The sequence below is a fragment of the Enterovibrio paralichthyis genome (assembly GCF_019209835.1).
GTDB classification, from domain to species: Bacteria; Pseudomonadota; Gammaproteobacteria; order Enterobacterales; family Vibrionaceae; genus Enterovibrio; species Enterovibrio paralichthyis.
On the sequence record NZ_JAHUTS010000020.1, the window covers coordinates 1 to 57,671 of the forward strand.

45 protein-coding genes (1 of these 45 running past the window's edge) are annotated in these 57,671 nt (G+C 52.1%); 23 read left to right on the forward strand and 22 right to left on the reverse strand.

What is annotated here, in order from left to right:
• The first annotated feature begins 211 nt into the window (after window positions 1–211).
• From iolD to KU854_RS18700, 6 genes are all read left to right on the forward strand, one after another.
• Window positions 212–2,083 (forward strand): 3D-(3,5/4)-trihydroxycyclohexane-1,2-dione acylhydrolase (decyclizing), encoded by a 1,872-nt coding sequence (gene iolD / locus KU854_RS18675; protein WP_218359887.1) that lies wholly within the window; start codon window positions 212–214, stop codon window positions 2,081–2,083.
• A gap of 72 nt (window positions 2,084–2,155) precedes the next feature.
• On the forward strand, window positions 2,156–3,331 hold the full coding sequence (locus KU854_RS18680; RefSeq protein WP_218359888.1) for a Gfo/Idh/MocA family protein: 1,176 nt from the start codon (window positions 2,156–2,158) through the stop codon (window positions 3,329–3,331).
• Window positions 3,332–3,343: 12 nt separating this feature from the next.
• Window positions 3,344–4,330 (forward strand): 5-dehydro-2-deoxygluconokinase, encoded by a 987-nt coding sequence (gene iolC / locus KU854_RS18685; RefSeq protein WP_218359889.1) that lies wholly within the window; start codon window positions 3,344–3,346, stop codon window positions 4,328–4,330.
• A gap of 172 nt (window positions 4,331–4,502) precedes the next feature.
• Window positions 4,503–5,372: a 5-deoxy-glucuronate isomerase gene (locus KU854_RS18690; protein ID WP_218359890.1), complete on the forward strand. Its 870-nt coding sequence runs from the start codon at window positions 4,503–4,505 to the stop codon at window positions 5,370–5,372.
• 11 nt (window positions 5,373–5,383) lie between these two features.
• Window positions 5,384–6,211 (forward strand): class II fructose-bisphosphate aldolase, encoded by an 828-nt coding sequence (locus KU854_RS18695; RefSeq protein WP_218359891.1) that lies wholly within the window; start codon window positions 5,384–5,386, stop codon window positions 6,209–6,211.
• A gap of 118 nt (window positions 6,212–6,329) precedes the next feature.
• Window positions 6,330–7,163, forward strand: coding sequence for a MurR/RpiR family transcriptional regulator (locus tag KU854_RS18700; protein ID WP_218359892.1), 834 nt, complete (start codon window positions 6,330–6,332; stop codon window positions 7,161–7,163).
• 383 nt (window positions 7,164–7,546) lie between these two features.
• Here the strand turns inward: KU854_RS18700 and lpxL are convergent, their stop codons facing one another.
• The 3 genes from lpxL to ppsA form a co-directional block, all read right to left on the reverse strand.
• A complete protein-coding gene (gene lpxL, locus KU854_RS18705; RefSeq protein ID WP_218359893.1) occupies window positions 7,547–8,476 on the reverse strand; it encodes an LpxL/LpxP family Kdo(2)-lipid IV(A) lauroyl/palmitoleoyl acyltransferase in 930 nt (309 codons plus the stop codon).
• A gap of 262 nt (window positions 8,477–8,738) precedes the next feature.
• Window positions 8,739–12,182: a M66 family metalloprotease gene (locus KU854_RS18710; RefSeq protein WP_218359894.1), complete on the reverse strand. Its 3,444-nt coding sequence runs from the start codon at window positions 12,180–12,182 to the stop codon at window positions 8,739–8,741.
• A gap of 255 nt (window positions 12,183–12,437) precedes the next feature.
• A complete protein-coding gene (gene ppsA, locus KU854_RS18715; protein ID WP_218359895.1) occupies window positions 12,438–14,804 on the reverse strand; it encodes a phosphoenolpyruvate synthase in 2,367 nt (788 codons plus the stop codon).
• Between the two features lie 166 nt (window positions 14,805–14,970).
• Between ppsA and ppsR the strand changes: the two genes are divergently transcribed.
• Window positions 14,971–15,804: a posphoenolpyruvate synthetase regulatory kinase/phosphorylase PpsR gene (gene ppsR / locus KU854_RS18720; RefSeq protein WP_054778846.1), complete on the forward strand. Its 834-nt coding sequence runs from the start codon at window positions 14,971–14,973 to the stop codon at window positions 15,802–15,804.
• A 45-nt stretch (window positions 15,805–15,849) separates the two neighbouring features.
• On the opposite strand, the gene KU854_RS18725 is transcribed toward ppsR, so the two are convergent.
• Complete coding sequence (locus KU854_RS18725; protein WP_218359896.1) at window positions 15,850–17,547, reverse strand: L-lactate permease; 1,698 nt, start codon at window positions 17,545–17,547, stop codon at window positions 15,850–15,852.
• A gap of 186 nt (window positions 17,548–17,733) precedes the next feature.
• On the opposite strand from KU854_RS18725, the gene KU854_RS18730 reads away from it, so the two are divergent.
• The 3 genes from KU854_RS18730 (at window position 17,734) to KU854_RS18740 (ending at window position 19,392) form a co-directional block, all read left to right on the forward strand.
• Window positions 17,734–18,633, forward strand: a complete 900-nt coding sequence (locus tag KU854_RS18730) for a LysR family transcriptional regulator (RefSeq protein ID WP_218359897.1) — start codon at window positions 17,734–17,736, stop codon at window positions 18,631–18,633.
• A 165-nt stretch (window positions 18,634–18,798) separates the two neighbouring features.
• The gene (locus tag KU854_RS18735) at window positions 18,799–19,116 is read left to right on the forward strand and encodes a hypothetical protein (RefSeq protein WP_218359898.1); all 318 of its coding nucleotides are present in this window, start codon (window positions 18,799–18,801) and stop codon (window positions 19,114–19,116) included.
• Between the two features lie 69 nt (window positions 19,117–19,185).
• Complete coding sequence (locus tag KU854_RS18740; RefSeq protein WP_218359899.1) at window positions 19,186–19,392, forward strand: hypothetical protein; 207 nt, start codon at window positions 19,186–19,188, stop codon at window positions 19,390–19,392.
• Between the two features lie 123 nt (window positions 19,393–19,515).
• On the opposite strand, the gene KU854_RS18745 is transcribed toward KU854_RS18740, so the two are convergent.
• From KU854_RS18745 to KU854_RS18785, 9 genes are all read right to left on the reverse strand, one after another.
• Entirely contained in the window at window positions 19,516–21,735 is a 2,220-nt protein-coding gene (locus KU854_RS18745; protein WP_218359947.1) for a TonB-dependent receptor, read from the reverse strand.
• Window positions 21,736–21,867: 132 nt separating this feature from the next.
• On the reverse strand, window positions 21,868–22,638 hold the full coding sequence (locus KU854_RS25070) for a (2Fe-2S)-binding protein (protein WP_218359900.1): 771 nt from the start codon (window positions 22,636–22,638) through the stop codon (window positions 21,868–21,870).
• Entirely contained in the window at window positions 22,635–23,942 is a 1,308-nt protein-coding gene (locus KU854_RS18755; protein ID WP_218359901.1) for a lysine N(6)-hydroxylase/L-ornithine N(5)-oxygenase family protein, read from the reverse strand. Before KU854_RS18755 ends, KU854_RS25070 begins: the two co-directional genes overlap by 4 nt.
• Window positions 23,943–23,954: 12 nt before the next feature.
• The gene (locus tag KU854_RS18760) at window positions 23,955–25,715 is read right to left on the reverse strand and encodes an IucA/IucC family protein (RefSeq protein ID WP_218359902.1); all 1,761 of its coding nucleotides are present in this window, start codon (window positions 25,713–25,715) and stop codon (window positions 23,955–23,957) included.
• The gene (locus KU854_RS18765) at window positions 25,715–26,653 is read right to left on the reverse strand and encodes a GNAT family N-acetyltransferase (RefSeq protein WP_218359903.1); all 939 of its coding nucleotides are present in this window, start codon (window positions 26,651–26,653) and stop codon (window positions 25,715–25,717) included. The genes KU854_RS18760 and KU854_RS18765 overlap by 1 nt, the downstream gene beginning before the upstream one ends.
• Complete coding sequence (locus tag KU854_RS18770; RefSeq protein ID WP_218359904.1) at window positions 26,646–28,439, reverse strand: IucA/IucC family protein; 1,794 nt, start codon at window positions 28,437–28,439, stop codon at window positions 26,646–26,648. Before KU854_RS18770 ends, KU854_RS18765 begins: the two co-directional genes overlap by 8 nt.
• Before the next feature lie 248 nt (window positions 28,440–28,687).
• Window positions 28,688–30,679: a Fe(3+)-hydroxamate ABC transporter permease FhuB gene (fhuB, locus tag KU854_RS18775; protein WP_218359905.1), complete on the reverse strand. Its 1,992-nt coding sequence runs from the start codon at window positions 30,677–30,679 to the stop codon at window positions 28,688–28,690.
• Complete coding sequence (locus KU854_RS18780; protein WP_218359906.1) at window positions 30,676–31,575, reverse strand: ABC transporter substrate-binding protein; 900 nt, start codon at window positions 31,573–31,575, stop codon at window positions 30,676–30,678. Before KU854_RS18780 ends, fhuB begins: the two co-directional genes overlap by 4 nt.
• A gap of 23 nt (window positions 31,576–31,598) precedes the next feature.
• Window positions 31,599–32,366 carry an ABC transporter ATP-binding protein gene (locus KU854_RS18785; RefSeq protein WP_218359907.1) on the reverse strand — a complete coding sequence of 256 codons (768 nt, stop codon included), beginning with the start codon at window positions 32,364–32,366 and terminating at the stop codon, window positions 31,599–31,601.
• A gap of 119 nt (window positions 32,367–32,485) precedes the next feature.
• Here KU854_RS18785 and KU854_RS18790 point away from each other — a divergent pair, with 119 nt between their 5' ends.
• The gene (locus KU854_RS18790; RefSeq protein WP_218359908.1) at window positions 32,486–33,700 is read left to right on the forward strand and encodes an MFS transporter; all 1,215 of its coding nucleotides are present in this window, start codon (window positions 32,486–32,488) and stop codon (window positions 33,698–33,700) included.
• A gap of 2 nt (window positions 33,701–33,702) precedes the next feature.
• On the opposite strand, the gene KU854_RS18795 is transcribed toward KU854_RS18790, so the two are convergent.
• Together KU854_RS18795 and KU854_RS18800 are read right to left on the reverse strand one after the other, a co-directional pair.
• Window positions 33,703–34,308, reverse strand: coding sequence for a response regulator transcription factor (locus KU854_RS18795; RefSeq protein WP_218359909.1), 606 nt, complete (start codon window positions 34,306–34,308; stop codon window positions 33,703–33,705).
• Window positions 34,309–36,015 (reverse strand): sensor histidine kinase, encoded by a 1,707-nt coding sequence (locus KU854_RS18800; RefSeq protein ID WP_218359948.1) that lies wholly within the window; start codon window positions 36,013–36,015, stop codon window positions 34,309–34,311.
• A 563-nt stretch (window positions 36,016–36,578) separates the two neighbouring features.
• On the opposite strand from KU854_RS18800, the gene KU854_RS18805 reads away from it, so the two are divergent.
• The 9 genes from KU854_RS18805 to KU854_RS18845 all read left to right on the forward strand — a co-directional run bounded on the left by KU854_RS18805 (window position 36,579) and on the right by KU854_RS18845 (window position 47,671).
• Complete coding sequence (locus tag KU854_RS18805; RefSeq protein ID WP_054778907.1) at window positions 36,579–37,568, forward strand: sulfurtransferase; 990 nt, start codon at window positions 36,579–36,581, stop codon at window positions 37,566–37,568.
• Between the two features lie 79 nt (window positions 37,569–37,647).
• Window positions 37,648–39,441, forward strand: a complete 1,794-nt coding sequence (locus KU854_RS18810; protein WP_218359910.1) for an FAD-dependent oxidoreductase — start codon at window positions 37,648–37,650, stop codon at window positions 39,439–39,441.
• A complete protein-coding gene (locus KU854_RS18815; RefSeq protein WP_218359911.1) occupies window positions 39,441–40,211 on the forward strand; it encodes a heterodisulfide reductase-related iron-sulfur binding cluster in 771 nt (256 codons plus the stop codon). The genes KU854_RS18810 and KU854_RS18815 overlap by 1 nt, the downstream gene beginning before the upstream one ends.
• A gap of 152 nt (window positions 40,212–40,363) precedes the next feature.
• On the forward strand, window positions 40,364–41,041 hold the full coding sequence (locus tag KU854_RS18820) for a TVP38/TMEM64 family protein (RefSeq protein WP_218359912.1): 678 nt from the start codon (window positions 40,364–40,366) through the stop codon (window positions 41,039–41,041).
• 176 nt (window positions 41,042–41,217) lie between these two features.
• Entirely contained in the window at window positions 41,218–42,366 is a 1,149-nt protein-coding gene (locus tag KU854_RS18825) for an ABC transporter substrate-binding protein (RefSeq protein WP_218359913.1), read from the forward strand.
• Window positions 42,367–42,371: 5 nt separating this feature from the next.
• Window positions 42,372–44,075, forward strand: coding sequence for an ABC transporter permease (locus KU854_RS18830; RefSeq protein ID WP_218359914.1), 1,704 nt, complete (start codon window positions 42,372–42,374; stop codon window positions 44,073–44,075).
• Window positions 44,041–44,703 (forward strand): ATP-binding cassette domain-containing protein, encoded by a 663-nt coding sequence (locus KU854_RS18835; protein WP_054778852.1) that lies wholly within the window; start codon window positions 44,041–44,043, stop codon window positions 44,701–44,703. Before KU854_RS18830 ends, KU854_RS18835 begins: the two co-directional genes overlap by 35 nt.
• Window positions 44,696–45,313 carry a CDP-alcohol phosphatidyltransferase family protein gene (locus KU854_RS18840; RefSeq protein ID WP_218359915.1) on the forward strand — a complete coding sequence of 206 codons (618 nt, stop codon included), beginning with the start codon at window positions 44,696–44,698 and terminating at the stop codon, window positions 45,311–45,313. The genes KU854_RS18835 and KU854_RS18840 overlap by 8 nt, the downstream gene beginning before the upstream one ends.
• A gap of 249 nt (window positions 45,314–45,562) precedes the next feature.
• Window positions 45,563–47,671, forward strand: a complete 2,109-nt coding sequence (locus tag KU854_RS18845) for a HAMP domain-containing methyl-accepting chemotaxis protein (protein ID WP_218359916.1) — start codon at window positions 45,563–45,565, stop codon at window positions 47,669–47,671.
• A 70-nt stretch (window positions 47,672–47,741) separates the two neighbouring features.
• On the opposite strand, the gene KU854_RS18850 is transcribed toward KU854_RS18845, so the two are convergent.
• Window positions 47,742–48,407, reverse strand: a complete 666-nt coding sequence (locus KU854_RS18850) for a peptidoglycan recognition protein family protein (protein WP_218359917.1) — start codon at window positions 48,405–48,407, stop codon at window positions 47,742–47,744.
• Between the two features lie 359 nt (window positions 48,408–48,766).
• On the opposite strand from KU854_RS18850, the gene KU854_RS18855 reads away from it, so the two are divergent.
• Complete coding sequence (locus tag KU854_RS18855) at window positions 48,767–49,063, forward strand: PTS fructose transporter subunit IIB (protein WP_054778855.1); 297 nt, start codon at window positions 48,767–48,769, stop codon at window positions 49,061–49,063.
• Between the two features lie 5 nt (window positions 49,064–49,068).
• A complete protein-coding gene (gene ptsP / locus KU854_RS18860) occupies window positions 49,069–51,549 on the forward strand; it encodes a phosphoenolpyruvate--protein phosphotransferase (protein ID WP_218359918.1) in 2,481 nt (826 codons plus the stop codon).
• A gap of 108 nt (window positions 51,550–51,657) precedes the next feature.
• Here ptsP and KU854_RS18865 read toward each other — a convergent pair whose 3' ends face one another.
• From KU854_RS18865 to KU854_RS18880, 4 genes are all read right to left on the reverse strand, one after another.
• Window positions 51,658–51,927: a hypothetical protein gene (locus tag KU854_RS18865; protein WP_218359919.1), complete on the reverse strand. Its 270-nt coding sequence runs from the start codon at window positions 51,925–51,927 to the stop codon at window positions 51,658–51,660.
• A gap of 234 nt (window positions 51,928–52,161) precedes the next feature.
• Window positions 52,162–52,986: an AraC family transcriptional regulator gene (locus tag KU854_RS18870; protein ID WP_218359920.1), complete on the reverse strand. Its 825-nt coding sequence runs from the start codon at window positions 52,984–52,986 to the stop codon at window positions 52,162–52,164.
• 126 nt (window positions 52,987–53,112) lie between these two features.
• Window positions 53,113–53,427 carry a PTS fructose-like transporter subunit IIB gene (locus tag KU854_RS18875; protein WP_054778858.1) on the reverse strand — a complete coding sequence of 105 codons (315 nt, stop codon included), beginning with the start codon at window positions 53,425–53,427 and terminating at the stop codon, window positions 53,113–53,115.
• Window positions 53,428–53,462: 35 nt separating this feature from the next.
• Window positions 53,463–54,515, reverse strand: a complete 1,053-nt coding sequence (locus KU854_RS18880) for a PTS fructose transporter subunit EIIC (protein ID WP_054778859.1) — start codon at window positions 54,513–54,515, stop codon at window positions 53,463–53,465.
• 372 nt (window positions 54,516–54,887) lie between these two features.
• Between KU854_RS18880 and KU854_RS18885 the strand changes: the two genes are divergently transcribed.
• Window positions 54,888–55,751 (forward strand): chemotaxis protein CheW, encoded by an 864-nt coding sequence (locus tag KU854_RS18885; RefSeq protein WP_054778860.1) that lies wholly within the window; start codon window positions 54,888–54,890, stop codon window positions 55,749–55,751.
• A gap of 107 nt (window positions 55,752–55,858) precedes the next feature.
• On the opposite strand, the gene KU854_RS18890 is transcribed toward KU854_RS18885, so the two are convergent.
• Together KU854_RS18890 and KU854_RS18895 are read right to left on the reverse strand one after the other, a co-directional pair.
• Window positions 55,859–57,016: a MalY/PatB family protein gene (locus KU854_RS18890; protein WP_218359921.1), complete on the reverse strand. Its 1,158-nt coding sequence runs from the start codon at window positions 57,014–57,016 to the stop codon at window positions 55,859–55,861.
• 107 nt (window positions 57,017–57,123) lie between these two features.
• On the reverse strand, window positions 57,124–57,671 hold the 3' portion of the coding sequence (locus KU854_RS18895) for an alpha-L-glutamate ligase-like protein (protein ID WP_218359922.1). It continues 436 nt past the right edge of the window; 548 of the gene's 984 nt are visible here — the last part of the coding sequence; the start codon falls outside the window, past its right edge — the gene reads right to left on this strand; it ends in the stop codon at window positions 57,124–57,126.

Consider the following 57,671-nt stretch of genomic DNA (forward strand, 5'->3'; position numbering starts at 1 on the left):
CGCGAGGGTAAGGGCTGTGGTCAATTGCAAAATAAAAGGCTCTAAGTATGGGGACTTAGAGCCTTTATAAGCCATCTGTTGGATCGTTCAACCGATCATTTATCTCTTAACTGATCGGCATTAGGGCATGTCCCCCCTTGATAACCACCCAATCCCACTTAGTAGGCGTCGCTGACCTCACTATCCAGAGTCTGATATCACGGGGAATACCATGAAAACTGTTCGCTTAACCGTTGCAGAAGCACTGGCCAAATATCTGGCCGCTCAAATGATCGAAATAGAAGGAAAAAAAGAGCAATTATTTGGTGCGGCCTTTGCGATTTTTGGTCATGGCAACGTCACTTGCTTTGGGCAGCAACTGAAAAACATTGAAGACAAAATTCCAACCTGGCGTGGACAGAATGAGCAGTCCATGGCAACCGCTGCCATCGCATACGCAAAAGCGAACCAGCGCCGCCGCATTGCTATCGCCACGTCTTCCATCGGCCCTGGCGCAACCAACATGGTGACGGCAGCAGGTATTGCACACACCAACCGCCTGCCAGTACTGCTGATCTCCGGTGATGCTTATGTCAGCCGTCTGCCTGACCCAGTGCTGCAGCAGCCTGAGAACTTCTACGACCCATCGATTACCTGTAACGATGCGTTCAAACCGCTGACCCGTTACTGGGATCGCATCGTGTCACCGACGCAGCTTATGCACACCTTGCCACAAGCGATCGACACCATGCTGGATCCTGAAACCTGCGGCCCTGCGTTTATTGGCCTGCCACAGGATATCCAGGGTGTGGCTTATGATTTCCCTGAAATCTTCTTCGAAGAAAAAATTCACCGTGTACGCCGTCCAGAGCCTGAAATGGCCGATCTGGAAGATGCCAAAGCTGTACTGCTTGGCGCGAAGAAACCGCTGATCATTTCTGGTGGTGGTGTGCATTACTCGCTGGCGACCGACGAACTGGCTGCCTTTGCGAAAAAACACAATATCCCTGTGGTTGAAACCATCGCAGGCCGCGCCACCATGCTGCAGGACAACCCACTGAACGCGGGCCCAATCGGTGTGACCGGCTCGGATTCTGCCAACTACATGGCAGCCCATGCGGATGTGGTGCTGGCTATCGGTACCCGCTTGCAGGATTTCACCACTGGCTCTTGGTCTGTGTTCAAGAACACAGACATGAAACTGGTGACCATCAACACCGCCCGTTTTGATGCCATAAAACACCGCGCAGTGCCAGTGAAAGCCGATGCGCAGCGCGCGCTGCTGGGGCTGTCAGCGCTGCTGGGCGACTGGCGTGGCGACGATGAGTGGGCGCAAACAGCAAAAGTACAGGCCGACGAGTGGAAAGCGCTGGTTCACCGCCGCACCCATCCACAACCGGGCGACCTGCTGCCGGGCACCTCTTCCTACGCGGAAGTGATTGGCAAGCTGAACAAATCCATGGCACCGGGCGACACCGTTTTGACTGCCGCGGGTGGTCTGCCAGCTGAGCTCGCGATGAACTGGCAAAACTACCAGATCGGCAAGTTCGACATCGAATTCGGTTTCTCCTGCATGGGTTATGAAATCGCCGGTGGCTGGGGCGCGAAAATCGCCAACCCGGACAACGACGTGGTGGTGCTGGTGGGCGACGGTTCCTACCTGATCCAGAACTCTGACGTCTACTCATCCGTGCTGAGCGGCAACAAGATGATTGTGGTGGTGTGTGATAACGGCGGTTTCGCGGTCATCAACAAACTGCAAAACAACACAGGTAACGAGTCGTTCAACAACCTGCTCGAAGACTGCCGCCGCCCAGACGGTGAAGTCGCCCGCGTCGACTTCGCCAAACATGCCGAAGCGCAAGGCGCGATCAGCGAGAAGCTGAGCTCGATTGACGAATTTGACGCTGCATTCCAGCGCGCAAAAGAAGCCGACCGTACCTACGTCATCGTGGTGGACATTGACCCTGTCTCTCCGGCGGCCTGGTCGAAATGTGATTGCTGGTGGGAAGTGGGTCTGCCACAAGTCACCCGCAATGAGCACACTGCCCAGAAAGCGGCAGAGTGGGAAGAAGGCCGTGCGACCCAGCGTCGTGGCGTGTAACCAACAGCATTCAAATCCAATTTAAAACACTTTGTGATGGGTTTTCGCTGAAAGCCCTTTAAGGAGCCTTACATGTTTAATGAAGAACGTCGTTTTGAACAACCTCTGCGCTGGGCAATGGTCGGTGGCGGTCGTGGCAGCCAGATTGGTTACTCTCACCGCAATGCGGCACTGCGTGACGGCTTGTTCCAACTGGTCGCTGGCGCGTTTGACCTGAATGCAGACCGCTGTCGTGAGTTCGGCATCAACCTGGGTCTGGATGCAGACCGCTGCTACGCCAACTACAAAGAGATGTTCGAGAAAGAAGCGCAGCGTCCGGACGGCATCCAGGCTGTGTCTATCGCCACACCAAACTCCACCCACTACGAAATCTGTAAAGCGGCGCTGGAAGCCAACCTGCACGTGGTGTGTGAAAAGCCAATTACCTTCACCACCGAAGAAGCGGAAGAGCTGAAAAGATTGTCTGCGGAGCGTAACCGCGTGATCGGCGTGATGTACGGCTACTCCGGTTTCCCAATGGTGCAGCAGGCACGTGAGATGGTGAAACGTGGTGATTTGGGTGAAATCCGCGTGGTGAACATGCAGTTCGCACACGGCTTCCACAACGAAGAATACGAGAAAAACGACCCAGGTCTGAAATGGCGTGTGAGCCCTGAAGTCTCAGGTCCAACTTACGTGCTGGGCGATATCGGTACCCACGCTTTCTATCTGTGTGAAGTGATGACAGGTCTGGAAGTGTCCCGTCTGTCCTGCATGCGTCAAAGCTTTATCCCTTCACGCGCACCGCTGGAAGATAACGCCCACGTCATGATGCAGTTTGAAGGTGGCGCAGTCGGCACCCTGTGGGCATCGGCGGTGAACGCTGGCTCTATGCACCAGCAGAAAATCCGCATTGTGGGTTCTAAAGCCTCTATCGAATGGTGGGATGAGTTCCCGAACCAGCTTCGCTACGAAGTGCAGGGCGAGCCACCACGCATTCTGGATCGCGGCATGGGTTACCTGTACCAGGATGCACCGGGCGTGGCAGCAAACCGCGTCGGCGGCGGCCATGCAGAAGGTTACTTCGAGTCATGGGCAAACCTGTACCACCGTTTTGCACTGGCATTTGATGCGGCTAACCGCGATGACCAGCAGGCGCTGGCGGAAATCTGGTTCCCGGGTATCGATGCGGGTATCGAAGGCGTCCGTCTGTGTGAGAAGTGTGTAGAGTCCGCTGACCAAAACGCGGCTTGGGTTGAATACAAGTAAAAGGGCAAGACGATGACAAACATTGCGCTACAACAAAATAGACCATTGGATGCCATCGTTTTAGGACGCGCGGGCGTAGATCTCTACGCCCGTGAATCCCAAACCGACATGGCAGACATCACTGGCTTCAACAAATTTGTCGGTGGTTCGGCGGCGAACATTGCCGTGGCGATCAACAAGCTTGGCGGCAAAGTCGGCTTTATCGGCTGTGTGGCGGAAGATGCCTTCGGCGATTACGTCAAACGCTACATGTCAGGCTTGGGCATTAACCTGGATGGCATGAAAACCGATGCCTCCGGCTCCCGCACTTCCGTGGCTTTCACGGAAATGAAGCCGAAAGATTGCACCGTGCTGATTTACCGCAACAACGCTTCTGACCTGACGATCACGCCAGAATCGATCAGCCCGAAATACATTGCCAGCGCCAAAGTGCTGGTGGTGACAGGGACGGCGCTTTCCGCCAGTCCAAGCCGTGAAGCCACGCTTCTGGCTATGCAACATGCACGTCGCAGCAACACCCGCGTGGTGCTGGATGTGGATTACCGCCCTTATTCATGGCGCACCGATGTCGATGCGTCAATCTACTACGGCATCGCTGCCAGCCTGGCAGACATCGTGATCGGTAACCGCGAAGAGTTCGACATGATGGAAACCGTGATTGCCCCTGGCAATACCAACGATGATGAAACCGCAGCCCGTTTCCTTGGTGGAAACACTCAGGTGGTGGTTATCAAAGCCGGTGAGCTGGGTTCTAAAGTCTACTGCCAGGACGGCCACAAGTTCGAGCAAGGCATCTTCCGCGTAGAAGCCAACAAGCCATTCGGCTCGGGCGACTCGTTTGCGGGCGGCCTGATTTGGACGCTCACCCACGGTGGTTCACTGGAAGAAGGCGTGCGTAACGGCACAGCGGCAGCGGCGATTAACGTCAGTGGTCACAGCTGCACCGAGGCCATGCCAACTAAAGAACAATTGTTCGATTTTATAGAAGTTCGTAGCTAGCGCGCCCCCGTCGGAATACCGACAGCGGCGGACTTGGCTTCCCGGGCCAGTACGCACTTGAAAGGACATTCATTGCAACGCGTACACACCATCGTGGCCCGGTATTTTATTCAGCGTAAAGAAATGGAAAGCAATCTGCCCGGATGAGAGGCCGGGCATTGAGGAGTAAAACATGGGTAAACATATTCCCCCGTATGACAACAAGAACGAAGCGATTATTGGCGTAAACGATGAAGTGACCCCACTGTGTTACTTCAACCAGGTTCATCTCAAGCAAGGCGAAACGTTCGGGCACGAAGTGGAAGGCTACGAAACCGTGATCGTTCTTGCCGGGGGAACATGTGCCATCACAGTCACGAAGGACGGTGTGAGCGAGACGTTCGACAACATCGGCCAGCGTAAATCGGTGTGGGAAGGTAACCCAGAAGCGGTATATGTACCGGTCGGCCATGCGGCCACCATCACCTGCGTCAGCGACAATGCCGACATCATGATCGCCGGCGGCAAGTTCGACGTGTCGCTAACCCCATTCTGTGTGCGTCAAGATAACGTGGATATCGTCCAGTACGGCTCTGACGACACCAAAACCCACCGCAAGATCAAGCATGTTCTCGGCCAATCGAATGCTGACCAGCGCGGCCGCCTGCTGGTGAGTGAACTCTTTACTGTGGGCGCGGGCGGTTGGTCTGGTTTCCCGCCCCACAAGCACGATGAAGACAGGGTAAAAGAAGACGGCAGCAGAGAAACCCTTTACGAGGAAGTTTACCAGTTCCGCTTTAACCCAGATTTCGGCTTCGGTGCCCAGTTCCTGTATGAGCATGAAGATGACTTTGGCCCTGTGTACCACGTGCGTACGGGATCGGTTATCGCTATCGACAAAGGCTATCACCCCAGCGTGGCAGCGCCGGGATACGAGATGTACTACTTCACCATTATCGTGGGTAAAACATCCAAATCACTGGTTCAGCACTTTGACCCGCACCACGAGTATCAGGTCGAGACCATCCCCGGTATCAAAGACATGATTGCCAAGTTCAAATAGGAGAAGGGAAGATGCTAGTAAACCTCAATGCGTTATTGCCCGACGCGGCAGCGTCCAGCTACTCTGTGCCTTGCTTCAATGTCTTTGGTTATGAAGATGCGCTGGCGGTGGTGACCGCAGCGGAAGAAACCAACCGCCCGGTTATCCTGGCCTGCAATAAGGATGTGGTGGACTTCTACGGTGTGGAAACCGCGGCCGCCATGTTCCTGAACCTGGCGCAGAATGCGAGCGTGCCTGTGGTACTGCACCTTGACCACACCTACGAAGAAGAGATTGTCTTCCGTGCCTTGAAAGCCGGTTTCAGTTCAGTGATGTTCGACGGCTCCCAATTGCCGTTGGAAGACAATATTGCCCGCACGCGCGCCGTGGTGAAAGTGGCCCATGCGCTGGGCGCGTCAGTGGAAGGGGAAATTGGTTCTGTGCCTTATGAGGAAGGGCGAGATCACATCAAATCTATCTACACCGAACCGGAAGAAGCGGCGCGTTTTGCTGAAGAGAGTGGAGTGGATTGTGTGGCGGTTTCCGTCGGCAATGTGCATCGCCTGACCGCACCAACCAGCACCATTGACTTTGCGCGTCTGGATCGCATTGCCGGTCTGGTAGAGGTTCCTCTGGTGATCCACGGTACCAGCGGCATCCGCGATGAAGACATGATGGAATTGAAGCGCACCCGCGTCTCCAAGTTCAATATTGGTACCTGTCTGCGTCAGGCGCTGGGCAACTCCCTGCGCGAAAACATGCAGTCAGAGCCAAACAAGTTCGACCGCATCTATTTCATGCAAAAAGCCATCGAGGCCGTGAAGCAGGAAGCGATCCGCAACATCAAATTATTGTCGTAAACGCGCTGTAATACGCGAAAATGGCTGAATGGCGACTGTTTGCTTGCTTTACAATGTGATAGTGAAGTATATCAGCCAGTCGCCAGTGACTGAGCGCCCGTTGAAAGAGTGAATACCCATGGATATCAATACGTCCCCTCCTGCCGATTTAGATACCTTGCGCGAAACGATTGTGAAGCGCTATGACAGCCTGAGCAGCCGTCTGCAACAAGTCGCGGATTTTGTCGGTGACCAGCCGATGACGGTTGCGGTTGAGAACATGGCGAATATCGCCAAACAAGCCGGGGTGCCACTTTCCACACTCAGCCGCTTTTCCAATGCGTTCGGTTTCGATGGTTTTTCGTCCATGCAGTCACTGTTTAAAGAGCAGTACCTGACAAGGCCGCGGGACTACAAAGAGCGTATTCGTAAAGCCCGTGAAAACCACGATATCGCTCAGGATTCGCCGCAGGCGATTTTCCATGATTTCGGGATGGCCAATATCGAATCGATGGAGCGCATGCAGTGCTCGGTTTCGCCTTCCAAGCTCGAACGTGCCGTCGCCTTGATGAACGATGCCGATACCATTTATATCCAGGGCACCCGTCGCGCTTATCCGGTGGCGTTCTACCTTTGGTATGCGCTGATGAAGTCGGATAAAAACGTGGTCTTACTCGACGATCACGGTGGCATGCTGACGCCGCTGACAAAACGCATGAAGCCCAACGATCTGCTGTTTGCCATTACCTATGCACCATACGCGGCTGAAACCAGTGATATCGTTGAATATGCCTGTAAAAACAATATTCCCACCGTGTGCATTACCGACAACCAAATGGCACCGCACTGCGGATCAATGGAAGTGTGCTTTGAAGTACAGGAAGGTGAGCTGATGGGATTCCGTTCCCTGAGCAGCTCCATGTACCTCGCCCAATCCCTCGCAGTTGCGCTTATTTCCTATGAGATGAAATAGTTAAGCAGCCATTCACAAACAAACAGAATGCCAATAAAAAGCGCCTCAATCGAGGCGTTTTTGCTTATTTCGGGGGGAGTCATGCCCTCAGGAAGGGGTGTTGCGCTTAAGCGATAAGCTGACGCTAATCAGTAAAATCAAAGGGTCGCATCAGCGGCCCTTTTTGCTGTCTTTTGGAAGCACTTGGAATTTTGGTTCCTTCCCATTTCCAAGGGGAAGGTTAGGATGTGGCAAAACCCCCATCTAACTTCCCCCTTGAAAATGGGGAAGGACTTAGAGCCAAAGAGCCAAACCATCTAGAGACAAGAGACATCAGCGTTCTCTTGAAATAAAAAATCCACGGTTTTTGCCGTGGATTTTGGTCTTAGCCTTTCGGCTCAAATTTATGCTTTAGAATATAAGCAGGGCGCGCCTTCCGGGCGTGTTTTGAAGCGACGGTGCAGCCACATATATTGCTCCGGTGCCGCCATGATCAATTTTTCAATCAGCTTGTTGGTGTAAACCGCAGCTGAATGCTCACACTCTTTCGGGTAGCCCTCTTGAGGCGGCAAGATTGTCAGCGTGTAGTGGCCTTTCTTATCCCGAACCATGGTATACGGGACAATCGCACAATCAGAGGCATTTACCAGCAAACTGGTTCCTGTGGTTGTGCAGGCTTGCTCTACCGCAAACAAAGGGGCAAAGGTAGAACGACGCAGGCCATAGTCATGGTCAGGCGCATACAAAACCCGTGCGCCGGACTTCAACGCCTTAATCATGCCTTTCACGTCTTTCCTGTCGATTAACGTTCTGTTGGAACGCGAGCGCCCTTTGTACTGAAAGTAATCAAAACACGGGTTGTTGTTGGGTCTGTAGACGCCACTTCCTGATTTTTTAATGCCGAAAGCGCGCGCGCTAAGCTCAATATGCAGCGAGTGAATCGCCAGCATCAGCGCGCCTTGACCGGTTTTTTCCAGCGCATCCAAATGCTCCATACCAACGACGGTAACGTGTTTGCACACACGGGCATCAGACCAGAACCAGGCCATTGCAGTTTCAAATAATGCGATGCCTGAGTTGTCGATATTCTCTTTAACAAAGGCGTCTTTCTCTTCTTCGCTCATGTCAGGGAAGCAAAGAGTGAGGTTGCGACGGATGGTGTGGACTCGTTTTTCCATTCGTCCAAGCACCAAACGGCCAAAGACCTTGCCTAACGCCATTTGACATCTCAACGGCAGTAAGCTGAGCAAATACATGATGGCTATCAATAGCAATGTCATCCAGTATCTAGGAAGAAGGAAATGTAACCTGAAAGAAGGGGTATTGTTTGCCATGCAGTATGTAGTAAACCGAATAAAAAGGGTGCGGATTGTATTAGTAAAACATCGAGAGCAAAAGGATTAGTCGCACCTATGTTTGCAATGGGGGAAACAATGCGTGGCAGGCAGTATTTTCATGATGTTGTGCTGACATTTCTGACATAGGGTTAACGTGTTGAACTCAACGGAGTGTGATGCGGATTGATGAGCTTGAGTTCGCGCACTTTAAATAAAAAATCCACGGGTTTCCCCGTGGATTTTTCGTTATAGCGCGTTATTAACGATAACTGAACTGACCATGTCCGCTTGAGAATACCCAGCGGTTGCCGTTAGACCAGAACACCTCAGGCTGCTGAACACATTGTCCACCAGCGTTTACAAAACCTGCGCCATACCACTCGCCACCACGAGTTAATGCACACAAGTTAGCATCGCTATCCGGGAGCGCTTTTACGCGTTCGCCTACTTGCTCGCGGTTATTGAGTGACAGCCATTCAAACTGGTTTAGTGGTGAAAGCACTGGGCGTTCTCCTTCGCTGTCTCGAACTGTGATGTCATCACCGCCCGAACATTGGAAGTCACCGTTGCCTAAGTCTTCAACGAAACCGTGCAGTATTTTTTGAGTGCCGTTAACTGTCATTTGCAGACGACATAGGTACGGGTAGTCATTTCCCACGCGTAAGGTTGCCAGTGCTCTTTTATCTAACTTGCTAAGTTTTTCGGGTGAGAAGCTCTCGCTGTGCGCAAACCATCCGCTAGGTAATGCAGATTCAAAGTCGCTGTAACCATATTCTTGGCCGATGATAACAGGACCCACTAAATCCGCTACGGCTGGATTACGCGGTGTGACTAGCGTATCCAATGTGCTTTCTTCTCCTGAACTTGACGAACAGCTTATCGTCAGACGTTCAGGGTGGTGGTCGCCCGCAATATTAAGATGGAACTTGTTACTTTCATTGGCGTTATAGCGAGAGCTTGCCAGCGCGATGTGTTGTTCAGAACCATCTTCAAAGTCGATAGTGAGACGGCACTGCTTCTGAGACTCAAGCTGATATTGAATAACACCACCTTGATGGGATGCGTATGTCCAGTTCGCACCGTTAGTATGTTTCACACCATCGATTTGACGGCATTTACCACCATCAATAAAGCCCGCACCATCATGACTTGTGCCAGATTTATCCAGGCTACACAGAGCTTTCTCGCCGAGCGCTTCGGTCGGGCGATAGGTCACATTGCCTAACAGTTCGCCTTTGCTGGCAAGCAATTGATAATTCAAGACCTGAGAGATTGGCAGTTCGCGTTTTCCATTTACCGACCAGTACATTTCTGGAGTGGTGCGACAAACGTTATTTGCGCTGTCTTCAAAGCCGACAAAGTTAGCTTGTTCGCCATTGGCGTTGGTGTAGCTGAACTGACAAAGAGGAAGCGACTCACCATCCACTTTGAGTGTTTGCCAAACGCTGCTGAAACGATCAGCGCTACTCAGGTCATTGATGTGTTGCCATCCCTCGAGTTGTGTGTTGACTACCGTCGGCTCTGGCAAGGAGTGCAAATTACCGTAGTTAGAATAGATAAGTGGGTAAATCTGGCTCGCATGCTGCTCTGCTGGGTCATAGAAGCCCAGAACCGTAATTACCGGCACGCCTTTTTCCAGCGGTTTGGCAAAGTTGGTTTCAACTTCAACGTATTGCTGCGCTTGGTGGTCCCAGCGCGAGTAACCGGTACTGCTGTTCATATCCAGGTTGTTGGATTTGTTAAACCAGTCTTGAGTGATGCGTGCACCTTTAGGGTGCTCCAACGTGTAGTAGCTAATCAAGCCTGTACGCTGATTCTCTCCTCCCGCCATCGCATCCAACATGAACGGGTATTCGCCCGCAAATGGCTCAACCGCATCTTCCTGACCTTGTGGAACTGTGGTTACCGTAGGTGCTTTCTTCCAGCGCAGGCTGCCGATAAAGCGGTTGTAACGCGCATCCCAACCCCAACCGGATTCCATATCATGGATCGAAGACCAGCTTGGGTAGTGGCTACGGCCAAAGTTGTGTGCTAGCTCGTGTGACCACTCGTTACCTCGGGTGTTGTCCAGGGTCACAATACCTCCGCCGCCACTGCCGCCGTGCTGAACCATTTTGGTTGAAATGATGCCGGTTTCTTTGTCTTTCGCCAGATAAACACCACGGCTGTTGTGTGCCGTAATGTGGCTGAATGGTCGCGGCCAGCTGGTATTGCTCCCGGCGGTATCTGTCACACCGAAGTTGGCGTTGTTGATACCGACAGAAAAGAGGCGTTTACCGATAAACTCTCGCATGTCACCGCCAAGCCAGCCAGGGTTTTCATCTTCACTGGCTTTGGTGTAGATCTTACCGTTTGGCAGGGTGATTTTTTTCAGATGCACCGGCGTGTAGTCCGCCATGATCATCTTGGAGACCGGGATTTTCTGGAAGTAGTCCGTCGCCAGCTCAGCCATGTTATCAATCATGTAGTAGCGATCGCGCGGCTCAACCAACATGCCGATATCGATGTTCTGGATGATCATTTCCGGTGCACCACCAAATACCAGCATGTCGCTGGTCAGGTCACCTTCACGGCCTTGGTTATCGCTGAAACGCAGAGACAGGCCCGGTTTCATCCATTCCCAGCTCAGTGGGAAGCTCCAAGCATGGTGTGAGTAAACCACTTTCGGGCGGCCATTGTCAGGCTGGTCAGTGTCTGCCAAAGCACTTGGTGGTGTCATGGCAAAGCGACCCATGCTGACGCCGTCTACTTCAACATCAACCCACAGTTGGTTAACGTTGCGTTGTGACGGGGTCACCAGCAGTTGTGCTTCACGGGACACCACTAGGTTTGGATGGCTCAACTCGTCGTTGCCGTAGCCACTGACGCTGGTGTGGGTTTGCGCGAAGTTAACGTGCGCGCGCAGGTTGCCCGCCAGGTGGTTTTCTGCCTGACGGCTGTCGTTAAAGCCTAAACGCGACGGCAAAGTGGTGAAGGAGAATGTTTCTTTGTCGCAATCCAGCATATTGCAGGCGGTCAGCTCAACCTCATAGGTCGTCGCTGGTTCAAGATCACCAATATAGAAGCCTGAAGACATCGCTTTGTAGTTGAAGGTGATTGGTGATTCACCTTCAGGGCGCACAGTCAGCGCAATGTTGTACTCGGTTTCGCCGCTGTCGTCGTTCCATGCCAGTTGCACACCAACGTCAGACAGTGAAGCTGCCTGAAGCTCAGTGATGTTTGGCTGACTCAGCGAACCACAATCTGAGGTGACGGTTTGCAATACGCGCTCGCTTTCCCAGATAAAGCTGCCGTCTGGACGCTGTGAACCACGTGCTGCAGGGATGTATTGGAAGAAACAACCGGTTTCATCTGGGTTCAGCACGCCATTTTCGCGGTTGATCAGGAAGAAACCGCCGCGTTCAGACAAAAATTCCCAATCATTGCTGACAAATGGGAATGCAGTTGTGTATCTGCCATCTGCATTGTTGAGTGGAAAACGTGGGTAGTTTTCGTGGTTCAGTGAATAGGTTTTACCTTGATAGTTGAGGTAGCGGTCACCGTCTTTTTCAAAGGTGTTGTTTTCATCCATCGCCAGTTGCTGCATCACTTGCAGTTGGGCTTGGATTTGGCTGCTCATGTCTGACAATGTTGTGTTGTCAGCCAAAACTGACTGGCTAAACAGCGCGGAGCTGATCAGCACCGCCAAAGGCGATATTTTCATAGGTTACCCTTGTCTATATGGTTGAATTTTAGACGTTATTTCAGGGTTATTTTGATGTGTGTCGCAATAATAAGAACCTATGAAAATGCTATTTAGCGATCTTGATGCAGAAATATTTGTTCATTTGGTGATTTTGTTGCCAGTTTATTAGGCAATTGGTTATTAAAAAATCAGGATTACAAAGAGGTACAAGTAACCAAAAGAAAAAAGAGGCAACCCAAAGGCTGCCTCTATTGCTGATTTTAGGGTGAGGGGTTAGCGGGTTTTCCCCAGCTTCATCCAAGTGTCCACCACGGTGTCTGGATTGAGGGAAACAGAGCTGATGCCCTGATCCATCAGCCACTGCGCGAGGTCGTCATGGTCTGATGGTCCCTGACCACAGATACCGACGTATTTGCCTGCGCGCGTCGCTGCATCAATCGCCATCTTCAGCATGGCTTTGACCGCAGGGTTACGCTCATCAAACAGGTGCGCAACGTCACCCGAATCACGGTCAAGGCCGAGGGTTAGCTGGGTCATGTCGTTGGAGCCGATGGAGAATCCGTCGAAGTACTTGAGGAAATCATCCGCCAGTACGGCATTCGACGGCAGCTCGCACATCATGATGACTTTCAGTCCTTGCTCGCCGCGGCGTAAGTTGAACTTCGCCAGCAGGTCGCTCACTTCTGCCGCTTCACCCGTTGTGCGGACAAACGGGATCATCACTTCAACGTTTTTCAGCCCCATTTCGTTGCGCACACGCTTAATTGCCTGCGTTTCCAGTTCGAAGCAATCTTCAAACACCGGGGAGATGTAGCGGGAAGCACCACGGAAGCCCAGCATCGGGTTTTCTTCGTGTGGCTCAAACGCCTTACCGCCCAGCAGGTTGCTGTATTCGTTCGATTTAAAATCGGACATACGCACAATCACGCGCTTCGGCCAGAAAGCCGCTGCAATGGTGGCGATCCCTTCAGTCAGTTTGCTGACATAGAAATCGACCGGATCCTTGTAACCACGAATGCGCTCTTGGATAGCCGCCTGCAACAACTCGTCCTGCTGATCAAAATTCAGCAGCGCTTTCGGGTGGATGCCGATCATCTTGTTGATGATAAATTCCAGACGCGCCAGCCCGACACCTTCGTTCGGGATTTGGGCGAAGTCGAACGCGCGGTCAGGGTTACCGACGTTCATCATCACTTTGGTTGGCAGCATCGGAAGTTCATCGACGGCAGTCTGGCGCACTTCAAAGTCTAGCTTGCCTTCGTAGACATACCCGGTTTCGCCTTCTGCGCAGGAAACGGTGACTTCCGCGCCGTCGGTCAGGCTGCTGGTGGCATCACCACAACCGACAATGGCGGGAATACCCAGCTCACGGGCGATAATTGCTGCGTGACAGGTACGGCCGCCGCGGTTGGTGACAATCGCAGAGGCTTTTTTCATTACCGGTTCCCAGTCCGGGTCGGTCATGTCTGTGACCAGCACATCGCCTTCCTGCACCAGTGACATTTCATCCAGCGATGCCACCAAACGCACAGGGCCATTGCCGATACGCTGACCAATGGCACGGCCTTCGACCAGCACACCGGCTTTGCTGCTCAGCTCATAACGTTCAATGACATTGGATTGTTTTTGCGAACACACGGTTTCCGGACGCGCCTGCACGATGTAGAGCTTGCCGTCGATACCGTCTTTCGCCCACTCAATGTCCATCGGACGCTGGTAATGTTTCTCGATGATCATTGCCTGCTTAGCCAGTTCAGCAATTTCTTCATCATTAAGAGAGAACTGGTTGCGCTCTTCGTCTGAGGTATCGACGATTTCCACCTGCTTGCCGATCACCTGGCTGTCGGCGTAAATCATCTTGATCAGTTTGGATCCAAAGGTGCGCTTGACGATCGCAGGGTGACCGGCTTCCAGCAGGGGTTTGTGCACATAGAACTCGTCAGGGTTTACTGCGCCCTGAACCACCATTTCACCCAGACCCCAGGCAGAGGTAATAAACACCACCTGATCGAAACCGGATTCGGTATCCAGGGTGAACATTACGCCGGATGAGGCCTGATCCGAACGCACCATGCGCTGGATACCAGCAGAAAGGGAAATACCACGGTGGTCAAAACCCTGGTGAACGCGGTAGGAAATGGCGCGGTCATTAAACAGGGAGGCAAAAACATGCTTGGTGGCTTCCAGCACGGCATCAATGCCTTTTACATTGAGGAAGGTTTCTTGCTGACCGGCGAAAGAGGCGTCTGGCAAATCTTCCGCGGTGGCTGAGGAACGCACAGCCACAGACAACGCATCGTTGCCGTCGACCAGTTTTTCATAGTTTTCTCGGATATCCTGTTCCAAATCCGCCGGGAAGGGGGCATCAAGCACCCATTGGCGGATAGTGGAACCGGCTTTACGTAGGGCTTCAACATCTTCAATATCCAGTTCGTCGAGCACCGTATGAATGCGGTCATCCAGCCCTTCGTAGTCAAGGAACTGGTTAAACGCATAAGAGGTGGTCGCAAACCCGTTTGGCACCGAAACGCCCGCGTTAGCGAGGTTGGAAACCATTTCGCCAAGGGAGGCATTTTTCCCGCCTACCTTGTCGACATCTTCCATGGACAGGGTATCGAACCAGAGTGTGTTCTTTTGCATGTCTATCTCCAGAAACATTGCAGCTTTACATTTTTGATTTGGCAGCTAGAACGTCACACGCTTATCTCGAAAAGTGTCAAAGCTGTGGCAACGTTAATAGCTTGCTGGGTGTTGTTATTGTTATGTTGGTAATCGTAATCAAATTTGATGGAAACCTTAACTACTGATGCAAAGTGAACTTCAAAGTCGAGACGTCTTCTATGTTTCGGATGGGACAGCCATCACATGTGAAACATTGGGCCATGTTGTACTGGGGCAGTTTTCCTTTCTCCCGAACGAAAAAACCTTTCCGTTTGTGGAAACGGACGACAAGCTCGATGACCTGCTCAAACACATCCAGCACTCCTACGAAAAGCATGGGATTAAGCCACTGGTGTTTTTTTCGCTGGTGATCCCGCACATGCGTGAACGTATGCTGCAAGCGCCGGCACACTGTTACGACGTGCTGGAAAGCATTGTCCAGCGTGTTGCCGAAGACACCCAGATGGCGCCGACCCCCAAACTCCAGCGTTCACGCAGTGTGAGCAAAGACTCGGATACCTATTTCAACCGTATCTCCGCCATTGAATACACTTTGGCGCACGATGATGGCATTTCGCTGAAAGATCTCAACAGTGCCGATATCATCCTGCTCGGGGTTTCCCGCAGTGGAAAAACGCCGACCAGCCTGTATATGGCGATGCAGTTTGGCCTTCGCGTGGTCAATTACCCCTTTATCGCCGAAGACATGAAAATGCTTCGCCTGCTGCCGGAATTTGAGTTCCATCGCCATAAGCTGTTTGGCCTGACCATCGAACCGGAGCGGCTGACACAAATCCGTGAAAACCGCCTTTCTGGCAGTGAATACGCCAGCAGCGAACAGTGCGAGCAGGAGGTGGCGACGATTGAAGCTTTGTTCCGCCGCGAGGCGATCCCGTACATCAACACATCGTCACTGTCTGTCGAAGAAATCACAACCCGAATTTTTGAAAGAACTGGCCTGAAGCGGCGTCTCGTGTAGCGTTATCAAAGATAAAAAAGGAGCGGCACAAAGCCGCTCTTTTCTTCAAGGTTTCAACATCAGTGCGTCGGTCATTTTCAGCCCGTAAATCGCCAGCATGCCCAGCGCACCGGCAAACAGCAGGTAGTAGATTGTCGGCAACACGGTTTTACGCAGGGTTGCACCTTCACGCCCCAACAGGCCAACCGTTGCAGATGCGGCGACCACGTTATGGATAGCAATCATGTTACCTGCCGCAGCACCTACCGCCTGCAGCGCCACAATCACCACACTTGAGATGGTCAGGGTCTGTGCCACTTCAAACTGGAACTGGCTGAACATCATGTTCGATACCGTGTTGGAGCCAGCAATGAAGGCTCCCAGCGCTCCGATTGCTGCGCTCAGCATCGGGAAGGCATCACCTACCAGACCTGAGGCAAAATTGGCGGTGGTGACGGGCATACTCGCCAGATCGGCGCCATTCACACCAGAGTTAATGAAAATCCGCACCATTGGGATGGTAAACACCAGCACGAAGCCTGCGCCAATCAGGGTTTTGGTGGATTCCCCCAAAGCCTTCGCCATGGGTTTGATGCTCCGCGCTTGCGCAAATGTGGCGATAAGCGCAACAAAAACCAGAATACCGCCGGGCAGGTAAAGGGGTTGGATGGACGTGCTGACCCCTTCTTCACCCAGAATGTTGGCGAAAGAGAGATTGACGCCAAGGAGCATGGATTTGAAATCGGCACTCACACGGCTGGCAACCAGGATCACCGCGAGCAGAACATAAGGCGCCCATGCCAGAACCAGACTCAGCGGCTTGTCCTTGGCTTCGCTCAAATCCATTTTCAGTGAGCCCAGCCATTCAACCGGCCATTCATTTTCCGCCGGGAAATCCCACTTGGTTTTCGGCACCAGAAAGCCTTTCTTCGCCGCAGTCACGACCAGCGCCAGACCAATCAGGCCGCCAATCAATGAAGGGAATTCAGGGCCAAGGAATACGCCGGTGAGGGCGTAAGGCACGGTGAAGGCAATACCGGCAAAAAGCGCAAAGGGGAAGATGTCCAAGCCTTCGGTCCAGCTTTTGTTTTTGCCAAAGAAACGGGTCAGCATCATCGCCATCAGTACAGGCATAAGCACACCCACGGTGGCATGGATAATCGCCACGCTAGAGGTGATGTGCTGTAGGTAGGCATCCCAGTTTGAGCCATTGGCAATCAATGCTTCGCCGATGTTGTGGGTATCCAGTCCTTTGTTCACGCCAACGATAATCGGCGTACCGACCGCGCCAAAGGAAACAGGCGTGGATTGGATCATCATGCCCATCAACACCGCCGCCATTGCAGGGAAACCAATGGCGACCAGCAGTGGGGCGGCAATCGCGGCGGGGGTGCCAAACCCTGATGCACCTTCGATAAAGGAACCAAAACACCACGCGATGATAATGGCCTGAACCCGACGGTCTGGTGAGATATTGGTAAAGCCGTTACGGATAGTGGTGATAGCGCCGGTATGCTTTAGGGTGTTAAGCAGGAATATCGCACCAAACACAATCCAGAGCACAGCGACGGTAATGCCAAGCCCTTGAAGGATTGACGCAACAACGCGGTTGGTGGACATATCCCACAAACCAATGGCAATGGCGACGGTTAAACCAAAGGCGACAGGCATGGCTTTCTTGGCAGGCCAGTTAAGGCCGACGAGTAAAATAGCGGCCACCACGATAGGCGCGAAGGCGGCGAGTGCAAGTAGGGTGTCATTCATTCAGAACTTCCTTTTCCGTGAGCGGAACAGCATGTCAGTGACAGACTCTGCGAGGGCAGGTAGTCAGCGACTTGGCTAGCGCTATCCATGTAGCGATATTGTTATTTTGGCGTGAATGTACTGCTTTATTTTTTGTGGATATAGAGAAATAATGAAATACATTGTTTCTGTAATTGGTTAAATAAAATGCGCGCAGATGATCTGATCCTGTTCTCGCAGGTCGTTGAATTGGGAAGCTTCAGTAAGGCGGCGGAGCAAAATGACCTGACAAACTCTGTAGTTAGCAAGCGTGTCGCGCGATTGGAAGAGGAGCTTGGTGTTCAGCTTCTTTACCGCACAACCCGCAGACTGACGTTGACGGAGGCTGGTAAGGCGCTACTGCAAGGTGCGAAAAATGTGAAGCAAGCCACCCAGGAGGCGGTGGACTCTGTCGTTGGGTTTGGGGAGAACATCACAGGCCATATCAAGATGTCGGTGCCGACCATTTCCGGGGATTTGGTGCTGGCGGATGCGGTGGCAGAGTTTTGTTGTCAGCATCCCGGCCTTTCTGTCGACATGTCCATGGATAACCGTTTCGTCGATTTGGTGGAAGGGGGATACGATCTGGTTATCCGCACCGGTTACCTTGAAGATTCCAGCCTGATCGCGCGCCATATCCTCGACTCGCAATGGATAGTGTGTGCGTCTCCCTCTTACATCGCTAAATACGGCAGGCCCACATCACCGGAGTCGCTGGTGGAACACAACTGCCTGCGATATGCCTACCAATCTACCGGCGCATCCGAGTGGGAGTTTAAAGGCAAAAACGGCAACTATATCGTCAAAGTTGAGGGTAATTACTCTACCGATAACGCCGCCGGACTTCGCAAAGCCACGCTCGGCGGCCATGGGATTGCCTATGTGCCAACCTGCCTTGTATACCATGACCTTCGTAAAGGCGATCTTGTCGATCTACTGCCGGATCAGGTGGGTAAAAATCTTGGCATCTACGCTGTATACCCCTTCACCCGCCAGCCGCCGACCAAGGTAAAAATGCTGATTGAGCACATCAGAAATCGTTATTTGGAAATTGCGCATTATTTTTAATTTTTGATTTTTCAATGCTTCCCCTTTGCGTATATTTCACCTAACCAAATGAAATTCATGGATATGTTTTATTTCATGGTCGTTTTGTAATGGTCATTTAAATGTCCTTGCTGCTATGTGCTGGATTTTCACTTTTTAGTGGCGGGATTTGTTTTGGGGTTGTAAATGAATTCAAAGTCCATATCGGCATTTTTTGCGGAAAACCTGAATGCACCACTGGCGAATGTGCAGTGGTCTTGGGGTGCTGAAAACGAAAAGGGTGTTTATCTTCGTATCTGGGCGATTGAAGTCGATGGAAACGAAGGGTTGGTATGTAAGTATTCAGCGGGTGATAGCCGTCTTGGTCAGAAAGAAAGACTGCGACATATCAAAGAGATTGAACAGGGAAAGCTTGGCTATGTAGTAGTGCTTACTGAAGGTTCCCAGCCGGAAGGGGGCACTTGGCGCATTGAGAAGTACGAAGAGTGTATCTACCCGATCTAGGGCTTTTCCAAAAAAGAAAATGGCGATATTTACGCCATCATAGATTTTGAAACGCCTATCTATCCAGATTTGATTGGCAGCAACGTAGATTTTGAAGCCATAAAAGCGGCTGCTGGCCAGAACAAAAAGTCGTTGGACATCTACGTGAAAGCGGTTGAAGAGTACAGCTGGCAACCAACCAAACTGGATGAGGGAAATGGCATCATTTTCTTTGTCAGCAAGGATGGCACGAAAAAAGCTCAACTCAATATTGCTGCGGCAAAATGGGTTCGCTGACAAATGATGAATGCCTAAAAACATTACTTCTGAATGAACAAGTAAAAAGGGAAGCCTCAGTGCTTCCCTTGTTTTTGACTACATAACCAAAGCGTCAATTTGCCTTAGCTCTGAAACGGCGGATCAGTATTTCAGCTGGTAGTTGAGGGTGTAGGTGCGTCCGCGTCCTTTGTAATCAAACATTTCTGCCGGGCCATAATAGCTGTACCAGCCTTTGGCGCGTTGCCCCCACACCGTGGTGTAGTCTTCGTTCAGCAGGTTTTGAATACCAAAGCCGAGGCTTCCTTTCGGCAGGTTTACGCTGCCGATCAGGTCAAACACGCTGTACCCGTCAATGTTTCCATCGTTATCATCTTCCAAATCAAACAGGGTTTGGCTCTGGAGTTTGAGTGCGTAATCTTCTTCGTACCAGCCCACCCAGGCACCTGCTTTGGAAGCGCTGGCATAATTGACCGACATTTTCGACCAGTTGCCTTCGCTATCCTGCTCTTTCGAATCAACCCAATGTCCTGTGATACCTGTCTGCAGGTTATCGGTGAGCCAGTATGCGACCTCCGCCTCAATGCCGTAGATGCGCTTTTTGGCGTCATTGATATCGATATTCAGGGTTTTCTTGTTGTACTTCAGCGTTTTGTCAGACTCTGAAATATACGCGGCCGCTTGCCAGCTAAGCGCGTCCAGTTGTTGGCGTGCACCTATCTCGATGCTGTTGGTTTTAATGCCCTGCATCTTAGAATTTGCAACGTTAATGCTGTCTGTCAGGGTGTAATGGCCGTTGGCATCGGCAGCGCTGTAGCTGCCCTGTCCATAGTATTTTGCCGGATCGGCAAGATCGAAGCCCTGGGATAGGTTTGCCCAAACCTGAGCGTTTTTAGAAAGCTTGTATACCGTTCCCAGATTGAAAAGGCCAACGGTGTAATCGGTTGTCCCGCCGGGAACGGCATCAGCTGATGAGCCATTGCCCAGTGCAATTTTTTGCTGGATTGAAGCGGCAACAAAGTCGTCGATACTGTTTTGCATCCACTGATAGCGGTACCCGCCTGACAGTGACCAGTCATCCGTCAGCTGATAATCCGCCTGGATGAAGCCAGCGATTGAAGCGACTTCCGTGCCGGGGTAACGCCCGATCACTGCATCGGTTTTGTTTATCAGCCCGCCACTTTGGTAGCTCAGGCTGCGGTCAAACAGCGCCTGATTGGAACTGAGTTTATCCAGATAGCTGTCGATACCGTAGGTGACGGTGAGGTTTTCCGTTGATGTAACCATGGCGGCGCGAAGGCTGAGTACATCCGTATTCTGTTCGGATGCCGCAAGGTAAGAACCGTAAATAAATGGGATAAACGAGAATTCCTCTCGACGGAAAGACGCCTGCACGAACAGATCCTGCCCCAGTACATCGCTGTGGTGGTAGCTGGCATTCAGCATTAACCGCTCTGTACCGCCCTGTCTGTCGGAGCTGAAACCTTTTCGGGTTTCAATCAAACTCGTATCGGCGGGATTGCCGGTGATGTTGTTGGGGGCACCGGCAAGGTTTTCTCCAAAATAAATGCCGTATGGGCTGTCTTGCTTGCTGGAATAATACTGAGCCAGCAGTTGAATACTCTGGTTGTCATCCTGTGTGATAGTGAGGGTGCCGAGCAGATCCACCACTTCGTTGAATTGCAGCGAGCCTTGTGTGATATCAGGAACAATAATGTCTCCATCGGCATCAAATGCGCCTTTGTTTGCACCATAAACCACAGAGACGCGGCCATTTACGGTGTCATTACCGCCGCTGATTGACTGGGCGAGTTTGTAGTCAAAATCATCACTGCCATTGAAGCCGCTGGTGGTGCCAGCATAGCTTTCAAAGGCCAGCTCGCCACCGTCTGCACGTTTGGTGATAATGTTGATTATCCCGCCTGTAGCGCCCGCACCGTAGATGGACGATGCGCCGGACAGCACTTCAATCGACGCAATATTGAAAGGATCGATGGCATCCAGCTGTCGGCTAACGGAGCGGGAAGAGTTAAGTGAGACACCATCAATCATGACCAACATTGGACGACCGCGCATATTCTGGCCGTAGTTGGTTCGACCCTGGCTGCTGAAATCCAGCGCAGGCACAGAGCTTGCCAGGATCTCACTGAGGTTTTTACCCCCACGGTACTCCTGTTCAATCTGTTCATCATTCACGACCCAAACGGTGCCGGGAATATCTGAAATACTCTTTTCACTGCGCCCGGTCACCACCACTGTGTCATGCAGGGTGTAGCTTTCAGTATCCGTGGATGCCAGCACTGCTGGTGAGTAGGCAGCGGCAGCAGCAAGAATAGCGGTGGTGATGGGGTTGGTTATGAACATCCTTGATAGTTTCACTTCTAATTTCCCTGTTTTTCATCGTTTTATCAATGTGATACCAGCCCTTTAATTCAAAGGGGAAAGTATCGCTTTAGCACTAAACGCATAAATAAATGCGTTTAATAGAGATTCGTATTACGCTTTTTGTTTAAAAAAACGCTGGTTGATCAGCGCGACCTGCTCCGCCTCACTGCGTCGCTGACAGGTACCGCAAAGCGCTTTCCCTTTGCCGGGAAGAGCATATTTGAGGCAGCAGCTTAACCGTCGGGGCATACAAACTGTCTTATCTCCCTGCGTGATAGTGAGCCACTGAACGCTTTGCGCCAGCGAAGGTGGAAAGTGGCTGAAAAAAGCCACCAGTTGCCGGTTTATGACATTTCCATCCACCTCAAAGGGTTGCAGGCGGCTCCATGGTGACGCCATGGCCAGCGCTGTGTTACTCCAGAGGATCCTTGGGCTGACAGAAAAATTGCGCCTAAACAGTGCAAAGCAGGCGTTGGCAATCCCCGTCACGGTGTCAAAAAACAGTGCAGGGCTTTCATTCTCACCAAAGGGCTGCGTCGTCCACCCTAAGCGGCTTGCCTGTACGTCATAGCCAAGCTGTTGCCAGGGGCTAATGGGTCTGCCTGATAAAAGATGAACGGCTACCAATGGAGACAGCAGATGGGCAACCCATTGCTTGTGCACCAACGAGGCGGCCACTTTGGCTGTTGGCGCCTGATGTGCCTTTTGAAAAGTGAGCACAGCTTGCTGGGCGAACACATCATCTTTCAGCAACCTGCCAAGCGGCTGGGCATCCTCAGACGCGGGTTGCCAGCACCATGCCGGATTCAGCTTGGCTAGCCGGCTTTCCAGAGAGCCTTCCTGAAGCACAGGGTGCAGGGAGCAAAAGGTGAGCTCGTTCACGCCAGCGCCTCGACCTTAGAGGACGTATTGACCCAGTCCATGAGCGAAGGCCCGATGTCTGTGTCAAACACCGGCTTAGGGCATAAACGATTAACGATCTGGGCGGAACGCCAGGCCATCAGGCTCAGCTGCGGCTCGGCAATGCCGTGGCTGTGCATGCCTGCATTCACGGCAAATATCCGGTTTGAGTCGCGGTGCGCCCAGTCCACTTCGAAAGACGGGCTCAACCGGAACCTGCCTTCGCGGTCGATGTTAATCAGAGGCCTGAGTCCATCGAGGCAGCTTGGCGTGCGGCTTTCAAAGCCGGTGGCGAGGACGATGATGTCAGCGTCAATCCACTCGCTTTTCTCAGACAGCTTGTTTTGAACGGCGAATTCATACGCTCCCTTGCTGGGGTGGAGTTGTGTCATGGTGCGGTGGGGGAGCAGCCGAACCCACTTTTCTTCGTTGTTTACGTCAAACCGTTGATAAAGCTCGCGGTAGATGTCGAGCAGTGCTTTCTGGGTAATGCCATCAGATGTCAGTTTCTGGTTATTGATTTCCCGCGCTTTGACTTCTGGCGACAGGGCAAGGAAGGCTTCGACATAATCCGGGGTGAAATATTCATTGGTGAAGGCGGCTTCATCCAATGGCTGGTAATTAGGCCTGCGGGATACCCAATCCAGTTTTGCCGGTTTCCCCCAGGTGCCGCGCAGTGCATTCAGGAAAATATCGGCGCCGCTCTGTCCGCCGCCGACAATGGCAACACGTTTCCCTGCGAAGTCACGTTCGCGGAGGGCAATTTCTGCAGCATGAAACACACGCTCCCCAATATGGGATTTGGCACAATCCGGCACCAATGGCGATTTTCCGGTGCCAAGACACAGGTTTCTGGCAAGCGTTGTGCCTTTGTCTGTGTGGATGTGGAACAGTCCTGCCGCATATTCGATTTTGTCGACACGGGTCGAGAAAGCGATGTTCGGCAGTTTCTCAGATGCCCAACGGAGATAGTCGGAAAACTCCATCCGTGAAATACAGCTCAACTCGGCAGACAGGAAACGGTAAATGCGTTTCTTCTCCACCAGATAGGCCAGGAAAGAATAGGGGTTCTGGGGTGATACCGGGGTCACCAGATCTTTGAGAAACATGGTTTGCATGTGCGTATCGTCGAGCAGCATGCCTGGGTGCCAAGTCACGCTCTCCCTGCTTTCAAAAAAGCGGCTGCTTATCGCCGGTGCTTGCTGCAGGAGTGCTGCAACACTGAGGTTAAAGGGGCCTGCACCAATGCCAGCAAGATCCAGAATCTGAGAAGATGTCGTCGTCATTATTGTCTCCTTTCAATGGGTGACCAGGTACAGCGGGTTATCGATAAAATGATCCATCTGCGGCAGCATGCGGTTGGCACTGTTGTCGGTTGCATGGCGGAATTTGGCAAGGTTCAATCCAAGCCGGCGGATGGTGGGCGTGAATAGATCGAGCTGTTGGAAACGGGAGGCCAGTTCTGGGTTTGAACGCATATAGGCGTGGAGTTCATCTGCCAGCAGCCTGTAAAAACGGTGTTCAGTGACGCCGACTTTTTCCGTCAGCGGGGAGATAAACCGAAGCACAGTCACGAAATGACCGGTCTGTAAGTCGTGAACAATCAAGTCCGCAGGCAAGGTGACGGTGACATCTTTCACCGCTTGGGGAAGGCTGTCTTGTTCTGGAATATCACCTTGCATCAGGCGCATATCGCCCTGGAAATCTTTCAGCAGAATGCGTTTCGGTACGTTGTTTTCCAGCACCAAGGTGATGTTTTGTCCATGGGCGATAAGGGACACGCCGTACTTTGCCAACAGGTGGTAATAGGGAATAACCACGACGCGGAACAGTTGAGAAAGCCAGTTTTCGGCCGATAAACCAGATGCATGGATGTAAGCGCCAATCAACGGCTTTCCTGTGCTGTCTGTCTCCATCAGCGCTGCCATCAGTATGGCCTGCTCCCCGGACTTCATTTTTAACGCCGCAGATTCACGCCAAATGACCCCGCATAACTCGTGATAGCGGTAGGGCGCGTCGTTGAGCGAGTCATAAACAAGGTGTGAAACGGTCAGGCTCGCAGGCTCTTGCAGCACCCCTGTACCGGATAAGGCAAACAGCGGGTCGCTTTTAACCGTGTTTTCCAGCCACTCTGAGGCCAGCGGGCCAGCTTGAATGTAGCGTGATGGAATGCCCCGGTAACAAGACGTGTTCATGATGGTAAGCGGTAACTTGATGTCGTATTGCGCGGGGCGTGACACATTGGTCAGGGTGCGAAGGCTAAGCTGGGGCAAGAAGTGATCCCCGCAAACGCCCAGATACACCATCTCTTGTTTGGCGAGCTCTGCGACAAACAGTAAAGAGAGTTTGTGATCCCATTGCCAGGGGTGAACCGGCAACAAAAGGAAGTGGTCGGGATTGAGTCCAAGCGCGTTCAAATCGCAATGGAAAGATGCCAGATCACGGTCAGACAGTGCACTTTGGTAAAGCGTATCCCAATCCAGTTGACCTGAAATGGCTTCGCAAACCAGGGTGCGGCGCACAGCCAGCCAGCATAGCTGAAATGGCTCTTCGCCTTCCGGCGCAAACCGGCGTAAATCCTCACAGCCCCAGCCCCGTCTTCCTTTGTTGAAGGCAAATTTGGGGTGCCCATCGAACAAACACTGCTGTTTTTCGAGAGACAGGCGGGCAAATGCTTCCGCATCCAGATTTTCCCTTAGCTGCATCAACTTACAGTCACCCAACAAGGTGGCGTACAGGTCTTCAAGATGCTCAGCCAGGGTTTCATCATCCAGCCCCAAAGCGGTCTGGGCATCCAGCATAAAGCCACTGGCCTCGACAGGCTGCTCAGCTCCCTTGTTGTCCAGACGGCGCACAGAATCCGGCAGGATATTGAGCTGTCCCCAGATGTTGCGTTTCCCGTTTACCAGATAACGGTTGCCATTGGGTAAGGTGAGGCAATGGTTCCCAGAATCCGCTTCAAGCCGGAATGCCTGTTCGTATTCCAGTTCGCTGATGATCTTGGCAACCAGCGCGCGGTTGGCTTTTTCCCAGAATTGGTGAAGCGCGGATTGTTCCATTACCACTGCTCCCTGAAAAAGGCGTAACGATTGGTCATCATTAGCGCGGAACGTTTATGAGGAAAATCGAACAGGAACTCACGTTTGAAACCGACGCTTTCAATGCGGTTGAACAGCCGGGCATTGTCGTGACGGGGTTCGAGTACGATGCGCTGTGTCCGGCAGTCATCGAGGAACAGATAGTGGGTGATGGCGCGCATCCACAAGTTGAAATAGCGCTCGCCACGGAACGTCTCCTCACCAACAAGTAAGTGGATGCCGCGATCAAATGGCTGGCAGTCATAGTAAGGGGCAAGCCTGTCTTCGCTGACCCAGTACGCTTCGATGTAGCCAAAAGGTTGTCCGTCAAATTCACCTATCAGGGGGAGTGTGTGTGGGTCCGCCAAGCGCGCATTGGCATAGTCGAGCAGAGCCTCTTCCGACCACGCCTGCTCCCAGAAATCGGCAACACGCGGACAATGCATCCAACGGGTAAATCGCGGCAGATCCTGTTCGGGATCGAACAGACGGAAGCTGACGTTGATGCCGCTCACCGGATCGGTACGCTGGTAGACATAACCCTGTGGCGCAAGCGGGCGTTTGGGGTGGAATCCGGATTGCGTGGAGCTTTGGATCGGCAATGCCGGATAGCGATCTGACGGTGTATGGCAAAGGCCGGTCGTAGGCAGCTGATAAAATTGTGAGCGGGTAAGGACATCTCCGAGAAACATGTTCAGCCAGTCTGATGGGGCGATCAGTGACTGCCAGCGATCGCGGAGCAACAACACAGCACTCGATGCCCGGTGGGTACAAAAATAACGATCCAGCGCGTTGGCAATGTCTCTTCCCGTGGTTTGCTCAAGATCGGCAAACAGCATTTCAGGCACCAGTTCAGGGATTGCGTTGTCCCTTTGATGCTTGGATAAGTTGGCAGGCGGCGCTATCTGGCAATCAGACATAGTGTGCTTCCTTTTCATTTGATGGACGGTTGTCAGGCGTCTTTTGCGCCAGCGGATTGGGCAGGTCAAAATAAATCACTTTTGGATCCGGAATGGCGTTTTCATTCAGATCCTGCAAGTAGCAGTAAAAGTTGCCCTTGCAGCAAAGGGTTGGGCTTTCCAGAACATGGTTGAGGCAGTGAGGGTCCGCGAGCTTTCCTTTCAATGACGCCAATGAAGTGCGCAGCCTTTCCAGCAGCAGGTGCTCCGGCACACCGCAATGAAGGGAAAGGGATGCAATCACGCTGTAAGTGGAATTGATAATCAGGTAGTAGGGGAAATAGCGCTGCACCTTCTCCGGCTCCCAGAAGTTTTCCAAATCCTGGGTATCGTCAACCAGCACCTCCGGGAAGTGGGAATAGGCAAGGTCGGTATAGCCGGTGCCCTGGCAATCCCTGTAGTACATGCCCACTGGCATTCCCTGGTGCAGGCGCATCACGATGTTCTGTTGGTGCGCCAGAAACACAATGCCGTTGTTTCCCTGTAGCGAGAAAAGCGGTTCTACCACTTCCTGGCAATAGCGCTCAAACCAGGTGACCGCCGCGTTTTCGGGTGTTGTCGCTAATCGTGCAGCTGCCTGCTTCACCCTTGCTGCCAAAAGGCTATCCCCACCAAAAGGATGTTGTTGGCAGAGGGTTGCCAGCACCACAGCCTCTTCTTCCGGTCTGTTTGCCAGCGGGTTTTCCCTCAGTGCCACCAGGGATTCATCAATGACTTTCCCTTGAGCATCCAACAAGGCAATATAGCCGGGTTCCTGCATGATGTTAAAGCCATCAGGCAGCGTGGCAGACTCTCCGAGGTTATTGGATTGGAAAACCTGATTGAGACGGATGCCCCGCATGACTTCTTTTAACGAGAGCGTGCGCAGGGAGTTGGTCAGTCTTACGCTCAGTGAGAATTTCAGCTGGAAAGGCAGTTGCGGGCTATACAGGGATCGCGTGGAAGACGTGGGGTACCAGTGCTGACCAACTTCGCCCAAATCGAGCAACAGCCCGCGGGCGTGATAGTCCTGGATATCCGGATGTTCCAACAGCACCTTGGCCTGCCAGGGGTGGGCAGGAAAAGGCACAAACCCTTCGGGAACAGACAGCGCATTGCTGAGCAGGGGATCTGCGTCAATCAACGCACGGATCGGGTTGTGGGCTGTCTCTTGGGCGTCGTGATGGCTCAAGGTCAGCCATTCCGCGACAGCAAACCATCGCAGTGGAAACTGACCGCCAAACTCCGGCGAATAGCGCTTGGCATCATCCTGAGAAAACTGTTCACGGCTTTTCGGGGCAGGATGGACGGAGTGACCGGCCAGTAACCCTTGCTCAGCTTGCTCGAAGCGCAGTTTGGACGTAAACAGTGCTGCCAGATCTGGCTGGTGGGAAATGGCTTTGGCTGTATTCCCCTGGCTTTCCACGACCCGGGTGATGAAAGCTGTTTTCTGCTGTTCGGTTAGTTGGCCGACCAAGGTCGGCTCTGAAACCACTTCAGCCAGCATTTCTGAAAAAGTGAGCGGAACGGCACCGTTTTGCGTGACCAGATACGCGGGCATTTTGTATTCGTGGAGACCTAACGCTGAGTATTTGCTGATCTGATAGGAAATATGGCTGTTATCATTCAGAGGAATAGTAAGCACGTGCTGGTCAGGATTCAGTTCTTCAACGGTAACCAAAGGGCATTCACGTAAGAAGGCATTAAGAAAACAAGAAGTAGCGACATCTGAGCAATTAAATCCATAGCTATATTGTTGATTTTCCATTTCTTACATTCTCATTGAGCGACTTTATGCGAATGATAATGATTCTTATTTGATCATGCAATGACTTTGTCGCACATTATTTTTGCTAGTGGGTTTTTGCTTGGTAGATCTGAACGTAAGGAGGGGGACGCGGTGTTTCAGGCGAAAACGTGTCAGTGTTTGGATGATGGGTTTGTATCTATAGTTGGACAGTCTTGTGAGGCGGCAGGTTCTGGCTTTGTCGCCCAGTCGAAGCCGGGCGACATGGATTAGCGGCGGAGCAGATATAAAAAATATGCGCCACCAAGAATCGAGGCCAGCAACCCCGCCGGGAATTGCCACGGAAACCAGAAGTTTCTGCCCACCCAGTCAGCCACCACCAACAATGTCGCCCCCAAAACCGGGGCGATAATAAGTTGTCGTTTTGCAGAATGTTGTCCCAGTGATGTCGCCATGTGCGGCGCCAATAAGCCAACAAAACTGAGGGGGCCGATGGCAATGGTGGCGGCGGAGGTCATCACTGCAACGAGGGCAACCAGCACTTTTCGGGACACGCCGACGGACAATCCAAGGTTCTGCGCCACGGTATCTCCGAGTGAGAGCAAATCGAGCCAGCGAGAGCACAACAATGTGATGCTGCCAAACAGGAGCAGAGCAACAACCAGAACGCCCACCGACATATTGTCGGCCAAATACAATGACCCGGACAGCCAGCCAAGCAGTGATTTCACGCCTTCCTGGCCGGAAGACATGGTAAGGCGGATCACCGCGTCCGCCATCGCGCTCACAGCAATGCCTATCAGGATAAAGTGGCTCGGTGAGGCCATTTTTTTGCGGCTGAACCAGAAGATCAGCGCCATCACGGCACTTGCGCCCAATGCTCCAAACAACAATTGTTCAACGCGGGAAAGTGTCAGCCCAAATGCGGCAGCCAGAACAATGGCAAGTGCACACCCTGCGCTGATCCCCATCACTTCCGGGCTTGCCATAGGATTGCCTGTCAGACGCTGGATGACACTCCCGGCCAAAGCGAGACTGGCACCGGCAAGTGCGGCTACAGCAACCCGGAAAGCCCTAAGTGAAAGGAGTGCAGGGTCGAGACTCAATGCCCATCCGGCTTGCGATTTCCCCCATATCAGGCTGACCAAAACCGCCAAAATAAAGACCAGGGTCAGGAGCAACAGTAAGGGTTTGAACGCCCGACGCTTGCTGGGAGGGACGGCGGCAGCTGCGCGTGGGGCTGCGCTGCCCATCAACCGTTGCTGAAGAAGATAGAGCAGGAATGGTGCGCCCAGAAGCGCCGTGACCGCGCCGGTTGGGATCACGTCAGCGACATAGCGGGACAGGCTTTGTACCAGCAGATCCGCGCCCAGCAGGAGCGTAGCGCCAATGCCTGCTGACAGGAATATTTGCCCCCGCAAGTGCCGCGCCCCAAGCATCCGTGCCAGGGCAGGTGCTACCAGGCCAACAAAGCCGATAATGCCGACCTCGCTCACCACCGCTGCCGTCATCAGGACGCTGAGCGTTAACGTCACCATCCTTATCCGGACGACGTTGGAGCCGAGAGAGCTGGCGACAGTATCGCCCAACTGCATCAAAGAAAGGGTTCGGCTTAAGCCGACAAGCACAAGGGCGGGAATGGCCACCATCGGCAGCAGGCGCGTTACGCCCTGCCAGTCATTCTGTTCCAGAGCGCCAGCGCCCCACAGAAAAAGGTGGGTGAGTTTTTGCTCGTGAACCAGCACCAGCATCATGGTCACCGCGCCGAGAAACAGGGTGGTCACCATCCCGGAAAGAATGAGCGAAAGTGGTGAGTAGGCGCGTCGTGAGGTGATAACAAACACCAGCAATGTGGCGAGAAGACCGCCAACAAATGCGGAAAAATAGAGAGCTATCCCTGCAGTGACGGAAAAGAAAAGAGTTCCACTGACCAACCCAAGCTCTGCGCCTGCCGCCACACCGAGCGTGGTGGGCGACGCAAGAGGGTTATTGAGCACAAAACGCATCACACAGCCTGCCATTGCCAGCGCTGCACCACAGAGCACAGCCATTATCAGACGGGGTAGGTAGCTGTAGTGGATGATAATTTGTCGGTAGTCATCCTCGTTGGGCGAGAAGATGCCGCCAAGCCAAACCGTGGATGAAAAGGGAAACGGGGCACTGGCATAAACAAGGAAAATGAGCAGTGACAGGGTTGCCGCAAGCAAAACGGTCAAGCGGTATGCATGCGTGACGGCACTTTGTTGAATTATTGCCGTCATTTCGCTGCACGTCCTAGCACGTTGCCTGCTATTTCGTTACTCATCCGCTGGGCAGAAATCAGGCCACCAAATGTCCATATCGGAGACAGGCCAACCACTCTGTTCTCCCGGTTAAAACGCATGGCTTTCCAAAGTGGGGTGGAGAAGATGGCCGCTTTCTGCCCCTCTTCCATGGGCGCCAAGTACATCACAGTCGCCTGCTGGTGCTTTGCCAAAGCTTCAATCCCTGAAGAGGAAAACCCCCAGTTATTGGTGTTTTCCTGCCAGCTGTTCGATAGCCCCAGCGCTGTCAAAATGTCGTTGGCCAAAGAACCCTCGCCATGAACCCGGACATGGGTGTTGCCGATAAAGCGGACAATCACCAGAGGGGTATTGTTCAAACCTGCGTTGGTGATCAGGGTTCTGTTTTCCTGAAAAGTGCGCAGCGTAGTGGCGATAACGTCACGGGCAATGGCTTCCTTGCCGAAGATTTCCCCCAGCGTTTCTGTCATGGCTTTGAGTTTTACCAACGGCATTCTCTCCCCGTCAAAAACACTGAACGCCACTGTCGGCGCAATGTTTGTTAATGCCGGATACACCGCAGCATGCTCTTTGTTGATCACAATCAGGTCGGGTTTCAATGCAGTCAGTGACTCAAGGTTTGGCTCGCGGCGGGAGCCGACATCTTTTACCGAGCCAGGGAGTGTGGGGGTCGTTACCCACTGCCGGTAACCTGCCGTATCCGCAATGGCAAGCGGGGTGATGCCCAGTGACAGCAGGGTTTCAGCGCTGACCCAGTCCAGCGCGACAACCCGCTGAGGTGTGCGGGCGATTTCTGTCTCACCAAGTTCATGGTTAAGCACCAGCGCAAAGGTATGGGAACAAAAGAACAGGGATAGGCAAACTAGTAGTCTCACAACGTCGCTCCATTGACGGCTGATTAACGGACATAAGCAATGGGTTGGCCGTTTTCTGGATGGTGAAAAAAGCCGAGTGGAATGTCATAAATTGCTTCGAGAATAGGCTGGTTCATCAGTGACTGAGCATCGCCGTGGGCCATGACTTTGCCACTGTGCAAGGCGATGAGGTTGTCGCTGTAACGGGCGGCGAGGTTGATGTCATGCAAGACCATAATGACGGTAAGGCCGCGCTCTTGATTGAGCTTTCTGATCAGCGACAGCAACTCATACTGGTGGGCGATATCGAGCGCTGACGTTGGCTCGTCGAGCAAAATACAGTCGCTTTGCTGAGCAAGAAGCATGGCGACCCACACGCGCTGGCGTTCGCCACCGGATAAAGTGCTGACAAAGCGATCAGCCAGAGACGTGACGCCAACCGCCTCCATCGATTCGGCAATGATGTCCTGGTCTTTTTTGTCGTAGCGCCCCAACGCACCTTTCCAGGGATAGCGCCCAAGCCGCACCAATTCATACACAGTAATGCTGTCGGTGATGGGAGGATCTTGTGGCAGGTAAGCCACGTAGCGGGCGTAATCGCGGGAAGAAAAGGTGTTTAATGGCTTGTTACCCAACGCGATATGACCGTCAGAGGCGGAAGCATTGCGGCTCAGCAGTTTAATCAGTGTTGATTTGCCGCTGCCGTTGTGGCCAAGCAGCGTGGTAATGCGTCCTGCCGGAATGGTGAGTGATATTGGGTGGAGAATGGTCTTCCCCGGCACTGAAAAGCTGACAGCACTGAGCGTAAACATTGGGGGGATTTCATTGGGCATAATGTTATCTTTAATCTTAATGATAATGATTTGCATAAGCATTGTATTTATATTTAAATCATATGTCATTAAATGCAAAAGAATGTTTGGGTGATGTTATGCGCTTGTCGCCAGTGAAAAATGAAGCGGCAGAAAGAAAGCACGCTTCAACGACAGTGATCGCCTTTATTGCGGCTTTGATGGGCTTGGGGCAAGGAGGCTTGCTGGTGTCATTGCCGGTATTGGTATCGGAAACGCATTTGAGCCTGACAGTCTGGAGCATGGTCATTGCCACAGGTAGCGTACTTTTCCTACCCGCATCCCCTTACTGGGGAAGGCAAAGTGACCTGAGCGGGCCCAAGTCCATCGTGTTGCAGGCGCTTGTGGGCTTTGGCATCAGCTTTGGGCTGCTCTACATCTTTGTGAGCTTTGCCAACACATCCAATCTGGCAGACGGCTGGGTGATTACGGGCTTGGTAGTCGCGCGGGTGATTTATGGACTCACCGTGGCGGGGATGGTGCCCGCCGCGCAGCATTGGGCGGTGTTAATCAAGGGAGAAGAGAATCGGTTGGAAGCCATTACCACCATCAGCGCTGGCATGAGTGCGGGACGGTTGTTGGGGCCTCTGATTGCTATCGCATTGTTGAATGTCCACCCTTTGGCGCCGCTCATCACCTTGACCCTGTTGCCCTTGCTCGGCTTGTTGGTAGCGAAGAACTTGCCAGACCCCAGGGAACAACTGGCAATAAAGGTGGCGTCGCCAGCCCCTATTCTGCCACCACGTCGGATTGTTCCATTTTTACTGATTGCGATGCTCGGAAGTACCGCCCTGGCGCTCATGCAATATATGCTTACGCCAATGCTGCAGGCTGCAACGGAGTGGTCCGTTCCTGATATTTCCAATGCGGTTGGTGCATTGCTGACGATAAGTGCAGCCATCACCCTGGCGACCCAACTTCTGGTGATCAAGCGCAGGCGCATTTCGGTGCCGCACATGCTGGTGGGGGGCTCGGTATTGATGCTGACCGGCTACACGCTGTTTCTCAGCCTGTATTGGCCGGCATTTTTTCTGGCGGTGGCGTGTGTTGCAGCGGGAGGAGCCTTATTTGTTCCGGCTTATGTGGCTGAGGCAACATCCCGCATGGCCGCGCAGCAAGGCACCATGGCAGGCTATATTGCCATGTCCCATACCCTAGGTTACGGACTGAGCGCTGCGCTGGTGATGACCCTGGCTTTCGGTGTCTTTACTCCCATCTGGATCAATATTGCCCTTTCGGGGGCGATCTTCGCGGTCGTGGTTGCGTTGTCCCTCGCGGCTGATAAAAACGAATAACGTCAGAGCTTCCCTTGTTGTACCAGGTGACTTAACCGCAGTACCAAGTCCGCCACATTACTGGCTTCAAATTTTTTCATCATGTTGGCGCGGTGAACTTCAATGGTGCGCAGGGAGACGCAGAGTGTTTTCGCCATTTGCTGGTTGGTCTGGCCTTTCAGAACTTCTTTAAGCACTTCTTTTTCACGGTCGGTCAGGCTGTTATAGCGGCGCTCAATACTCACATCACCAACACGTTGATAGGAAAGAGTCAGCGCTTTTTCAATCGCTGCGACCAGCCTGTCACCGTCCACCGGTTTCTGGAAAAAGTCGATCGCACCGTCTTTGAGGGCATCCACCGCCATCGGGATATCGCCGTGGCCGGTGAGAAAAATAATAGAGAGTGGGCTTCGTGCTTCATTGAGCAGCGTCTGTAGTTCCTGTCCGCGCATTTCCGGCATACGGCTATCCAGCACAACGCAGCCGGGCTGGAGTATGTCTACGGCATCCAGAAAAGCGGGTGCAGAGGGGAAGTCCTCCAGTTGCAGGCCGTAACTTTCCAGCATAAATACCAGTGACTCACGCACTGCATCTTCATCATCAACTACAAATACCGGTCCGGTTGTCATTTACTTTTGCTCTTGCGTAATTGGCAATACCACCGTGACTTCACAGCCGACGGGGCGTGCGCCCTGAATAATAAAGTGCCCGCGGTGGGCTTCCACCACTTCGCGGCAAATTGGCAGGCCAAGGCCCAAACCGTCTGATTTGGTGGTATAGAACGGTCTTTTCACTTCGGTTTCGCTGGCTTCTAGGCCAATGCCGTTGTCCTGTACCCGGATAACGACTTCGCTTTCGCCGTAAAGCAGCTCAATGTTGACAGTAGGGCTCAGCTCCCAGTCAAGGCTCGCCATGCAGGCCTCTTTGGCATTTTTCAGCAGATTGAGCATCACCTGTTGCATGCCAATGACATCAAACTCGCCTTTAACAGGGTTGCCTTCAATGGTCAGGTTGAGGTCGATTTTCTGTGTCGCGAAGTCGTATTCCACCAGGGCGATAGATTCGCGGATAAAGAAAACCGGGTCACAGGTGACATAGTCCGTCGGCGTTTGTTTTATCAGGCCGCGCAAACGCTGGATGATGCCACTGGCAACCACGACCTGTTGCTGGATTTTACCCAGTACCGGTTTGAGTTCTTCTGCCGTCATCCCACGCTCAATGCGCCGCTCGAGCCCTTCGGAGTAATTTTTAATCGTCGACAGGGGCTGATTGATTTCATGGGCGATGCTGCTGCCGAGCTCACTGACAATCATGGTGCGCTGCGCGTGCTCAAGCAGGTTGCTCTTTTCTTTCAGCTCGTAGATGGTTTTCTCCAACGCCTTTTTACTGCGGTTGAAGCGGTATTCCAGCCAGAAGTGGTAGACGTTCATCAGGAAAAACACCACCAGGGTGGCGTAAGCAACGCCTTTGTTCCTGTCCAGCCATTTCCAAAAGCCTTCCTGCCACGTACGTTGCAGCGGGTGCAGTTCAAGGTGGTGCAATACCTTGTCGACTTTTACCGAACTGGCAGGCAGCGTCCAACCCACGTTGCCCGCCGCTTTGGCCGCTACCGTGTTGTCTGGCATTGAGAGCAGCGCCTGCGTGACCCGTTTGCCGATATCTTCTGATGCACGGTCAGTTTTGGCGAACGTCCAGTTCGGGTAGAGCGGGGTACTGACGGTACAGACAGAATCATGCGGACGCTTGCCTTCCAGCACACGCACGGTGTGACGTTCAATGCGTCCTTCTTTAATCAGGCTTTCCAGCGTACAGGCTGGAACGACGGCGACATCCAGAACGCCATCAAGCATGCTGAGGATAATGTTATCGGTCGGCGGGCCGAAGAAATGGACGCGGCTAAAGAAACTGCTGCCCACCAGATCGCGAGATTCCAACTCATAGCGCAAGGCGAGAAAGCCCCCGAACGCTTTTTTTGAGACTGCGCCGACGCGGGCGTATTCAATGTCGTTGAGCGACTTATACGGTGAGTCGCTGCGCACCACGGCGACGGACGCGATGGAATGGGTCTGGTTGTCACTGTATGGCGTCTTTTGTGTCGCCAGCCAGTTCAGCGGGTATTCGCGGGCGATTTTGGTTGCCTGTCCAGGGCTGGTCAGCAGAAAGTCGAGCTGGTTGTGTTGGAACGCATCCTCAAGCTCATCGAAATCATAGGTGTGCAGATCGAATGTCGTGTTCGGGATGTGTTCTTCCAGCCAATCGAGGGTTGGCTTCCAGGATTTGCTGGCATGCTCATCGCCACGAAGTGCCAGTACGCCCACGTCGTAGTGTTCCAACATGGCGGCTGTGGCCGGGCATGAGCAGAAACAGTAGCTACCAATGCCGACAATAGAAAGATAGATAATTTTAAGGCTCAGCAAAGGGGCGAAGCGCTGGAAAAATCTGGGCAAGGAAGTACTGCTGATAAAGAAAACAATTGGGGCGGCATTGTAGCGGATTCCCCCTATGCCCGCGACAGAAAGTACACACATTTAACAGGGATTTTTCGACGCACCCGACGGGTGGGTAGGGTTGTAAAAATGTTGTTGATTAAGAGTGGCTTTTCGGCTTCTGGCACGTTGGAAACGTTATGAAACAAATTCGCTAATATTGCCCTCGATCAAACTTGTCCTAGATCAATTTAGTGTCACTATTGTGGTAAACCACAATACCCCGACTTTCTCCCGTATCACACAATCCGAGCCACTGACCCAGCGCGGTCAACGTAAAGAATTTTAAGTGTGATGCAGTCTTAATTTGGCACTAAAAATCAACCAAAAAGCCTCCATAAGCGCCTCACCGAACGGATTTCATTTTGCTCAGCCATGAGCACAAATTTTTTACAATCTTGGAATTATCTTTTATGAAGAAATCGACAATCGCAGTCGGCATTCTTGCCGTTCTTGGTGCCGCGGGCTACGTTGGCTACACCTCTATGTTCGGTGCAAAAGCTGTTGTTGTTAGCGCAGATTCGCTAGAGCAAAAGTTTGCTACCTACGCTAATCCTGAAGCGTTCGTTTCGACTCAAGACGTAAAAGATATGATGGACAAGGGCGAAGACGTTGTCGTGATCGGCGCGCTGAACCCAATGAAACCAGACGCACCAATTTCAGGTTCATTCACCCTGTGGCGTCCAGATTACTCAGCGGCTGAAGGCGAATACGCTTTTGACGGCATGCGTAACTCTGTTGACGACATGGAAGCACTGCTGAGCAGCTATGGCGCGACCCCTGAGTCAACCATCGTTGTTTATGCAGCAAACTCTCACCACGATGCTGCACGCCTGTTCTGGCAAATCCGCAACCTTGGCCATGAAGACGTTCGCTACCTGGACGGTGGTCTGAACGCATGGATCGGTGCTGGCCTGCCAACCGGTGATGCAAACCCAACCGTTGCGAAAACTGACTACGTCGCACCAGCGCCACAAACTGAAGTGAATACGCTGGCAACGCTGGAAATGGTTCTGAACGCACAAAACGCGTCTGACTGGGTAATCCTGGACACCCGCGGCACTGCTGAATTTGATGGTAGCACCACGGTTTCTGGCGCATTTGGCCCAGGCACCATCCCTGGCAGTGTTCACATCAACTGGACCAAAGCCCTGAACGAAGACACCACACTGAAATCTGCTGAAGAGCTGCAAGCGCTTTACGGCGACGTGATTAAAGGCAAGAAAGTGATCACTTACTGCCAGTCAGGTGTTCGTTCTGCACACACCCAGATGGTTCTGGAAGAAGTGCTGGGTGCTGAAGGCGTTTACAACTACGACGGTTCTTGGATTGAGTACAGCCACGCACACTACGAACAAAAGCGTGCTGATATCCCAGTACAAAGCGGCGCGAAGCAAAGCTAATAAAACCGGATTATCAACAGGGGTGAGTTGAGCGGCACCCCTGTCAAAAAGAATTTCAAATACTGGAACAATACCAATAATGAACAATGTCATTTTTAGCCAAAAACTTTACGACGCAGCACAGCGCGTTGTAGACGGTTGTATGGGCGATGCAGATCCAGCATGTCAAACAGCATGTCCAATGCACACCGATGTAAAACAATACGTGCGTCTGGCTGGTGAAGGTAAGTATCAGGAAGCGCTGGACGTTATCCGTGGCAAACTGTTCCTGCCTCAAACACTGGGCCGCATCTGTGCGCACCCATGTGAAGCGGCATGTCGTCGTCAGACTGAATACGGTCAGGCTATCAGCGTTGCGGGCATCAAACGCTTCGTTGCAGAAAAAATGGATAACCAGGAAAACTGGGATCTGGCGGTTCTGAACCCAACCGGTAAGAAAATTGCGATTGTTGGTGCTGGCCCTGCGGGTGCACAAGCAGCAATCGAACTGCGTCGTAAAGGCCACGAAGTCACTATTTTCGAGAAACTGGACGTTTACGGCGGCATGATGCGTGTTGGTATCCCTGAGTACCGCCTGCCACGCAACGTTATCGATTTCGAATACAGCTACCTGAACCTGCTGGGCATTGAAACCAAGTTCGGCGTAGAAATCGGCAAAGACATCACTTTTGCACAGCTGCGTGAAACATACGATGCCGTTGTTCTGGCGCACGGTGCGCACGTAGGTTCAATCATCCCACTGCCAGGCCACAAGGCTGAAGGCGTGTTCTCTGCGGTTGAATACCTGAAAGAAATCTCTGAAACCCGCGCGTTCCCACGTGCTGGTAAGCGTGTCATGGTTATCGGCGGCGGCGACGTTGCGATGGACTGTGCACGTTCTTCATGGCGTATCGGTGCTGACGAAGTTCACCAGTGTTCACTGGAAGCGATGGACAAACTGCCAGCAAGCCACGTTGAAATCGAAGAATCTCTGGAAGAGGAAGTGTCTTTCAACGCAGGTTGGGGCCCAATCTCTATCGAAGAAAAAGACGGCAAAGTGGTGTCAATCACCCTGAAGCGCGTTCTGTCTATCTTCGACGAAAACGGCAATTTCGCACCAAGCTACGCGGATGAAACCCGCACGATCGAAGTGGATACCGTGGTATTCGCAACCGGTCAGATCGTAGCAGACATCACTGACGGCGCGCTGGAACAAACACGTGGTGGTCGTTACGTCGTGAACAAAGAAACCCTGGCGACTTCGCTGGAAGGCGTTTATGTCGCGGGTGACGCAGCGGGCGGTAACATCGTTATCGAAGCTATGGCGCTGGGCCGCAAAGCGGCAATGAGCATCGAGCGTCAATTCGCTGGCCGTCCTCTGGAAGAAGGTCGTGATTTCCAGGAAGAGTACAGCTACAAGTCTCGCTTGGACATCCCACTGCCAAAAGGTACTACTGACGTTCCTCGCCTGCACGGCGAACTGCGTGAAGCACAAGAACGTAAGCGTGATTTCGCTCAGGTTGACTTTGGTTTCACCCAAGAGCAAGTGAAGCAAGAAGCCTCTCGCTGTCTGCAGTGTACCTGCAAACTGTGTATGAAAGAGTGCGTGATGATGAACGACTTCGGCGACTGTCCGAAGACCCTGTTCTCTAACTTCGTTGACAACAAAGAGATGGATCCGCTGCTGGCGTACTCCTGTAACGCCTGTGACCAGTGCACCATCGTGTGTCCGAAGGAATACCCAATGAAGGAAATCTTCCTGGGTGCCCGTGTTGACTTCGTTAATGCGAACAACGGTGAGTCGCCAATGAAAGGTCACAAGGCGATCAACATGCACCAGAAACTGGGCTTCTCGAAATTCTTCACTATGGCTAAACGCGTGGTAACCAAATAATGAGCAATAAAGTATTTATGCCAGGATGCAGCCTGCCATCCTACTCGCCAGAAGGTGTAGCGGCGATTGCGCGTCACCTGAAAAACGTCTTCCCAGACATGGGCGCGGTTCAGAAATGTTGCGGTAAGCCTACCGCAGCTATCGGCCAGGCGGAAAAATTCAAAGAGCGTTACGGCCAACTGCAAGCAGACTTCGACAAGCTGGAAGCGGAAGAAGTGATCGTAGCGTGTCAAAGCTGCTACGGCATGATCAAAAAGTCTGGCGGTAAGCAAAAGCCAGTTTCTCTGTGGAAACTGCTGCCAACTATCGGTCTGCCGAAAGAGCTGGTGGGCAAAGCAAAAGACAGTGACGTGGTATTCACCATTCACGACTCTTGCTCAACCCGTTACGAGCAAGAACTGCAAGAAGGTATCCGCTGGATCCTGAACGAACTGGGCTACAAAACCGTTGAGCCTGAGTACACCCGTGAAAACACCCGTTGTTGTGGTTTCGGCGGCATGGTTGTTCCGGCAAACCCAGACGTAGCGAACCGTGTTGTTCAGCGCCGTGTTGACGAGTTCAAAACTGACCACGTGGTGGTTTACTGTGCAGCATGCCGCGCATCCATGATGGGTGTGGGCACGAAAGCATGGCACATCCTGGATCTGATTTTCGGCCCTGTGGTCATGCAAGATACGCCGCCACCAGTAAACGTTCTGGCAAGCCCGGCAAAAGCTTGGTTCAACCGCTACAAGTCGAAAGCGGGTCTGATCAAGTGCGTTTCTCTCTAATTTAAAGAAATCGCCGGGTGCACTGTAATCATACGCACACTGATTTGTAGCGCAGCGTCTCCTGCCTAGCGCGCCCGGCGAGTTTCTTTCTTGTCCCGATCCCCCTTCGGGACAAGAAAAAAGATTGTTAATTTTTTTCAGGTAACTACATCATGAAATTTCTGAAAATCGGTCTTATCGTAGCCGCTATCGCAGCCGTACTGTTCGGCGCAAAACAAACAGGCATTCTGGATATCATTACCGATATCGAAAGCCTGCAAAACTGGATCGCTAGCTTTGGCGCAATGGGTTACGTTGTGTTCCTGGTCGCTTACGTATTTGCGTGTATTTTCATGCTGCCAGGCAGTGCATTCACCATTGTTGCCGGCATCGTGTTTGGCCCTGTTCAAGGTGGTATCCTGGCGCTGGTAGCGGCGACTGTGGGTGCGTCGGCGGCGTTTATCGTTGCGCGCTTCCTGCTGCGTGGCACCATCATGAAAAAATTTGGCACCAACCCAATCTTCAAGAAAATTGATGATGGCGTAGCGCAAAACGGCACCAGCTTCCTGATCCTGACCCGTCTGGTTCCGGTTTTCCCATTCAGCCTGCAAAACTACGCGTACGGCCTGACCGGTCTGAGCCTGAGCACTTTCGCACTGGTTTCTATGATCACCATGGCACCGGGCGCATTCATCTTTGCTTACATGGCGGGTGACATTGCAACCAACGGTGTATCTGCAATGCTGCTGGTGAAATTCGCGGCTGCGGGTCTGGTTCTGTTTGGTATGTCTTTGATTCCGAAATATATCGCGAAGAAAAAAGGCATCGATATGGCTGAACTGTCTAAATAAGCTTGCGCACATCCATGAAGTAACTGTATCGTCCCCCGTCTTTTGGCTGGGGACGATTTTTGCGTTTATATCGCCAGCCAAAGCACATGCCAGATTTCTGCGTGTTCCTTGAACAAAATGTGCTTCGGAAAGCAAAGAAGTTCTTTGTTTCTTCCCAACTAGAAAAATAACGAACGATGAAAAAAATTCTTACTGCGATGGCGATGGCCGTCGCTTCATTCACGGCGTCAGCCGTGAATGTTGAAAACTGGCAGCAGATTGAAGCCGATGCAGCCGGTCAAGACGTGTATTTTCATGCCTGGGGTGGCAACCAGGAAATTAACCGTTATCTGGCGTGGGCCAAATCTGAGCTTAAACGCCGTTACGACGTAAACCTGAACCATGTGAAGGTGACCGACATTACGGAAACCACCGCCCGTCTGATCGCAGAAAAAGCGGCAGGGAAAGAGCAGGGTGGCAGTGTGGACATGGTTTGGATTAACGGTGAAAACTTCAAATCACTCAAAGACAACAAACTCCTGTTTGGCCCATTTGCAGGGGCACTGCCGAGCTGGCAGTACGTTGATACCTCATTGCCGGTCACCGTCGATTTTTCAGAGCCGACTGATGGCCTTGAAGCGCCATGGGGCATGGGACAACTGGTCTTTATCTATGACGAAGAAGAGCTGGCAAATCCGCCGCGTTCGTTTGCAGACATGCTGAACTACGCCAAGGCTAACCCCAACCGCCTGAGCTACCCGCGCCCACCTGAATTTCATGGCACCAGCTTCCTGAAAGCGTTGCTGATTGAGCTATCAGGCAATGATCCACGCCTGCAACATCCGGTTTCTGAAGCGGATTACGCGCAAATTACCGCGCCTTTGTGGGCGTATCTGGATGCGTTCCACAACGCAGCGTGGCGCGGCGGCAAGCAATTCCCGGCGGGCACAGCGGAAACCCTGCAACTGTTGGATGACGGCCAGATTGATCTGGCAGTAACGTTCAACCCGAATGCGGTATACGCGGCGCACGCAACCGGCAATCTGGCGGAATCGACCAAAGCCTATGCGATGGAAAGTGGCGCACTGTCGAACATTCACTACCTTGCTGTGCCTTGGAATGCCAACGCCAAAGCCGGTGCATTGGTGGCGATCAACTTCCTGCTGAGCCCGGAAGCGCAATCGCGCAAAGGCAATATCGATATCTGGGGCGATCCGTCTGTTTTGAAAGCGGAGTTTCTGTCCGGATCAGCCAAAGCGCATGAAGCATTTAAATCTGTACCGGAAACCCACCCAAGCTGGCAAAGCGCCATCGAGAAAGAGTGGCTGCAACGCTACGGAAGTTAAGTTAGATGTTACGCGCTGGCTATTTGCTCATTCTTCTTTGCTGCGTCCTGCCGACCCTGTTTGGGTTGGCAGGCGTTGCCGTATCTTCTGTTGGCTACATTCCACCGCTGGCAATGCACTCTCCGTCGCTTGACGGTTTCTCGATGGTCTTTGACTGGGAAGGTGTCTGGCAGTCAATTTGCCTGACCGTTTGTACAGCGCTGCTCAGTACTTATCTGGCCTGTCTGATCACCTTTGCGATTTTGCAATCGAGTTGGGGCACCGCATTCTGGCGTAAAGTGGAAGTTTCACTTTCTCCGCTGTTGGCTGTGCCGCATGTGGCGTTTGCCATCGGTTTTGCTTTCCTGTTCGCCCCCACAGGTATGGGGATGCGGGTGATGGAGCTGTTTGGCTTTGGCGGTGCAGAAAACGCCGCCGATTTGGCGCTGATGGTAAAAGACCCTTACGGCCTTGGCCTTATCGTCATGCTGGCGCTGAAAGAAGTGCCTTTCCTGCTGCTGATGAGTTTGTCTGTTTTGCAGCAGGTGAATGTGAAAAATGTCGAGAAAGCGGCGGCTTCCCTCGGTTATAGCCGTGCTCAAGCGTGGTGGAAATGCGTGTTCCCGCAATGGCTGGCAAAACTGCGTTTTCCCTTGCTGGCGGTGATGGCCTACGGGCTTTCAGTGGTGGACGTAGCCCTTATCATTGGCCCGACCAACCCGCCAACCTTTGCCGTACTGGTGTGGCAATGGTTTAACGATCCGGACTTAGCATTACTGCCACGCGCGTCTGCAGGGGCGGTGGTGCTGTTGATGATTTCCCTGATGCTGATTGGCGTTGCCCGCCTGATCGAATGGGGCGTGACCCAAGGCTTCAGACGCTGGCAATATTCCGGTCGGTGTGGTTTTGCATTGCCGGGCAAATCGGTGTTTGCGGTGCTGCTGACTCTTTCAGTTGCCATGGTGCCAATCACCTTGCTGTGGAGCTTTGCCCAACGCTGGCGCTTTCCGGATTTACTGCCAAGCCGATACAGCCTGCGTTTTTGGGAATACGAGTGGTCATCCATTGTCGGCACCATTGAGCAGAGCATTGTGATCGCACTGATTGCTGCGACACTGGCACTAGGACTGGCACTACTGGCGCACGAATACCGCCTGCGCCACCGCGTGCAAATTCCGGGGTATGTGATTGCGGTTCCTATGCTGGTACCACAACTTTCCATCCTGTTCGGCATGCAGGTTGCCACCCTTTATGTGGCTGGCGATGCACACTTTTTCTGGGTGTGTTGGGCGCATTTGTTCTTCGCCTTCCCGTATGTGTACCTCTCGTTGGATGGCCCTTGGCGCAGCTATGATGAACGCCTGACCCGCGCGGCGTTGAGTCTGGGTAAATCCCCGCTGAATGTCTGGCTTCGCATCAAGCTGCCTATTCTGCTGCCTGCGATTTTGTATGCCTGGGCGATCGGGATCAGCGTAAGTTTGGCGCAGTACCTGCCAACATTGGTGTTGGGGGCGGGGCGCATCACCACATTGACGACTGAGGCGGTTGCACTGTCAAGCGGCTTTGACCGCCGCGTGACGGCCATTTACGCCATTTGGCAGGCGCTATTGCCATTCCTGTTCTTCTCACTGGCGATCCTTATCAGTCACCTGCAGGTGAAATATCGCCGTGTTTCCTTCAAAGGTTTGTTCCGAAATGAGCTTATGTCTCGAAAACCTCGCCATTCGTAAATCCTCTGGCGAGGTGCTGTTTTCGTCGCTCAATATGCGCGTAGAAAAGGGCGAAGTGCTGTGTTTGATGGGGCCAAGTGGCTGCGGAAAATCCACCTTGCTGGATGTGATTGCCGGTCACCTGTCTGATGAATTCAGCTATTCCGGCCGTGTAAAACTCGATGGCATCACCCTTGATGCCATTGCCGCGCACAAGCGAAATGTCGGCATTCTGTTTCAGGATGATCTGTTATTTCCGCACCTTTGTGTGTGGGAAAACCTCGCGTTTGCGTTACCTGACCATATCAAAGGCAACGAGCGCAAAGAGCGGGCAATGCAGGCGTTGAAAAATATTGCCCTGACCCAGCTTGCAGACTCTTATCCGGATCAAATCTCCGGCGGTCAGCGTGCGCGGGTCAGCCTGACCCGCATGCTGCTGGCAAACCCTAAAGTGGCATTGCTGGATGAACCGTTCAGCAAACTGGATAAAGCGCTGCGCACCCAGTTCCGTGACTGGGTGGTAGAACAGCTGAAAGAAGCGAACATTCCCGCTTTGATGGTCACCCATGATTTAGAAGACATCCCGCCGGGCAGCCAGTTGCTGTCTTGGCCGTGGAACGCAAACGTAGAGGAGCACGTATATGCTTGACAGTTTTGGCATTAAAACCGTGCGCCGCCCGCTTTCGATTGTGGCGGAGTGGGTAGATGAACTGGGTATCAGCGCTAATCAGGTGACGGTTGCAGGCTTTGTGATTGGGGCGCTGGCACTGCCAGCATTGGCCTATGAACAATACACCCTGGCGCTGGTGTGCATCATGATAAACCGCGTGATGGATGGCCTGGATGGCGCACTGGCGCGTATTCAGGGTATTACCGATGCAGGTGGCTTCCTCGATATCAGCCTCGACTTTCTTTTCTATTCGATGGTGCCGTTTGGCTTTGTGCTGGCTAACCCAGAGATAAACGCTGTCGCGGGCGCGTTCCTGATTTTCTCGTTTGTCGGTACGGGGGCGAGCTTCCTCGCGTTTGCCATCATGGCGAGCAAGCAGGGTATTGATGATCCGGTTTACAGCAACAAGTCGCTCTACTACATGACGGGGCTGACCGAAGGTTCAGAAACTATTCTGTGCTTTATGATGATGTGTATTTTCCCGGCGACCTTTGTCACCATTGCCTTTGTATTTGGTGCTATGTGCTGGTTTACCACGGGCTCCCGTATTTATAACGGCTTCCAGACCCTGGAGCGCCGCATCCGATAAGCTGCTGGCCACCCGAAACTCGGGTGGCTTTCCTGCAATATTTCTCACCTCAACACCATCAATGACCCGCTGCTTTTCTCCTTCTCTTTTGCCAATACCATACGGCGTTCTAAATAAAATCAATATATTCAATTATTTAGTTTATGAATGGCTTATCTCTTATCTGTGTAGTGGTCTAAATTTAAATTGTTTCATTTTTAAAACATTCCCCTTTCGTCTAAAACAACCTTTCTCTCGATAGGAGCAACCATGTTGAGCACTATCAGAAGTAAATTGATATCAGGAATTGTTTTCCTGCTGGTCTTGCTGTCCCTGACAGCTGCTGCAGGCCTTTATTATGTGTTTCAGTTGGACAAGAACATTAAAGCCCTTAGCGAAGATATCGCGCCCACCATTGAAAATACCGATGACATGATTGCATCGCTGTGGGAACGGGGCAAAGTCGCCAACGAGATTATGGCGTCAGAAAGCAAAACAGAAATTGAAGCGCTGTACAAAGGTTTTACACCCTTAAACAAAGTGTTTGACGATTCCTACAACGCGTTGAAAGTGCTCATTTCAGGCAATGAAATCGCGATTGCTGACGAAGCTGTCCAAGCTAACAAAGCGCTGCTGGAACATGTTGATTTGATGTACAAAGCGCACTACGCCGAGCTGGACGAACTGGAAAAAGCCCGCCGCCTTTTGGTGGATTTCGACAACATTGGCGCACAGATCATCACCGCACTCGATGAGTTTGCGATAGAAAATGAAGCAGAGATGGCGAAAGCGGAAGACCTTGGCGACCTGTTGGAAAGTCAGCCGGGTTCGACAGCGAAAGACGTCAACGCTGTACTTGGCGAGTTGTTTGAACGAGATTATCCGGTGGTGGAAGCGGCGCTAAAACTGCAACGTTATGTCATTGAAATGCAGGATACGGCCGGGGAATATCTGGCGGAAGAGTCTGATGCCAACCTGCCACCCATTCGCAAAAACTATGATGAGCTGGGTAATACAGTGCTGTCGTTGATGACGATACTCGAAGAGTTGGCTGAAACGGAAGAAGATAAGCAGGACACCATCGATCTTCGTAACCTGTTTGCCAAGTGGCAGGCATTGGCACTGGACGATGAGCAGTTGTTTGATTCTTACCGCGACAAGCTGCGGGAAGAGTTGGCGGCTGACCAATACACCGAGACGCTGGAAAGCGATATTGCCCGCGCTGACGCGGCGTTGGAAAAACTGGCAGCGTCTGCAGATATGATTGCTGAGACCGCAGACGATAAAGCGGCTACCGCAGTTCAAACGGCGGTCACCATGGTAGCGACGGTGTGGGTCGTGGCATTGGTGTTCGGTGTTGCCATCACCCTCATCTTGATGCGTTCAATCCTCAAACCGGTAGATTTACTGCTAGGCCGTATGAATGATATCGCGCAGGGTGAGGGGGATTTAACCCAGCGTGTGGATGAGAGTGGCAAAGATGAAATTGCTGCTCTGGGTAGGGCGTTCAACGGTTTTGTCGTCAAAATCCAGAGTCTGGTTTCACAGATTGCCAAAGAGTCAGAATCGCTCAATACCTCTATTTCGGCTATCTCCAGTCTTTCTAGCCGTGTCAGTGACCGGGTTCAGGTACAAAGTGACGAAGTGGAATCTGTGGTCAGTTCTATCGTGCAGGTCAACGAAGCGGCAGACAGTATTTCGTCAAATGCCCAGAACTGTTCTGATGCCTCGCGTTCGGCCAGTGAAGATGGTGCGTCCGCAAGGCAGGTTGTTCAACAGGCAGTGACGTCAGTGAAGGGGCTGGCGAGCGACATTGATGCCAGCTCCAGCGTGATCAACCAGCTCAACACGGAAGTGGCGAATATCGTGTCGGTGCTGAGTGTGATCCGCGATATTGCTGAACAGACCAACCTGTTGGCACTGAATGCGGCTATCGAAGCAGCCCGTGCCGGTGAGCAGGGACGTGGTTTTGCTGTGGTGGCGGATGAAGTGCGCACCCTTGCTTCACGCACCCAAAACAGCACCAACGAAATCCAGACCATGATCGACAGCCTGAAGAAAGGGGCGGATGACGCGGTATCCTCGATGAATCGTTCGAAAGAGGGCGGGGAAAGCACCGTGAACTACGCACAGGCTGCGGGTGAAGCGTTGGATCGTATCTCGTCTGCGATTGATGAACTCAACGCCATGAACGAGCAAATCGCTACTGCGGCAGAAGAGCAACGCGCGGTGGTTAACTCCGCGACCAGCAGTGCGCGTAACGTACAGGATGTGGTGGAAGAGAGCCGCGTGGCTGCCGGTGAAAACCTTGATTACACCAACAGTATGAGTGAGTCAGTTGGCCGACTGAGCCAGCTTGTTGGCCAGTTCAAGGTGTAAAGTTAGTACGCACTATTAGTGACAAGCCCGCAGATGCGGGCTTGTCTTTTTATCTCTATCCAGACTGTATTCAACCCTTCAACAGTGCCTTCCACGTGTTCTTGCCGACAATGCCGTCATCCATCAAGCCTTCCTTTCGCTGGAACTGCAGCACGGCGCGCAAGGTAGCTTGCCCAAACCTGCCATCAATCATCAATTTCAGGTTAAGTTTTTCATTAAGCAGGGTTTGCAGTCTCGCAACGGCCGCGCCGCTGGCCGTCAGTTCCAGCATGGGTTGGTCTTCGGCTTGTACGCTGCTGTCGGTGGCGTTTTTACGCTCGCCAGCGTCGGTCAGCCCCAGAACGGTTTTGTAGTCGAAAACCGGGCAGGTCTTAGTAGAGACTTCACAGTGGCCATGAAAAGTCAGCTGGTTATCGTAAGCGCGGTCAATTGCCTGACACAGTGCAATCACAGATTCAAACTGTGCCTTGGTGAAGTTTTCGCGTTTTAATCCATGCAGGCAGATGGCGATGGTGCCCGTATTATGACCCTGCTGGGCTGCAGGGGTTTCTTCCAGCGAGCGGCCATCTTCAATCACGCCATCTTTGCGGATGAAGTAGTGATAGCCTACATCCCGCCATCCCCGTTCTTTATGCCATTGCCGCATGATTTCCACACTGTCATGCTCCGGCAAATCACTGGCGCTGCAATGAAGAAAGACCCGGTCGACGGGTCGCGTGGGTCTGGAAAAGTTCATGCTGATACCTTTTTCCTGAGTTTCGTTTTCCCTTCCTGTTGTTGATCCCTGTTCGACGGTCCCTGCCTGAACGGCTTCCCTCCTTGTCTCTGAAAGTATCGTTGCGGGCGGAGTGTGGCGGCATGTCATTGGTGGGACTTGAATAAGAAAACACTAAACAGTGCAGTGCATGGCATGTCGCTATTTTCCAGATGCCGAAGCGTGATCCCCATTCAAAGCCACAAACAGTGGCGGGGTGATGCATTTCACACAACGTTTCCCATGCGACTTTTTTCCAGTAAATGTTAGTTATTTCATCTATTTGACTGGATAAGAAAGTCATAGCATTGCGACATCCGAATCAAACAGTAAGACATGCTATGAAAGTTGTTGCTATCACCGCTTGCCACACTGGTATCGCCCATTGCTACATGGCAGCCGACCGTCTGGTTGAAGCTGCCCGCTCCCTGAATATTCAAATAAAAGTCGAAACACAGGGTGCTATGGGTATCGAAAACAAAATCTCCGAACGCGAGTTTGATTCCGCGGATCATATATTGCTGGCCACTGAAATCAGTCCCTCCGAAAGCGAACGCTACGCAGGTAAGCCCCTCACCATTGTGTCGGTGCAAGAAGCCATCAATCACCCTATTGCCCTTTTGAAAAAATTTAAGTGAACATCATGAGAAAAGAAGTCGCATTTACCTGTGAGCTGCCAAACGGCATTCATGCGCGCCCTGCAAACCATCTGGAAGCGGTCTGCGCCCAGTTCAAAAGCGAAATTACCCTGCGTAACCTGCGCAACAACAATGAAGGTTCGGCAAAAAGCGTGCTGTCGCTGGTGGGTACTGACACTCTGCTGAACGACCCGTGTTCACTGATCATCGAAGGTGATGATGCAGAAGCGGCATTTGATGTGCTGGCGAAATACCTGCAGGAAGAGTTCCCACACTGCGATGAAGAGCTGGTGGTGATGGATGAAGGCGACGTGACGTTGCCACAGTCACTGATGCGCCACAACCCAACACTGATCAAATCCAAACGCCTGTCTGCAGGTATCGGCAAAGGCAAACTGGTGCGTTACAGCGAGGTTGAGCTGTCCCTGTTCGCTCATGCCGCTTCTACCATGTCGTTTGATGAAGCAAAACAGCAAGTGACGGTTGCGCTGCTGGATAAAGCAGAACTAGCAAGTGGTCAGGAAAAAGAGATCATCAATGCCCATCTCGGCATTCTGAAAGACGAAGCGCTGAACGAAGCGGTGGCTAACTGCGTTGCACGCGGCGATACGCTGGCGCAGGCTGTTCTCAAAGCGGTAGAGGGTATTTGCGCGACACTGTTGCAGTCTTCTTCTGATTACCTGAAAGAGCGCGTGCTGGATATTAAAGATATCGCACTGCAGCTTTTGATTGCGGCTCACCCGGAGATGAACGTTTCTACTGACTTCACCCTGACTGAAGCGTCTATCGTGATTGCCAATGACCTGACACCAAGCCAGTTCTTGGGCCTTGACCGCAATCACCTGAAAGGTCTGATCCTGACTCAAGCGGGCTCAACGTCTCACACTGTGATCCTGGCGCGTGCGTTTAACATCCCGGCTGTTTCCGGCGTGGCAGTGGAAGAATGCGCGGCGCAGGAAGGTGAGCTTATCTATATTGACGGCGGGCTGGGTGTGGTTTCCCCCGAGCCATCGCAGCACGTTGTCACCTATTTTGAACGCGCGATCTGGCTAGCAGCGCAAATGGCGAAAAAAGAGAGCCAATTTGTGAACGAGTCAGGTAAGACCCGCGACGGCAAAGAAATCGAAATCGCCGCCAACATCGCGTGTACGGTTGAAGCGGCACCTGCGTTTGAAAAAGGCGCGGAAGGCGTTGGTCTGTTCCGCACTGAAATGCTGTTTATGGATCGCGCAACCGCACCGGACGAAGACGAGCAGTTCAATGCTTACAAAGCGGTGCTGGAAGCCGCAGAAGGCAAGCCGGTAATCATCCGTACTATGGATATCGGCGGCGACAAGCCAATTGAATACCTGAACCTGCCACACGAACACAACCCGTTCCTGGGCTATCGTGCGGTTCGTATCTACCCGCAATTTATCAGCCTGTTCCACACCCAAATCCGCGCGATTCTGCGTGCAGCACCGTTTGGTAAAACCAAGGTGATGATCCCGATGATCCAAAGCATCGAGGAAATCCGCTGGGTGAAAGAGCAAATCAGCATCGTGAAAGCGCAGCTGGATTGTGATGGCGTTGCGTACGGCGAGTTTGAGCTGGGCATCATGGTAGAAATCCCATCCGTGGCATTCATCATGGATCAGTTCTGTAAAGAAGTGGATTTCTTCAGCATCGGCTCTAACGACATGACCCAGTACCTGCTGGCCGTTGACCGCGACAATGACAATGTGGCTAAGCTCTATAACAGCCTGGCGCCGTCATTCCTGCGCCTGCTGGATGCAGTTGTCACCGGCGCGCATGAGCACGGTAAATGGGTGGGTCTGTGTGGTGAGCTGGGCGCAAACAAGAAAGTGCTGCCACTGCTGGTAGGTGCAGGTCTGGATGAGCTGAGCATGGCCGCGCCAAGCATTGCCACCACCAAAGCGCAATTGAGCCAGCTGGACAGCGAACAGTGCCGCGAGCTTTTCGCTCAGGCATGCAACTGCCCAACCATTGCTGACGTTGAAGAGCTGCTGGAAACCTTCAGCCGTTCACAGGAAGGCAAGCCACTGCTGGCGACAGAATGTGTGCTGCTGGAGTGTGAATTCAACAGCAAGGAAGAAGCGATTCAAACGCTGGTTGGTAACCTGGGTATTCAGGGCCGTACCAACTTGGTGGGCGAGCTGGAAGGCGATATCTGGGCGCGTGAAGCGGTATTCACCACTGGTCTTGGTAACGGCTTTGCGATTCCGCACACCAAGTCAGACAACATTGTTCACTCATCGATTTCCATTGCACGCCTGAACAAGCCAGTGCGCTGGAGTGACGATGAAGACGGCGATGTCGAGTTGTTCATCATGCTGACGCTGAACAAAAACCAGGGCGACCAGCACATGCGCATTTTCTCCGGCCTGGCGCGCAAACTGATCCACGAAAACTTCAGAAATACCCTCAAAACCATGAAGACGGAAGAAGAGATGATCGGCTTCCTGACTTCAGAGCTAGGATTATAATAACTATGTAATTCAAATAACCCAATCACGAGTACTTATTTGCCGCTCTCTCCGAGCGGCTTTTTTGTTTGTAAAATAGAGCTGGGTAAATATTCTATCTATTGTGTTTTAGTTATTGCCGTTCAATTTTTCAAAGCACATTGTCATTTCTGTGGTTGATTTATTCTCTGTGGTGTATTCAGATGCATATACCATTGACCAGCCGTCATATTTTTCAAGCTTCTCATTAGTGCTTGAAGAACCAGTGCCAAATGTTTCACAGCGAATCATTTTAGATGATGATTGCTTGTCAAAGTCACGAATCTGGCTCGTAACATTTGCGCCTGAACATGCAACCAGAGAAAGGGAAAGTGCTGAGATTATTGCAGATTTGTACATGATAATGTCCATCAGTAAATTTGCGATGGACTTTAAACCGGAAGATATAATCAATCAATTAGATAGGGCGATTTTATTTCAAATAATCTATAGGTATTTTGATGGGGGAAGCGTTTAAAAATGAATGATGAGTTTTAGTGAGTTTTCTGTTTAATTCTTGTTGTTGGTGGGTTGGTGCGAAGAAAAATATAGCATTAGATTTTGCTAAGTAATTAATCAAAATTGGTTAATTACTTACGCCGCCAATCTATACTCACTCGGCGTTTTACCTGTCTTTTGCTTAAACACCCGGCAGAAATAGTTGGTGTCTTTAAACCCGCAGCGGTGGGCGATTTCGTCCACTTTGAAGTTGTATTTCTTGAGCATAAATTTGGCGCGGTCGAGGCGTACGTAGGTAACGTAATCGGCGTATTTTACCGAGCCCTCCTGGTTGAAAAGACGTGACACGTGGGCGGAGGACACACCGAAGCGGTTGGCGACGGAAACGCGGGTAATGTCTTTGTGGAAGTTTTCCTGCACATAGATACACATGCTGCGGTAAAGCTTTTCACCGCGGCTCACTTTTGCCTGTTGCGGGCCTTGCAGCAGTTCTTTGCAGTAGGCGAGCAGGGCATTGGCGAGGTGGTCTGCCATCACCACTGAACGGCTTTCGTCTGTCATGCTGTTGAGTGCATCCAGCACATGTTCTACCGCCATGGAGGTAGGCAGGGGCATGGCGTATTTCTGTACTTCGACAAAACCGTTACCCGTTTCGAAGTGGACAAAGCTGAAGCCAATCTGGTGTTTGCTAAACAGAATCGACAGCATTTTGCAGCCGTTTTCCCAGGTTGGTTTACTCCAGGCGTTCGAAGGGATGTAAACCATTTCACCTTGCTGTAGTTGGAGCTTTTTCTCGCCGGTACGGGCATCCACAACCAAGTCATATTCGCCATCCAGAATCACTTCCAGACGGTTAAAGTTCACCTGATACGCGCCTTCAGGCGGGGTGTTTTCACTGCAGCAGACTTTGGTCAGTTTGCCGTTGAAGTTAATCAGGGATTCAGCAATGTTGTGGTGCATGGTGGAGGCCTTTCAACAGAAAATATCGAGGTAAAGCGAAAAGGTGGATGATAAGGGGGACTTTACGTCGAGATGAAACAGAAAAACCGCGATATGGAACCGGAATCCATACCGCGGTTTTGGGGGTTATGCCTGAGCCAGCATGCTTTCCAGCTTGGCGATGATTTCAGGTGCTTGTTTCGCCGCTTGGGTAACGGTTACGCGCACAATCTTCTTGCCTGCAAAACGCTCTTCTTTCTTAATCGCGATGTCTTTGGTCAGTACCACAACATCTGCTGCTTCTACGTCTGCTGCGGTCAGTTCGTTTTCGATACCAATCGCGCCCTGGGTTTCAATCTTTGCATCCCAGCCTTTCGCTTTCGCCGCAGTTTCCAGCGCTTCAGCAGCCATGTAAGTGTGAGCGACACCAGATGGACAAGACGTTACACCAATCAATTTCATAATTATTTACCTGTGTTTCTTATTAGCGTTGTGCGTTAGTCGAAGGACAGTTCCAGTTCTTCGGTTTTAGCTTGTTTTTCTTCTTCGCGGTCAGCGATAGGTTTCTTCAGTGCGTTCACAATCAGCGCTGTGGTTGCTGCACCTGCGATAACCGCGACGACGTACATAATGCGACCTTCAACCACCGGCAGAACAATCAGACCGCCCCATGGTGCGTGGTTCAGAACACCACCCAGGAATGCCACGATGTTACCGACCATGCCACCTGCAACGATTGCTGGGATAACACGCGCTGGGTCGTTTGCTGCGAATGGGATGGCACCTTCAGTGATACCGATACAGCCCATGATGGTTGCTGCTTTACCTGCTTCGCGCTCTTCTGGGGTGTATTTCTTAGGAGACAGGAAGGTAGCCAGTGCCATACCCAGTGGTGGAACACAGATTGCTACGCCCACACCGCCCATCAGCCAAGGTTGTGTGCCAACCTGGGTTTGTGCGAACAGAGTTGCTACTTTGTTGATTGGGCCGCCCATGTCGAATGCCGTCATACCACCCAGTACCGCACCCAGAACCGCTTTAGATGTGCCAGCCATTGATTGCAGACCTTCGTTCATGAATGCCATGAAACCTGCGATTGGTTGACCGATAACCCATACCACCAGTGCAGATACGATGAAGGTACCGCCGATAGGAATGATGAAGTAGGTAGACAGCGCTTTAAGTTTGTTAGAAAGAGGAATGCGCTTCAGTTGCAGAACCACGTAACCCGCGATGAAACCCACCACGATAGCGCCGAGGAAACCTGCCTGTACCTGGTTTGCCAGGTAAGCACCAATCATACCCGGTGCCAGTGCAGGGCGGTCAGCGATAGAGTAAGCAATGTAGCCACCCAGAACCGGTACAAACAGGGTGAAACCTGCGATACCCATGTCCCACAGACCTTCCAGGAATACGCCTTCTGGCACAGCACCTTTACCGTTCAACATAACTGACAGAGCCAGCAGTACACCACCCGCGACAACGAATGGCAGCATGTGGCTGGTACCGGTTAGGAGGTGCCGTTTGAGTTCAGCGAAGTTTGTTTTCATAAGTCAGACCTTTGTATTCGAGTTATTGGATTGTGTTTCGTGATGGGCTGATTATGCGTCGCAGACACTGCTTAGGATATTGGACAAATAATTCCTTTACTGGAGAAATGTTGCATGTTGGCTTCACTGAGAAGGCAGTCACATATCTCGCATAATCAGTATCTTACGAAGTTGTTAACCGGTGTTTTCAGGTCTTTACGGAATGAAGTGTCGTATTAGGGTGACAAAGATCACAAGGAGCAGCGTGAAAGATAGGACGGGTGTGCTGTGGTATTTGTTTGTTTGGAAAGTGAAACTTTTGTCTCAATAGCTGCGCGATGTTCGAGCCTTTGACTATGCTTAACAGAGTGCAAAGCGAGGGCAAAGAGGCATATGGACTTTATCAATTTCAAAGTGGGACAAAAGACCGTAGCGTTAAAGATACTGGACATCCTTCTGACCGAGCAGTACGAAGAGAATCTCACCCAACTGCCCAACGACAACAAGAGCTTTCTGGGTATTAAAGACTTCATGGGCAAACCGGTGCCGGTGTTTGACCTTGGCATTATCCTGAACCGTATTTCTACCCGGGAAACCAACAATGAATTGATCAATCTGCTGCGTGACAGGGAGCAGGATCATGTCGACTGGCTGCATGAACTGAAACTGAGTATTGAGCAGGGCACGCCGTTCACCAAAGCACGCGATCCGCACAAATGTGCGTTTGGCCGTTGGTATGATCATTACAAGTCAGAAAACGACGACTTTAACGAGATCCTGCAAAAATTCGATGAGCCACATAAGAAACTTCATGGCCTGGCAGATATCGTTCTGGATATGGTGAAAGCGAACCAACAGCAGGAAGCCCAAGATACGTTTCACCGCGAAGAGCGCTCAACCTATGCCCGGTTAATTCGTCTGTTTGAGTCTGCCCGCGAGCAGCTTAGCCTGGACTACAAACCCATTATTGTTTTCACCACCAAAGATGGCTTTACACCAAACATCGGTTTGCTGGTGGACAAGGTAGAAGACAGTGTGACCGTGGCGGAATCAGACATCCAGCCGCTGGATGAGTTGGTGAAAGTTGGGTTTGATATCGACAAGCAAACCAAAAAGTTGATGCGAGGACTAATACGCCACAAGGAAAAACACAGCCTTATCCTCGACCCGACAGCGATTTTCCTCAATATGTCTGAAGAGGAAATTCAAGCGTCGATAGAAAGCGAGGAAAACGAATCGCTGGAGAACGTGGGGTAAATGCCAGTCGCATAAGTAATACTTTGATAACGTTTGAATACAAAGCATAGAAGGAAGGGGAGCAGGCACAGGTGTCGGCTCCCTTTTTGGTCTTGTGCTTGGGTCTGCTAGAGCAGGAGTACCGCGGCCTTCATTCGTGCCACTGCTTCTTCAAGCGTTTTGCGGGTACAGCCAAAGTTCAGCCGCACAAATTGTCGGTTACCGAAATCGATGCCCGGCGATAAACCCACGCCAGCCTGTTCAAAAAAGCGATGTGGGTTGTCGACAGGCAGTCCGCTGCAATCAATCCACGCCAGGTAGGTGGCTTCAATCTTTTCCAATTTCAGCCCCGGCAACGCGTTGATTTCCTGCATCAGATAATCGCGGTGCCCCCGCAAATAATCCAATTGTGCGTCCAGCCAATCCTGACCATGTTCATAGGCTGCTTCAGCCGCAGTGAACGCTAACAGACTGACACCCGGAACAATGCCCCGCTTCACTTTAATGAACCGTTGACGGATTTTCGGGTTAGGTATGATGGCGATAGATGCACCCAGCCCCGCAATGTTGAAGGTTTTGCTTGGTGCCATCAGGGTGACACTGCGCTGTGCGGCACGCTCGTTGATGCTGGCAAACGGAATGTGAGTGAGTGCTTCGTCCAGGATAAGGTCGCAATGGATTTCATCCGAGCAGACAAGGAGGTCGTGCTTTTCCGCAAAGGCGAGTGTCGCTTCCAGTTCTTCTTTGCGGTAAACCGTTCCACCCGGATTCAGTGGGTTACACATTTGCAGCAGGCCACCTTTGCCATCCAGTTGTTTTTCCGCTTCATCCAAATCTGGCATCCAACGGCCTTGATCCAATTTTACCGGCGCTTTTACCAAACGCCTTTCAGCGAACTTGGCCGAAGAGATAAATGGGGGATAAACCGGGGAAGGACTGACAATGGTTTGCCCTTCGTCGCAAAGGGCGCGGGCGGCGATATTCAAGCCGCAAACCAGACCCGGCAGATAAACCACCCATTCCGGTTCAATGTGCCAGCCATAACGTGACGCCATGCGCGCAACAAACAGATCGGTCAGATTGTCTGGCGCATGGGTATAACCAAGCACCCCATGGGCGATACGAGTCTGCAATGCATCAATGACGGCGGGCGGTGACTGGAAATCGCTGTCAGCGACCCACATGGGCAATATGTTCTGCCCTTTGTATTTATCCCATTTGTCACTGGCAGTGGTGGTGCGGTCTATTTCTTTGTCGAAATCGAATGAATGTGGTTTAGGCGACATCGATCTTCCCTGAATCATGACTTGGTCATTCAGCTTACTGAATAAGCAGGGAAATGGTAAGAATAAAAAATCGGGCTCAGGGCCCGATTTTTTAGGGGCAACAGACCCTAGTGTGCCGGCGTATGGGTACCGGTGAAGTTATTGATGGCGTAGGCCACGCGCTGCTCCGGTGTGGTGAGCTGGCCGGTCGAACCCATTTGTTCAATGTGGCGCAGCCTTGGCAGCAGGCCACAACCATTGGCGATTTGAATCGCAAGACCAGGGCGGGCGTTTAGCTCCAGCACCATTGGGCCTTTTTGCTTATCCAGCACCATGTCAGTACCGATATATCCCAGACCTGTCATTTCCCATGCACTGGCTGCCAGAGTCAGCAACTGCTGCCAATGTGGCACAGTCAGCTCGCTCAGGAGGCGTCCAGTGTCCGGATGGTGTTCAATCGGGCGGTTAAACTGCACGGCACGCAATGCTTTGCCCGTTGCCAAGTCAATACCGACACCGACCGCGCCTTGGTGGAGGTTGGCTTTACCGTCTGATGCTGCCGTGGAAAGGCGCATCATTGCCATGACAGGGTAACCTTTGAACACGATAACGCGGATATCAGGCACACCTTCATAACTGAAGCCGTCGAACACATCGTCAAACTGGATTAAGTTCT

Excerpts from the sequence above, each read along its gene's own strand:
- KU854_RS18680 (WP_218359888.1), top strand. The coding sequence starts at position 2,156 with ATGTTTAATGAAGAACGTCGTTTTGAACAACCTCTGCGCTGGGCAATG.
- ptsP (WP_218359918.1), top strand. The coding sequence starts at position 49,069 with ATGAGAAAAGAAGTCGCATTTACCTGTGAGCTGCCAAACGGCATTCAT.
- KU854_RS18795 (WP_218359909.1), bottom strand. The coding sequence starts at position 34,308 with ATGACAACCGGACCGGTATTTGTAGTTGATGATGAAGATGCAGTGCGT.
- lpxL (WP_218359893.1), bottom strand. The coding sequence starts at position 8,476 with ATGGCAAACAATACCCCTTCTTTCAGGTTACATTTCCTTCTTCCTAGA.
- KU854_RS18815 (WP_218359911.1), top strand. The coding sequence starts at position 39,441 with ATGAGCAATAAAGTATTTATGCCAGGATGCAGCCTGCCATCCTACTCG.
- KU854_RS18855 (WP_054778855.1), top strand. The coding sequence starts at position 48,767 with ATGAAAGTTGTTGCTATCACCGCTTGCCACACTGGTATCGCCCATTGC.
- KU854_RS18695 (WP_218359891.1), top strand. The coding sequence starts at position 5,384 with ATGCTAGTAAACCTCAATGCGTTATTGCCCGACGCGGCAGCGTCCAGC.
- KU854_RS18785 (WP_218359907.1), bottom strand. The coding sequence starts at position 32,366 with ATGTTTACGCTCAGTGCTGTCAGCTTTTCAGTGCCGGGGAAGACCATT.
- KU854_RS18730 (WP_218359897.1), top strand. The coding sequence starts at position 17,734 with ATGCGCGCAGATGATCTGATCCTGTTCTCGCAGGTCGTTGAATTGGGA.
- KU854_RS18835 (WP_054778852.1), top strand. The coding sequence starts at position 44,041 with ATGAGCTTATGTCTCGAAAACCTCGCCATTCGTAAATCCTCTGGCGAG.
- iolD (WP_218359887.1), top strand. The coding sequence starts at position 212 with ATGAAAACTGTTCGCTTAACCGTTGCAGAAGCACTGGCCAAATATCTG.
- KU854_RS18825 (WP_218359913.1), top strand. The coding sequence starts at position 41,218 with ATGAAAAAAATTCTTACTGCGATGGCGATGGCCGTCGCTTCATTCACG.
- KU854_RS18845 (WP_218359916.1), top strand. The coding sequence starts at position 45,563 with ATGTTGAGCACTATCAGAAGTAAATTGATATCAGGAATTGTTTTCCTG.
- ppsR (WP_054778846.1), top strand. The coding sequence starts at position 14,971 with ATGCAAAGTGAACTTCAAAGTCGAGACGTCTTCTATGTTTCGGATGGG.
- KU854_RS18725 (WP_218359896.1), bottom strand. The coding sequence starts at position 17,547 with ATGAATGACACCCTACTTGCACTCGCCGCCTTCGCGCCTATCGTGGTG.
- KU854_RS18885 (WP_054778860.1), top strand. The coding sequence starts at position 54,888 with ATGGACTTTATCAATTTCAAAGTGGGACAAAAGACCGTAGCGTTAAAG.
- iolC (WP_218359889.1), top strand. The coding sequence starts at position 3,344 with ATGACAAACATTGCGCTACAACAAAATAGACCATTGGATGCCATCGTT.
- KU854_RS18830 (WP_218359914.1), top strand. The coding sequence starts at position 42,372 with ATGTTACGCGCTGGCTATTTGCTCATTCTTCTTTGCTGCGTCCTGCCG.
- KU854_RS18690 (WP_218359890.1), top strand. The coding sequence starts at position 4,503 with ATGGGTAAACATATTCCCCCGTATGACAACAAGAACGAAGCGATTATT.
- KU854_RS18800 (WP_218359948.1), bottom strand. The coding sequence starts at position 36,015 with ATGTTGGAACACTACGACGTGGGCGTACTGGCACTTCGTGGCGATGAG.
- KU854_RS18735 (WP_218359898.1), top strand. The coding sequence starts at position 18,799 with ATGAATTCAAAGTCCATATCGGCATTTTTTGCGGAAAACCTGAATGCA.
- KU854_RS18865 (WP_218359919.1), bottom strand. The coding sequence starts at position 51,927 with ATGTACAAATCTGCAATAATCTCAGCACTTTCCCTTTCTCTGGTTGCA.
- ppsA (WP_218359895.1), bottom strand. The coding sequence starts at position 14,804 with ATGCAAAAGAACACACTCTGGTTCGATACCCTGTCCATGGAAGATGTC.
- fhuB (WP_218359905.1), bottom strand. The coding sequence starts at position 30,679 with ATGACGGCAATAATTCAACAAAGTGCCGTCACGCATGCATACCGCTTG.
- KU854_RS18880 (WP_054778859.1), bottom strand. The coding sequence starts at position 54,515 with ATGAAAACAAACTTCGCTGAACTCAAACGGCACCTCCTAACCGGTACC.
- KU854_RS18805 (WP_054778907.1), top strand. The coding sequence starts at position 36,579 with ATGAAGAAATCGACAATCGCAGTCGGCATTCTTGCCGTTCTTGGTGCC.
- KU854_RS18820 (WP_218359912.1), top strand. The coding sequence starts at position 40,364 with ATGAAATTTCTGAAAATCGGTCTTATCGTAGCCGCTATCGCAGCCGTA.
- KU854_RS18850 (WP_218359917.1), bottom strand. The coding sequence starts at position 48,407 with ATGAACTTTTCCAGACCCACGCGACCCGTCGACCGGGTCTTTCTTCAT.
- KU854_RS18870 (WP_218359920.1), bottom strand. The coding sequence starts at position 52,986 with ATGCACCACAACATTGCTGAATCCCTGATTAACTTCAACGGCAAACTG.
- KU854_RS18745 (WP_218359947.1), bottom strand. The coding sequence starts at position 21,735 with ATGTTCATAACCAACCCCATCACCACCGCTATTCTTGCTGCTGCCGCT.
- KU854_RS18790 (WP_218359908.1), top strand. The coding sequence starts at position 32,486 with ATGCGCTTGTCGCCAGTGAAAAATGAAGCGGCAGAAAGAAAGCACGCT.
- KU854_RS18890 (WP_218359921.1), bottom strand. The coding sequence starts at position 57,016 with ATGTCGCCTAAACCACATTCATTCGATTTCGACAAAGAAATAGACCGC.
- KU854_RS18840 (WP_218359915.1), top strand. The coding sequence starts at position 44,696 with ATGCTTGACAGTTTTGGCATTAAAACCGTGCGCCGCCCGCTTTCGATT.
- KU854_RS18755 (WP_218359901.1), bottom strand. The coding sequence starts at position 23,942 with ATGACGACGACATCTTCTCAGATTCTGGATCTTGCTGGCATTGGTGCA.
- KU854_RS18770 (WP_218359904.1), bottom strand. The coding sequence starts at position 28,439 with ATGGAAAATCAACAATATAGCTATGGATTTAATTGCTCAGATGTCGCT.
- KU854_RS18760 (WP_218359902.1), bottom strand. The coding sequence starts at position 25,715 with ATGGAACAATCCGCGCTTCACCAATTCTGGGAAAAAGCCAACCGCGCG.
- KU854_RS18765 (WP_218359903.1), bottom strand. The coding sequence starts at position 26,653 with ATGTCTGATTGCCAGATAGCGCCGCCTGCCAACTTATCCAAGCATCAA.
- KU854_RS18875 (WP_054778858.1), bottom strand. The coding sequence starts at position 53,427 with ATGAAATTGATTGGTGTAACGTCTTGTCCATCTGGTGTCGCTCACACT.
- KU854_RS18710 (WP_218359894.1), bottom strand. The coding sequence starts at position 12,182 with ATGAAAATATCGCCTTTGGCGGTGCTGATCAGCTCCGCGCTGTTTAGC.
- KU854_RS18700 (WP_218359892.1), top strand. The coding sequence starts at position 6,330 with ATGGATATCAATACGTCCCCTCCTGCCGATTTAGATACCTTGCGCGAA.
- KU854_RS18810 (WP_218359910.1), top strand. The coding sequence starts at position 37,648 with ATGAACAATGTCATTTTTAGCCAAAAACTTTACGACGCAGCACAGCGC.